Source organism: Flavobacterium sp. UM26 (assembly GCF_057922445.1).
In genome coordinates this window covers 1-57,671 of record NZ_JBVHCY010000014.1, presented here as the reverse complement: position 1 = coordinate 57,671, position 57,671 = coordinate 1, and the positions used below count along the sequence as shown (strand labels likewise).

At 36.1% G+C, this 57,671-nt stretch carries 49 protein-coding genes and 1 tRNA gene (1 of these 50 running past the window's edge); 44 read left to right on the top strand and 6 right to left on the bottom strand.

Translation table 11 applies throughout. The features are described from left to right. From ACZ1AQ_RS14525 to ACZ1AQ_RS14500, 6 genes are all read left to right on the top strand, one after another. Positions 1 to 118, top strand: the final stretch of a protein-coding gene (locus ACZ1AQ_RS14525; protein WP_489633585.1) for a glycoside hydrolase family 16 protein. It extends 956 nt beyond the left edge of the window; 118 of the gene's 1,074 nt are visible here — the last part of the coding sequence; its start codon lies off the left edge, out of view; it ends in the stop codon at positions 116 to 118. Between the two features lie 22 nt (positions 119 to 140). Beyond that, entirely contained in the window at positions 141 to 995 is an 855-nt protein-coding gene (locus ACZ1AQ_RS14520) for an endonuclease/exonuclease/phosphatase family protein (protein WP_489633584.1), read from the top strand. A gap of 2 nt (positions 996 to 997) precedes the next feature. Beyond that, a complete protein-coding gene (locus ACZ1AQ_RS14515; protein WP_489633583.1) occupies positions 998 to 2,356 on the top strand; it encodes an ADP-ribosylglycohydrolase family protein in 1,359 nt (452 codons plus the stop codon). A 5-nt stretch (positions 2,357 to 2,361) separates the two neighbouring features. Then, on the top strand, positions 2,362 to 4,587 hold the full coding sequence (locus ACZ1AQ_RS14510) for a glycoside hydrolase family 3 N-terminal domain-containing protein (RefSeq protein ID WP_489633582.1): 2,226 nt from the start codon (positions 2,362 to 2,364) through the stop codon (positions 4,585 to 4,587). Between the two features lie 11 nt (positions 4,588 to 4,598). After that, the gene (locus tag ACZ1AQ_RS14505) at positions 4,599 to 5,531 is read left to right on the top strand and encodes a sialate O-acetylesterase (RefSeq protein WP_489633581.1); all 933 of its coding nucleotides are present in this window, start codon (positions 4,599 to 4,601) and stop codon (positions 5,529 to 5,531) included. A 120-nt stretch (positions 5,532 to 5,651) separates the two neighbouring features. Next, positions 5,652 to 7,811 (top strand): beta-glucosidase, encoded by a 2,160-nt coding sequence (locus ACZ1AQ_RS14500; RefSeq protein WP_489633580.1) that lies wholly within the window; start codon positions 5,652 to 5,654, stop codon positions 7,809 to 7,811. 371 nt (positions 7,812 to 8,182) lie between these two features. Here ACZ1AQ_RS14500 and ACZ1AQ_RS14495 read toward each other — a convergent pair whose 3' ends face one another. Together ACZ1AQ_RS14495 and ACZ1AQ_RS14490 are read right to left on the bottom strand one after the other, a co-directional pair. Beyond that, on the bottom strand, positions 8,183 to 9,295 hold the full coding sequence (locus ACZ1AQ_RS14495; RefSeq protein WP_489633579.1) for an acyltransferase family protein: 1,113 nt from the start codon (positions 9,293 to 9,295) through the stop codon (positions 8,183 to 8,185). 299 nt (positions 9,296 to 9,594) lie between these two features. Further along, positions 9,595 to 11,925 carry a glycoside hydrolase family 3 C-terminal domain-containing protein gene (locus ACZ1AQ_RS14490; protein WP_489633578.1) on the bottom strand — a complete coding sequence of 777 codons (2,331 nt, stop codon included), beginning with the start codon at positions 11,923 to 11,925 and terminating at the stop codon, positions 9,595 to 9,597. A gap of 657 nt (positions 11,926 to 12,582) precedes the next feature. Here ACZ1AQ_RS14490 and ACZ1AQ_RS14485 point away from each other — a divergent pair. The 13 genes from ACZ1AQ_RS14485 (at position 12,583) to ACZ1AQ_RS14425 (ending at position 24,193) form a co-directional block, all read left to right on the top strand. Then, entirely contained in the window at positions 12,583 to 13,338 is a 756-nt protein-coding gene (locus ACZ1AQ_RS14485; RefSeq protein WP_489633577.1) for an NUDIX hydrolase, read from the top strand. A 19-nt stretch (positions 13,339 to 13,357) separates the two neighbouring features. Then, a complete protein-coding gene (locus tag ACZ1AQ_RS14480; protein WP_489633576.1) occupies positions 13,358 to 13,633 on the top strand; it encodes a hypothetical protein in 276 nt (91 codons plus the stop codon). A 226-nt stretch (positions 13,634 to 13,859) separates the two neighbouring features. Next, positions 13,860 to 14,429, top strand: coding sequence for a hypothetical protein (locus ACZ1AQ_RS14475; protein ID WP_489633575.1), 570 nt, complete (start codon positions 13,860 to 13,862; stop codon positions 14,427 to 14,429). 157 nt (positions 14,430 to 14,586) lie between these two features. Further along, positions 14,587 to 15,384, top strand: a complete 798-nt coding sequence (locus ACZ1AQ_RS14470; protein ID WP_489633574.1) for a hypothetical protein — start codon at positions 14,587 to 14,589, stop codon at positions 15,382 to 15,384. 266 nt (positions 15,385 to 15,650) lie between these two features. Then, positions 15,651 to 16,295 (top strand): type II toxin-antitoxin system toxin DNA ADP-ribosyl transferase DarT, encoded by a 645-nt coding sequence (gene darT, locus ACZ1AQ_RS14465; RefSeq protein WP_489633573.1) that lies wholly within the window; start codon positions 15,651 to 15,653, stop codon positions 16,293 to 16,295. Continuing rightward, a complete protein-coding gene (gene darG, locus ACZ1AQ_RS14460; protein WP_489633572.1) occupies positions 16,292 to 17,341 on the top strand; it encodes a type II toxin-antitoxin system antitoxin DNA ADP-ribosyl glycohydrolase DarG in 1,050 nt (349 codons plus the stop codon). The genes darT and darG overlap by 4 nt, the downstream gene beginning before the upstream one ends. Before the next feature lie 283 nt (positions 17,342 to 17,624). Continuing rightward, positions 17,625 to 17,828 carry a hypothetical protein gene (locus ACZ1AQ_RS14455; RefSeq protein ID WP_489633571.1) on the top strand — a complete coding sequence of 68 codons (204 nt, stop codon included), beginning with the start codon at positions 17,625 to 17,627 and terminating at the stop codon, positions 17,826 to 17,828. A 360-nt stretch (positions 17,829 to 18,188) separates the two neighbouring features. After that, positions 18,189 to 18,683 (top strand): hypothetical protein, encoded by a 495-nt coding sequence (locus ACZ1AQ_RS14450; protein ID WP_489633570.1) that lies wholly within the window; start codon positions 18,189 to 18,191, stop codon positions 18,681 to 18,683. A 194-nt stretch (positions 18,684 to 18,877) separates the two neighbouring features. Then, positions 18,878 to 19,384, top strand: a complete 507-nt coding sequence (locus ACZ1AQ_RS14445) for a hypothetical protein (protein WP_489633569.1) — start codon at positions 18,878 to 18,880, stop codon at positions 19,382 to 19,384. A gap of 87 nt (positions 19,385 to 19,471) precedes the next feature. Continuing rightward, positions 19,472 to 19,942 carry a hypothetical protein gene (locus tag ACZ1AQ_RS14440; protein WP_489633568.1) on the top strand — a complete coding sequence of 157 codons (471 nt, stop codon included), beginning with the start codon at positions 19,472 to 19,474 and terminating at the stop codon, positions 19,940 to 19,942. 506 nt (positions 19,943 to 20,448) lie between these two features. Next, positions 20,449 to 21,252: a helix-turn-helix domain-containing protein gene (locus ACZ1AQ_RS14435; protein WP_489633567.1), complete on the top strand. Its 804-nt coding sequence runs from the start codon at positions 20,449 to 20,451 to the stop codon at positions 21,250 to 21,252. Between the two features lie 56 nt (positions 21,253 to 21,308). Continuing rightward, a complete protein-coding gene (locus ACZ1AQ_RS14430; RefSeq protein ID WP_489633566.1) occupies positions 21,309 to 23,723 on the top strand; it encodes a serine hydrolase in 2,415 nt (804 codons plus the stop codon). A gap of 17 nt (positions 23,724 to 23,740) precedes the next feature. Further along, positions 23,741 to 24,193 (top strand): nuclear transport factor 2 family protein, encoded by a 453-nt coding sequence (locus ACZ1AQ_RS14425; protein ID WP_489633565.1) that lies wholly within the window; start codon positions 23,741 to 23,743, stop codon positions 24,191 to 24,193. Positions 24,194 to 24,381: 188 nt separating this feature from the next. On the opposite strand, the gene ACZ1AQ_RS14420 is transcribed toward ACZ1AQ_RS14425, so the two are convergent. Then, entirely contained in the window at positions 24,382 to 24,951 is a 570-nt protein-coding gene (locus tag ACZ1AQ_RS14420) for a Crp/Fnr family transcriptional regulator (protein WP_489633564.1), read from the bottom strand. A gap of 237 nt (positions 24,952 to 25,188) precedes the next feature. On the opposite strand from ACZ1AQ_RS14420, the gene ACZ1AQ_RS14415 reads away from it, so the two are divergent. From ACZ1AQ_RS14415 to ACZ1AQ_RS14305, 23 genes are all read left to right on the top strand, one after another. After that, on the top strand, positions 25,189 to 26,316 hold the full coding sequence (locus ACZ1AQ_RS14415) for a pectate lyase family protein (protein ID WP_489633563.1): 1,128 nt from the start codon (positions 25,189 to 25,191) through the stop codon (positions 26,314 to 26,316). A 167-nt stretch (positions 26,317 to 26,483) separates the two neighbouring features. Next, positions 26,484 to 27,014, top strand: a complete 531-nt coding sequence (locus ACZ1AQ_RS14410; protein WP_489633562.1) for a hypothetical protein — start codon at positions 26,484 to 26,486, stop codon at positions 27,012 to 27,014. 108 nt (positions 27,015 to 27,122) lie between these two features. Next, positions 27,123 to 28,190, top strand: a complete 1,068-nt coding sequence (locus ACZ1AQ_RS14405; RefSeq protein ID WP_489633561.1) for a serine hydrolase domain-containing protein — start codon at positions 27,123 to 27,125, stop codon at positions 28,188 to 28,190. A 766-nt stretch (positions 28,191 to 28,956) separates the two neighbouring features. Beyond that, on the top strand, positions 28,957 to 30,282 hold the full coding sequence (locus ACZ1AQ_RS14400) for a UDP-glucose dehydrogenase family protein (RefSeq protein ID WP_489633560.1): 1,326 nt from the start codon (positions 28,957 to 28,959) through the stop codon (positions 30,280 to 30,282). Positions 30,283 to 30,331: 49 nt separating this feature from the next. Next, positions 30,332 to 31,264 (top strand): UDP-glucuronic acid decarboxylase family protein, encoded by a 933-nt coding sequence (locus ACZ1AQ_RS14395; RefSeq protein WP_489633603.1) that lies wholly within the window; start codon positions 30,332 to 30,334, stop codon positions 31,262 to 31,264. Positions 31,265 to 31,297: 33 nt separating this feature from the next. Further along, on the top strand, positions 31,298 to 31,648 hold the full coding sequence (locus ACZ1AQ_RS14390) for an Hpt domain-containing protein (RefSeq protein WP_489633559.1): 351 nt from the start codon (positions 31,298 to 31,300) through the stop codon (positions 31,646 to 31,648). Between the two features lie 4 nt (positions 31,649 to 31,652). After that, positions 31,653 to 32,039, top strand: a complete 387-nt coding sequence (locus ACZ1AQ_RS14385) for a response regulator (protein WP_489633558.1) — start codon at positions 31,653 to 31,655, stop codon at positions 32,037 to 32,039. A 37-nt stretch (positions 32,040 to 32,076) separates the two neighbouring features. After that, on the top strand, positions 32,077 to 33,279 hold the full coding sequence (locus ACZ1AQ_RS14380) for a sugar transferase (RefSeq protein WP_489633557.1): 1,203 nt from the start codon (positions 32,077 to 32,079) through the stop codon (positions 33,277 to 33,279). A 26-nt stretch (positions 33,280 to 33,305) separates the two neighbouring features. Next, positions 33,306 to 34,055, top strand: coding sequence for a TolC family protein (locus ACZ1AQ_RS14375; RefSeq protein ID WP_489633556.1), 750 nt, complete (start codon positions 33,306 to 33,308; stop codon positions 34,053 to 34,055). Positions 34,056 to 34,059: 4 nt separating this feature from the next. After that, positions 34,060 to 36,441 (top strand): GumC family protein, encoded by a 2,382-nt coding sequence (locus tag ACZ1AQ_RS14370; protein WP_489633555.1) that lies wholly within the window; start codon positions 34,060 to 34,062, stop codon positions 36,439 to 36,441. A 9-nt stretch (positions 36,442 to 36,450) separates the two neighbouring features. Next, positions 36,451 to 37,815, top strand: a complete 1,365-nt coding sequence (locus tag ACZ1AQ_RS14365) for a lipopolysaccharide biosynthesis protein (protein WP_489633554.1) — start codon at positions 36,451 to 36,453, stop codon at positions 37,813 to 37,815. A 19-nt stretch (positions 37,816 to 37,834) separates the two neighbouring features. After that, positions 37,835 to 39,325 (top strand): O-antigen ligase family protein, encoded by a 1,491-nt coding sequence (locus tag ACZ1AQ_RS14360; protein ID WP_489633553.1) that lies wholly within the window; start codon positions 37,835 to 37,837, stop codon positions 39,323 to 39,325. A gap of 53 nt (positions 39,326 to 39,378) precedes the next feature. Continuing rightward, the gene (locus tag ACZ1AQ_RS14355; protein WP_489633552.1) at positions 39,379 to 40,317 is read left to right on the top strand and encodes a phosphoribosyltransferase; all 939 of its coding nucleotides are present in this window, start codon (positions 39,379 to 39,381) and stop codon (positions 40,315 to 40,317) included. 45 nt (positions 40,318 to 40,362) lie between these two features. Then, complete coding sequence (locus ACZ1AQ_RS14350; protein ID WP_489633551.1) at positions 40,363 to 41,547, top strand: glycosyltransferase family 2 protein; 1,185 nt, start codon at positions 40,363 to 40,365, stop codon at positions 41,545 to 41,547. 102 nt (positions 41,548 to 41,649) lie between these two features. Beyond that, positions 41,650 to 42,819 carry a glycosyltransferase family 4 protein gene (locus ACZ1AQ_RS14345; RefSeq protein WP_489633550.1) on the top strand — a complete coding sequence of 390 codons (1,170 nt, stop codon included), beginning with the start codon at positions 41,650 to 41,652 and terminating at the stop codon, positions 42,817 to 42,819. Next, positions 42,816 to 44,030, top strand: a complete 1,215-nt coding sequence (locus ACZ1AQ_RS14340; RefSeq protein WP_489633549.1) for a glycosyltransferase — start codon at positions 42,816 to 42,818, stop codon at positions 44,028 to 44,030. Before ACZ1AQ_RS14345 ends, ACZ1AQ_RS14340 begins: the two co-directional genes overlap by 4 nt. Then, positions 44,021 to 44,635 (top strand): acyltransferase, encoded by a 615-nt coding sequence (locus ACZ1AQ_RS14335; protein ID WP_489633548.1) that lies wholly within the window; start codon positions 44,021 to 44,023, stop codon positions 44,633 to 44,635. Before ACZ1AQ_RS14340 ends, ACZ1AQ_RS14335 begins: the two co-directional genes overlap by 10 nt. A 27-nt stretch (positions 44,636 to 44,662) precedes the next feature. Next, entirely contained in the window at positions 44,663 to 45,853 is a 1,191-nt protein-coding gene (locus ACZ1AQ_RS14330; RefSeq protein WP_489633547.1) for a glycosyltransferase family 2 protein, read from the top strand. Positions 45,854 to 45,904: 51 nt separating this feature from the next. Further along, positions 45,905 to 46,471: a gluconate 2-dehydrogenase subunit 3 family protein gene (locus tag ACZ1AQ_RS14325; protein WP_489633546.1), complete on the top strand. Its 567-nt coding sequence runs from the start codon at positions 45,905 to 45,907 to the stop codon at positions 46,469 to 46,471. A gap of 7 nt (positions 46,472 to 46,478) precedes the next feature. Next, a complete protein-coding gene (locus ACZ1AQ_RS14320; RefSeq protein WP_489633545.1) occupies positions 46,479 to 48,164 on the top strand; it encodes an FAD-dependent oxidoreductase in 1,686 nt (561 codons plus the stop codon). Continuing rightward, positions 48,161 to 49,207: a beta-propeller fold lactonase family protein gene (locus tag ACZ1AQ_RS14315; protein ID WP_489633544.1), complete on the top strand. Its 1,047-nt coding sequence runs from the start codon at positions 48,161 to 48,163 to the stop codon at positions 49,205 to 49,207. Before ACZ1AQ_RS14320 ends, ACZ1AQ_RS14315 begins: the two co-directional genes overlap by 4 nt. Positions 49,208 to 49,215: 8 nt before the next feature. Continuing rightward, the gene (locus ACZ1AQ_RS14310) at positions 49,216 to 50,262 is read left to right on the top strand and encodes a cytochrome D1 domain-containing protein (protein WP_489633543.1); all 1,047 of its coding nucleotides are present in this window, start codon (positions 49,216 to 49,218) and stop codon (positions 50,260 to 50,262) included. Between the two features lie 240 nt (positions 50,263 to 50,502). Further along, positions 50,503 to 52,596, top strand: coding sequence for an LruC domain-containing protein (locus ACZ1AQ_RS14305; protein WP_489633542.1), 2,094 nt, complete (start codon positions 50,503 to 50,505; stop codon positions 52,594 to 52,596). A 213-nt stretch (positions 52,597 to 52,809) separates the two neighbouring features. On the opposite strand, the gene ACZ1AQ_RS14300 is transcribed toward ACZ1AQ_RS14305, so the two are convergent. Both ACZ1AQ_RS14300 and ACZ1AQ_RS14295 read right to left on the bottom strand, forming a co-directional pair. After that, a tRNA-Val gene (locus ACZ1AQ_RS14300) sits at positions 52,810 to 52,887 on the bottom strand. Between the two features lie 85 nt (positions 52,888 to 52,972). Beyond that, positions 52,973 to 54,217 (bottom strand): bifunctional folylpolyglutamate synthase/dihydrofolate synthase, encoded by a 1,245-nt coding sequence (locus ACZ1AQ_RS14295; RefSeq protein ID WP_489633541.1) that lies wholly within the window; start codon positions 54,215 to 54,217, stop codon positions 52,973 to 52,975. Positions 54,218 to 54,345: 128 nt separating this feature from the next. Here ACZ1AQ_RS14295 and ACZ1AQ_RS14290 point away from each other — a divergent pair, with 128 nt between their 5' ends. Further along, positions 54,346 to 55,041: a MotA/TolQ/ExbB proton channel family protein gene (locus ACZ1AQ_RS14290; RefSeq protein ID WP_489633540.1), complete on the top strand. Its 696-nt coding sequence runs from the start codon at positions 54,346 to 54,348 to the stop codon at positions 55,039 to 55,041. Positions 55,042 to 55,043: 2 nt separating this feature from the next. After that, positions 55,044 to 55,439 (top strand): ExbD/TolR family protein, encoded by a 396-nt coding sequence (locus tag ACZ1AQ_RS14285; protein WP_064716242.1) that lies wholly within the window; start codon positions 55,044 to 55,046, stop codon positions 55,437 to 55,439. Between the two features lie 1,105 nt (positions 55,440 to 56,544). Here the strand turns inward: ACZ1AQ_RS14285 and ACZ1AQ_RS14280 are convergent. Next, positions 56,545 to 57,438 (bottom strand): energy transducer TonB, encoded by an 894-nt coding sequence (locus ACZ1AQ_RS14280; RefSeq protein ID WP_489633539.1) that lies wholly within the window; start codon positions 57,436 to 57,438, stop codon positions 56,545 to 56,547. Positions 57,439 to 57,671 lie beyond the last annotated feature (233 nt).

The window sequence follows — 57,671 nt, the reverse complement described above, 5'->3', positions numbered from 1 at the left end:
CAATAAAAATTTCTACTTGATTGCCAATTTGGCTATGGGTGGTGTTTGGGGTGGAGACGTAGATCCTAATTTTACTTCATCTACTTTCGAAATTGATTATATTAGAGTCTATAATTAATACAAACGAATTCCATTATCTGATGAAAAGCAAAGCAAACAAAATCCTTGGACTTTTAGTACTGTTGATTGGAGTAACAGTTTCGGCACAATCTTTAAAAGTGATGACCTACAATATCCGCTTGGATATAGCCAGTGATGGGCTCAATGATTGGTCGCACCGAAAGGATTTTTTGATTGCGCAACTGCAGTTTTATACCCCCGATGTTTTTGGGGTACAAGAAGCAACGCCTAATCAGGTAACGGATTTGAATCAAGCTTTTGCTAAGTATGTCAAGGTTGGAATTGGTAGAGAATTGGAAGGAAAAGGAGAAGCTTCCTGTGTGTTTTTTAAAAAAGACCGATTTGATTTGCTACAATCCAACACCTTCTGGTTGTCCGAAACGCCTAATCAGGTTTCTATGGGATGGGATGCTGCTTGCAATCGAGTATGTACCTATGTTTTATTGAAAGACAAAAAAAGTAAGCAATTCCTTTGGGTATTCAACACGCATTTGGATCATATGGGTCAGGAAGCCCGTACCAAAGGAATTCAGCTTATTTCAAAAACCATAGCCGAGCTAAATACTAAAAACTACCCCGTTATTTTTATGGGCGATTTCAATACGACTCCCAACGAGAGTAGAATTTTGGAATTGAAAAAAGTGATGGAAGATGCCAGAGAACTATCTCAAGAAAAACCTTTTGGACCAGAGGGAACTTTTAATGGATTTCGTTATGATGTGGCGGTGAAAGACCGAATCGATTATATCTTTTTGTCAAAAAATAGCGGGTTAACCGTTCAAAAATATGCGGTTTTGACAGATGCTAAAGACTTGCGCTATCCTTCAGATCATTTTCCAGTTTATGTAGAATTGGTAGTTAACAAGAAAAAATAGGGATGAAGTACCCCGTTGCCATAGCTGTTTTGCTTTTGTTTTGGAGTGTTTCCTTAAACAGTCAAAATCAAAAAAATACTAAAAAAAGAAAATCTGTGGTTACAACCACTCTGCCTAAAACTACTGATTTGGTCATTTCCAGAAGGGATTATAAAGACAAGCTTTATGGTTTTTGGTTAGGACAATGCATTGCCAATTGGACAGGTTTGGTTACCGAGATGGACAAAATTGGCGATATCGGGGAGATCAAAACGGGTAAATTTTATACCCGATTGGATTGGGGAAAACCAGATCAGCCGAGTATTTGGGGACAAGGTGTTCCGAGTGATTTGTCTAAAAACATCGATTTTGTTTTTGTAGGTCCTGAGGGTATTTGGGGTTCCGATGATGATACCGACATAGAATACATCTACCAAGAACTTCTTTATACCAAGCAAAAATCAATCCTTTCAGGCGAAGATATAAGAGAGGGATGGTTGCGGCATATTAAAAAAGAAGAGGAAAATCATTTGTGGGTTTCCAACCAAAAAGCATTTGATTTAATGCAACTTGGAATGATTCCTCCTGCTACCGGAGATCCAAAGAATAATCCTGAATACGAAATGATTGATGCACAATTGACCACCGAAATTTTTGGTTTTTTTGCGCCATCAAGACCAGATATTGCTTTGAAAATGGCGAAACTGCCCATTCAAAATACCGCTAGATACGACTCCGAATGGATTGCTAATTTTTATGTGTCTATGTATGCTTTGGCTTCTGTTGCTGATACCAAAAAATCAAACAAGGACAGTATTCTTTGGATGGCTGAGGTTGCTAAAAAGCAACTTCCTAAAGATTCGTATGCTAGCAAAATGTATGATTTTGTAAAAAGCAGGTATTTGAAAAACATACCTTGGGAACAAACCCGAGATGAGGTGTACCAGCGCTATCAAGTCGAACAAAAAGACGGTTACGATATGACTTCAAAGAATCGGTATTGCAATGGTTGCTTTGCTTCTGGAATTAATTTCGCTTCGAGTTTAATCAGCCTTTTTTATGGAGAAGGAAATATCGTCGAAACGATTAAAATAGGAACATTAGCAGGTTGGGATTCTGATAATCCTACAGCTACTTGGGGAGGTTTATTAGGTTTTATGTTGGGTAAAGAAGGTATTGAAAAAGCCTTTAATCGAAAGTTTTCAAATCAATTTAATATTCACAGAACCCGAATGGGATTCCCAAACAACGGCATCGACACTTTTGAAAATATGGCTCAAAAAGGAATTGAAATTATCGATAGAGTCGTACAAGAAGAAAGCAAAGGAAGCGTCGATTTTAAAAAAAATGTGTGGATCATTCCACAACTAAATAAGTACTAAAGAAAATGAAAAAGGTAATACTACTGCTATTTTTGGGGTGCAATGTGCTGGTTTTTGCACAATCCAAGAATATTGATCAAAAAGTCGAGGCGTTGTTAAGACAAATGACCTTGGAAGAAAAAATAGGCCAGCTTAATCAGTATACTGGTGATAATGCTGCTACTGGTCCTATCACCATTAATCCCAACAAACAAACCGAAATCAAACAAGGACTAATTGGTTCTATGTTGAATATTTTAGGTACCAAATATACGCGACAATATCAAGAATTGGCAATGCAATCGCGTTTGAAAATTCCGTTGTTGTTTGGTCAAGACGTGATTCACGGATACAAAACCACTTTTCCAATTCCTTTGGCGGAAGCTGCTTCTTGGGATTTGGAGGCGATGGAACTTACAGCAAGAATAGCTGCTACAGAGGCTGCGGCTGCCGGAATTCACTGGACGTTTGCGCCTATGGTCGATATTTCTAGAGATCCAAGATGGGGTCGTGTGATGGAAGGTGCTGGAGAAGATACCTACTTGGGTTCTAAAATTGCTTATGCAAGAGTCAAAGGTTTTCAAGGAAATTTAGGAGACGTTACTTCGGTGATGGCTTGTGTCAAACACTTTGCGGCCTATGGTGCTGCGGTGGGCGGACGCGACTATAATTCGGTTGATATGAGTAATCGAATGTTGTGGGAAACCTATTTGCCTCCTTTCAAAGCTGCTTTAGATGCGGGTGCGGCAACATTTATGAATTCGTTCAATGACTTGAACGGAATTCCAGCCACAGGGAATGCCTATTTGCAACGCGATATCCTTAAAGGGAAATGGAATTTTAAAGGTTTCGTAGTTTCAGACTGGGGCTCTATTGGCGAAATGGTCAATCACGGTTATGCAAAAGATAACAAAGAAGCAGCATTGGCCGCGATTACAGCGGGTAGCGATATGGATATGGAAAGCAATGCCTATCGTTATCATTTGGCACAATTGGTAAAAGAGAAAAAAGTACCAATGGCTATGATTGATGATGCGGTAAAACGGATACTGCGCAAGAAATTCGAGTTGGGATTGTTCGATGATCCCTTCAAATTCAATAATGAAGAACGCGAACAAAAAGCCTTAAACAATCCCGAACATCGAAAAGTGGCAAGAGCAATGGCGGCCAAAAGTATTGTTTTGTTGAAAAACGAAAAAGGAATTTTACCACTTTCAAAATCGACCAAAACCATTGCATTTATTGGTCCTTTGGTGAAAGAATACAAACAAAATATGGGTTTTTGGTCGGTAGAATTACCAGAATTGGATTATACCAAAGAGATTGTTTCGCAGTGGGACGGATTGCAAAATAAAGTAGGGAAGAACACACAACTTTTGTATGCCAAAGGTTGCGACATCGAAGGCGACAATACAGAAGGTTTTGCAGAAGCTATTGCCGTGGCCAATCAAGCAGATGTGGTGATTTTGAGCATTGGCGAACGAAGAGATCAAAGTGGCGAGGCCAAAAGCCGTAGCAATTTGCGTCTGCCAGGAGTACAAGAAGAATTAGTAAAAGCCATTCAAGCCACGGGCAAACCAGTAGTCGTATTGGTCAATGCGGGAAGACCACTTATTTTTAATTGGACAGCAGATCAAGTGCCTGCTATTTTGTACACTTGGTGGTTGGGTTCTGAAGCGGGGAATGCCATTGCTGATGTGTTGTTTGGCGATTATAATCCTTCAGGAAAATTGCCAATGTCTTTTCCGAGAGAAGAAGGACAAATTCCAATTTATTATAATCACTTCAATACCGGAAGACCAGCGCCGAACGAAACGGCTACGAATTATGTTTCGGCTTATATCGACTTAAAAAACAGTCCGAAGTTTCCTTTTGGTTACGGATTGAGTTATACCACTTTCAACTACTCCGATTTACAATTGTCTAAAAAAGTAATGAAGAAAAATGAAACCATAACCGTTTCGTTTACCCTTACCAACACTGGAAAATTCGATGGAGAAGAAGTGGTGCAATTGTATCTAAAAGATCAAGTGGGTAGCGTAGTGCGTCCGGTAAAAGAGTTGCGTGATTTTCAAAAAGTGTTTTTAAAAGCGGGAGCTTCGCAAAAGATTACGTTTACGATTGATAAAGAAAAACTAGCCTTTTATAATGCCAAATTAGAATGGGCACCTGAACTGGGTGCGTTCGAAGTGCAGTTAGGATCTTCATCCGCCGATATTCGCTTGAAAGACAGTTTTGAATTAGTATTTTAATCTTTGAAAAAATGAAATTGAAAAATTTGACCTTTTTTCTTTTGATGCCTTTTGTGCTTTTCGCTCAAACAAAAAAAGACACCATCAGAGTATATTATTTGGGAGGACAATCTAATATGGAAGGCTTTGGCTATGTGAAAGAGTTACCAGAAGCCTTACGCAAAAAAAGTAAAAATGCATTTATATATCAAGGCAATCCAGTTGGGGATAATGATGCCAATGGCGGTTTAGGAAAGTGGGCCGTTTTGCAACCTGGCCACGGAACGGGTTTTGCTTCGGATGGCAAAAGCAATACACTTTCTGACCGATTTGGGGTTGAACTTTCTTTTGTTCAAAAATTACAAGAGGAATATCCCAATCAAAAGATTGCCATTATAAAATATGCCCGAAACGGTTCAGCAATTGATAGTAGCGGAAATAATTTTTTTGGATCTTGGGAGCCTGATTTTAGAAGAGTAAAAAATCAATACGATTATTTTTTAAAAACAGTGCAAGCCGCTATGGCTGTGAAGGATATCAATGGCGATGGTGTTGAAGACGTGTTGGTGCCTAGCGGAATTCTTTGGATGCAAGGCGAAAGTGATGCCGATAAAACAGAACAAATTGCGAATAACTATTATGACAATTTGAAACGATTGATGCCACTCATTCGAGCCGCTTTTAGAAACAATGACTTACCAATTGTCATCGGAAAAATATCCGATTCTGGAGATGATCCCGATGGGAAAGTTTGGGGTTTTGGGGAATTAGTTCAATACGGACAAGAAAAATTTGCCCTTACCGAACCCAACGTGCGTATTGTACGAAGCACCTCCAAGTATCTTTATTCAGATAAATACCATTATAAAAGCGAGGGATATATAGATTTGGGAAAAGAATTTGCCAAAGCCATTGTAAATCTTAACAAGAAAGATAACTATCACCCAGAAATACAACACAATTAGTCTAATCGAAATAGAGTATCATGATTAAATTTCATTATATTGTAATACAGAAAGTTACGGTGTTTTTATTGGCGCTTGTGACCTTCATTTTAACTAATGCTAAATTTTAACATCAATGCTATGAAGAAGATATTGCTATTATTTGTTTTATTAATTGGGTTGCTTTCGTTTTCCCAAAATGAGGCCACAACTGAAAAACGAATTCAGTCATTAGTAAAAAAAATGACGCTCCAAGAAAAAGTGAGTTTATTGCACGGTAATTCTAAGTTTTATGTTTCCGATATTAAACGATTGGGCATACCAGAATGGGCTTTGTCTGATGGACCCCACGGTGTGCGTGCCGAAATGAACCGACACAATTGGCAATATGCTGGTTGGAAAGATGATGCGGTTACTTGTTTTCCTCCCGGTACTGCTATGGCCGCCACTTGGAATTTAGATTTGACTGCCCAACGAGGTTATGTTTTGGGAGAAGAAGCCCGATTTAGAAAAAAAGACGTACTCTTAGGACCTGGTATTAATATCATCAGAAGTCCTTTATGTGGAAGAAATTTTGAATATTTAAGTGAAGATCCTTTTCTAATTTCTCAATTGACGGTTAGCTATATTAAAGCTTTGCAAACCAAAGATGTGGCGGCTAGTGTAAAACATTTTGCGGCGAATAATCAAGAAGACAATCGATTTGTGATTGATGTAACGATGAGCGACAGGGCTTTGCACGAAATTTATTTGCCGGGTTTTAAAGCTGCAGTTATGGACGCAAAAGTGTTAACCGTGATGGGCGCTTACAATAAATTTAGAGGTGATTATTGCACGGAGAATATGTTGTTGGGACGAACTATTTTGCGCGATTTATACCAATTCAAAGGCGTTTATATGTCGGATTGGGATGCAACTCACAGTACAGTCAATGCGGCTTTGGCTGGATTGGATTTAGAAATGGGAACTAATAAAACCAATTATAACGAATGGTATTTTGCGGATCCTTTGATTAAAGCGGTGCAAGAGGGAAAAGTAAAAGAAAGCGTAGTAGATGAAAAAGTAGCCAATGTGTTGCGAGTGATGATTAAAACGAAAGTTTTAGATCCCAAAACCAGAATCAAAGGCAGTGTGAATACCAAGGAACACCAAGCGCTAGCGTATCAATCGGCAGTGGAATCTATAGTTTTATTAAAGAACGAAAACCAACTGTTGCCTTTGCCAATGAATGCTTTGAAATCGGTGGCGGTTATTGGAGATAATGCAACCAGAAAACACTGTAGCGGCGGATTGAGTTCCGAGATTAAGCCTTTATATGAAATCACTCCATTGGAAGCGATTACCAATAAGTACGGAAACCAATTGCAAATTAATTATGCGCAAGGCTACAATAAGCAATCTTCACCAGGAGAAGGGAGCAACAAAGGACAATTGAATTCTGATTTTGTCGATTGGAAATTAATCGATGAAGCAGTGGCTCAAGCCAAAAAATCCGATGTGGCGATTGTTTTTGCAGGATTAAATCACGATTTCGATTCGGAGTCGTTTGATAGAATTCATATGCGTTTGCCTTACGGACAAGAAACTTTAATTCAAGAAGTAACCAAAGCCAATCCGAAAACCATTGTGGTAATTATTGCGGGTTCTCCTTTGGAATTGTCCGGAATTCAAACACGTGTTCCTTCAATTGTTTGGGCGTGGTACGGCGGAATGGAAGCTGGAAATGCTGTGATGGATGTGTTGAGCGGAAAGCAATATCCTTCAGGAAAATTACCCATCACTTTGCCAGTAAGTTTACAACAATCACCAGATGTTGCTTTAGGAAATTATCCGGGAAGAGATTTAAAAGTAAATTATGAAGAAGATATTTTAGTTGGCTACAGATGGTATGATACTAAGAAAATTGAACCACTTTATCCTTTCGGTTTTGGATTGTCGTATACTTCATTTGCAATTTCCAATGTGGCAACAGATAAAAAAACCTTTGATGTAAACGATACGGTAACGCTAAAATGTACCATCAAAAACACAGGACAACTTGAAGGAGCAGAAGTACTTCAGTTGTATGCTAGTCAGCCCGTTTGTTCGGTGCTTAGACCTCAAAAAGAATTAAAAGCTTTTGAAAAAGTAGTGTTGAAAGCGGGCGAAAAAAAAGAAGTTTCGCTTAAAGTTAAGGTGAAAGATTTGGCTTTTTATGATGAAAAAAATGCCAACTGGAGAGTAGAACCGGGAGAGTTTATTTTTCATTTAGGAACTTCCTCAAAAGAAATTGTAAATTCGGTAAGCGTCCAAGTTAAATAGACCATTAAGATTTTTGATAAAAACTAAGAGCGATACTTTCTGTGTGAGAGTATCGCTCTTTTGGTAAGTTAACCATTGGCTTTTAACAATAAAAAAATCGTTTTGCTTTCGTTGCGAAAGATGTTTGGGGGTGTGGTATTTATCCGAGTTTTTTATTAGCCAATGGTCGATATGTTGTTGAGGTGTTACTTTTGTTTTTTAGGGACGTATCTTCTGATATACGCAATTTTCCCTTCGATGGTTTTATTGCTTCCTAATTTTTCGACTTATTAATGTTTTCTATTCACCAATTACTAGCTAACTGCTATTCAATAACTGCTAATCACTAATTACTAATCACTAATCACTAATCACTAATTACTAATTACTAATCACTTAAGAACTTTCTTTTTAAGCCAATTTCTAACGGGTTCGTCATACCATTTCAAACAAGCATAGGCCAAAACAATTGCGCTTACTACGGTCAAAATACTCATTGGTAATGCTTCTTGAAACGGGATTTTTCCATTGGCAACCCAAGCCGTGTAGATATAAATTAAAGGATAATGCGTGATGTAAATAGGATAGGAGATATCTCCCAAAAATTGACAAACCCTAGAGGCATTTTTTCCTTCTATCGTTCCGCTGGCGCCAATATAAACGATGAGCGGAAAAAGAATAATGATGCTCAACGAATCGTATAATCCGTTTTGCCAAACAGTCGTGCTGTCACCAATTCTTGGCATCGCCAAAACAACGACAAGCAACAAACTCGACCACAGAAAGGCATTTTTGATTGTTGTAAGTCTCACGATTCGATGCAATAACAATCCACCAAAAAACGGAAAAAGAAGTCGGGCAAAGCCAATGTGAAGTTGCTCAGGAACCAATGACCAACCACCGATTACATCTCCGTTGGGACTGGTCAAGGTTAGATGAATCAAAAAACAACCTGAAAGAAAAACAAGTACAGCCAAGGCGGTATTCGAAAATTTTCTCACGAACAAGGCATATAAGATATTACCAATATATTCAAAGAACAGCGACCAACCTGGACCATCTAGCGGATGCATTTCTTGCCATCCTCGAATATCCATTGAAGTGGGCACTGGAATCAATGTAAAGCCAATGACCATAATGAGCAGCATTTTCCAAAGCGGCACTTGGTGAATGTTGGGCCACAAAACCGAATCCTGAAAATAGAAACACAAGGCGCCCACAATCATTCCCATAATAACCATTGGTTGTAATCGAATGAGTCTGATTTTGAAAAAATCGCCTACAGACATTTTGCTCCAGCGGTCATCATAAGCATAACTAATCACAAAGCCCGAAAGCAAAAAGAAAAAATCGACCGCCAAATATCCGTGATTGATTACTTGGTCAAACCGACTCGTGGCGTGTGCCTCCATAATATGAAAAGCGACCACCATAATAGCAGCCACTCCTCGCAAACCATCTAAAATGGCGTAATGTTTTTTTGTAGGTAGTGTTGGATTTTGCATTGGCAAAGATTTTAAAAAATGAGGCTGTCGCTCAAAACAGCCTCAATTGAAACAACATTTATAACAACCAAAATTTATAGAAAACTGTTCTATGAAATTATTTTCCACCACATAGAGGCATAGAATTTATAGCTTTTAAAAATAAAATAGACGTTTTACTTTTCATATAGTTATGCTATGTGGGAAATAGTGCTATTTCTATTTTTTCTTTGTAGCATTAGCATAGTTCTATGATTCTATGTGGTTATACATTTATTTTATAGCAATTAACTCAGTGTTTTATAGATAAAATTAAATTTCTATTTAGCATTAGCCGCTTGCAACAAGGCTTGTAACTGTTCTTCGGTAAATTTTCCACCAGAGAGCAAGAGGAATTTATTGATAGGCATATCGGCAAGCATTGCAATCATAAAGGCTTCGGCTTTTTTCTCTTCCTCTGTTTCCGCTTTTTTAGTGCTACCCGTAAAGCTTCGCGTCAAGGCCTCGTAGATTACTGCACTGTTTTTGGTTTGTTTGAACTCTTTCAACAAGGAGTTGCGGGTAAAAACAGGCGTAAGGATTTTGGTGGACTGAATGTCCAATGTTTGTTGCAAAGGCAAATCTCTAGAAGAGCTTCCCACACGAATATCAAATTGACCCGATTTCACTATCCAGTCGTGAGCAACTGTGCTGTAGTAAGCAAAATCGCGTGAGGTCAATTGAAACTGTACCGTTTTTTCTTCTCCAGGTGCCAAGGCTATTTTTTCGAAATGCTTCAATTCGTTTTCAGGACGACTCAGTGCGGCATCTTTTTCGTGAACATACAATTGTACTACTTCCTTTCCAGCTACTTTTCCAGTGTTTTTTACTTTTACAGAGATAGTAATCGCATCCGAATCTTTGGCAGAAGTCATATTAGCTTTGATATCCGAATAGCTAAAAGTGGTATAACTCAATCCAAATCCGAAAGGAAAATTAGGTTCGATTTTCTTTTTGTCATAATAGCGGTAGCCAATGAAAATGCCTTCACCGTAATTCGCAACACCATCTTTTGACGGAAAATCGATAGCCGTTGGTGTATCTTCTAAACGCATCGGGAAGGTCTCAGATAATTTTCCAGAAGGATTCACTTTGCCCGTAAGCACATCGGCTATGGCGCCACCTCCAGCTTGTCCGCCTAAATAGGCTTCTACAATGGCAGCGACTTCTTTTTTCCACGGAGTGCTTACCGCCGAACCATTCAACAATATAACCACCACGTTTTTGTTTACTTTCGCTATGGCTTCAATCAATTGATTGTGACCTGCGGGCAAATCCATATTGGCTCTGTCATAACCTTCGGATTCGTACACGTCTGGAAGGCCTGCAAACAGAAGAACAGTTTCTGCTCCTTTGGCATTTTTTACGGCTTCGTTAAGCAAAGTAGCGTTAGTGTCTCCCGCTGAGGTATAACCTTCGGCATAACTGAAAGTAGTGCCTTTTGCTAATTTTTGCAATTCATCGAAAGCATTTTCTACCTGCGTAGGTTTTACTTGCGAACTTCCCGCGCCTTGATAACGTGGTTTTTTGGCAAAAGAGCCAATGATTGCTACTTTTTTGGCAGAAGCTTTTAGGGGCAAAATGCCATTACTATTTTTTAGAAGCACAATCGATTCTGCACTGGCTTCTCTTGCCAAAGTATGATGTAGTGCTTTATCGACAATGATACCTTGTTGGTGACTGTCTTTGGCTTTTAGTGTGATGGCCAGGGTTTCGATGACAATTTCATCCAATTTCGATTCGGATAAAGTGCCTTTTCTAACCGCGTCTACAATTTTTTTATTGTTAAAGCCTCCACTGGCGGGCATTTCTAAGTTCAAACCTGCGGCTACGCCCAAAGGTCGGTCGTTGACAGCGCCCCAATCCGACACTACAAAACCTTGAAAGCCCCATTTTTTCTTCAAAACTTCGGTCAGTAGATATTCGTTTTCTGAGGCATAGACTCCATTTAGTTTGTTGTACGAACACATTACCGTCCAAGGTTGGGCTTCTTTTACCGCAATTTCAAAAGCAGGAAAATAGATTTCACTCAGCGTGCGTTCGTCCACCATCGAACTATTCGACATACGTTCAAATTCTTGGTTGTTGGCGGCAAAATGTTTTAATGAAGTTCCCACGCCTTTGCTTTGCACGCCGTTGATAAAAGCAGCGGCAATTTTTCCAGACAAAACGGGGTCTTCAGAGAAATATTCGAAGTTGCGTCCACCAAGCGGAGAACGTTTCATATTGATGCCAGGACCCAACAAAATCTGTACGTCATTGGCTTGTGATTCGGTAGCTAAGGCTTCGCCCACTCGTTTTACTAATTCTTTATTCCACGACGAAGCCAAACCTGAGGCTGTTGGAAAACAAGTCGCAGGAACACTATTCGTGAAATCAAAACCTTCTGCTTTGCGCAAACCGTGTGGCCCATCGGTCATAAAAATCGACGGAACGCCCAATCTTGGAATCGCCTGCGTAGACCAAGCGGTTGCACCCGAACACAACGAAGCCTTTTCTTCAAGCGTCATTTGTGCCACTATTTTCTTGGCTTTCTCACGATAATCGGTCGTTTGCGCACTCACTGAGAGCACGGCAAAAAAGAAGCAACCCAAAACATATCTTTTTTTCATATATGTAAAATTTATTTGTTAGTGGTCATATATGGTATCGCTTTTTATTTATCGGTGTTTGTTTGCAACAAACTGTTTTTGATAGCGATTTCATAACGGTAAGAGTTTGTTTTATAGTGAAATAGTAATGTGTTATTTTGACGCAATGTACATTTATTTTTGATTAAAAAAACATTTCGCTCAAAAAAAAGCCTCTTTTTTAGTGAAATATAGTTTTATGTACGTAAAATTTTAAGGATTAGGAAGTTATTTCAAAAAAATCTATATGAGAATTTATTTGGTTAAAGCACTGTCACTAAGTCCTTTTAATTTTTTCACCACATAGGAGTTTCATAGAATTTATAGTTTTTGAAAGAAAGAAATAGACGTTTTACTATTCACATAGCCATTCCTATGTGAGAAATAGTGCTATTTCTGTTATTTTCTTCTACAAAATTTTATCTATGATTCTAGCCTGCACTGAGGCATCGAAGTGTGGTTATTTTTTTATTTTGTTTCACTTTCACCCAACAGTTATGAATTAGTGTGCATTCGTGTAATTTGTGGCGGAAATTTTAAAAGGGAATACTTGGCTTGAATAGAAATTTACCGCTTTGTTTCTCAAAAAAAAATAAATTGCGCTCACAATAGCGGCGTATTAATTTAAAGAAGATGCAGATGTTACTGAAAATACTCGAGAATAAAGACCAATTCCAACCTGGACTATCCATAGATTGTGTCATTTTTGGTTTTCATAACAACCAACTCAAAGTGCTCTTGAACAAGACCAAATACACCGACCAATGGGCGTTGCCTGGCGGTTTTGTTCCCGTAGACGAAGATTTGGACCAAGCTGCAGTCTCTATTTTGTACGGACGAACGGGAGTCAAAGGCATCTTCCTGCGCCAGTTTGCCACCTTCGGAAAAGTGAAACGCAACCAGTCCGATTTTAGTCAAAAAGTCGTGCAATTTTATGGGCTAAGCCCTGAAGCCGCACAATGGTATTTGAACCGATTTGTCACCGTGGGTTATTACGCCTTGGTCGATTTCTCGCAAACCGTGCCACAACCCGAGGGCAATCAAGAAGTCGTAGAATGGATTGACCACAGCGCCGTACCCGAACTCATTTTGGACCACCGCGAAATCCTAGACGCCGCCTTGGCCACGCTCCGAACCGAGCTCAATTTGATGCCCGTAGGCTACAACCTGCTGCCCGAAAAATTCACCATACCCGAGTTGCAAAAACTCTACGAAACCATACTAGGACGCCAGCTCGACCGCCGCAATTTCCTCCGAAAAATCACGGCCATAGGCATCCTCATCAAACTCGACGAAAAGAAAAGCAACGTCGCACACAAGGCGCCCAACTTGTACCGTTTTGACAAAGAACGCTACGAAGAAGTCGTAAAAAACGGCCTCACCCAAGGCTGGTAATTGCACATTTTTTTCTGTTTTGGGCATACCCCCGAGCACACAACCCTACCAAACCACACCACCCTGCTCCTCGGGGTCGGGCTATCCATTATATCTTTGCTGGCTAAAAGAATCGCCAGCAAAGGATGCCATTCCTATCCCTTATGCGAAGTTAGAAGTTGAGATTTGGGATTTAGGATTTGAGATTTGGGATTTAGGATTTAGGATTTGGAATTTAGGATTTGGAATTTGGGATTTGGAATTTGGGATTTGGGATTTGAGATTTAGGATTTGGGATTTGGGATTTGGAATTTGAATTTGATTTTTGAATTTGATTTTTGAATTTGAGATTTTGCAGATTGCATTCTTACAGAAAAATTTTATATTTTTTGAGGAAAAAGAAATATATTTGGGAAACAATTAAGTGAAATAAAGCTTTGCTCATCCAACTGATTATGGTTATCTAATCGAAGGTTTGTTTCGTATATATGCAAGTTGGGCAACATTTAAAAAAACGACGACATAAATTATAATTTAATCAAATGAAATTTAAAATAATCTTATCAATTCTATTTTTAGTGCTTATTAGTTGTAAAAATGAAACATCATCAGAAAAGGAAAGAAAACTTTTAGAAAAAGAATTAGAGCTTACTAAACGTGAACTTGAAATAGAAAAAAAAGAAAATGGACAAACCAAAATTGAGCCTAACAAAGATATAGAATCTATTCAGAAAAAAGCACCTGAATTTAATTATGCGAATCCTGAACAAATTGTTGAGGCAATAATATATTCTGCAAAAAATAAAAATTTTGACATACTTTACAGTCTTTGTGATCCACAGGAAAAAGGAGATATTGAGTCACTTTGTCTATGTAAGTTAAGTTCAAAATACAAATCAGATTACGCCGAAAATCAAGATTGTAGCGAAATGACAAAGCAAAATTTTCTAACTCTTTTTAAAAATGCCAAGAATCCGAAAACAATTGCAAATGACGGAATGTATGCAACTGTTGAGTACGAAGTAGAAAATTTAGATGTGAAAATGGAAATGGTTAAGCGAAAGAATAGGTGGTATATTTTTTCACTTTCTTCATCAGAACCAGGAGAATAAACGTTGCCCAACACACGCTACAAGCAAGCTGGGCAATTGGCTTAATTTGAAGATAGTTTGTGCTTGATACATTTGTTTTTAACCGAAAGAATACGCATCTTTAATCCCAGCCTGCGTGTAGCGCGGGAACGTTGTGCACAATTATAAGAAAACCGATATGCCTAATAAAGATTTTTTAGAAAATTACCCATTATTTAGAAAATTCCAAATGGAAGTTCCAGGAACAATGGACTATCTTTCAAAAGCGCCGATAAATATGCATTGTAATAATTGCAATTCATTGCAGACGTTTAATATGTCAAACGAATTTGAAGAAAGATATGGTTATAGCAATGTTCCAACTGACAATAAAAAAATTGATTTGCTTTATGAATGTGAATCTTGCAAAGATTTCATTCGAGAATTCAATATTTATATAAGCCCAGAACGTAATTTCATATATAAATTTGGTCAATATCCTCAATGGGAAATTAAAATTGACAAGAATATAGAAAAAACTCTTGGCAAGCACGCAAAAACATTTAAGAAAGGATTAGTTTGTGAATCTCAAGGATATGGAATAGGAGCATTTGCTTATTACAGAAGAATAACGGAAGATATTATAGATGAGTTATTAGAATCTATTTCAGAATTAATAGATGAAGAAAACAAAGACAAATATCAAAAAGCACTAGAAGACACTAAAAAAACTAGAGTAACTCAAGAAAAAATTGAACTGATTAAAGATTTATTGCCTACTATTTTGCGCCCAAATGGCATGAATCCTTTAGGTGTCCTACATAGTCAATTAAGTGAAGGTCTTCATGCTGAATCTGATGAAAGTTGTTTAGAAAATGCAAGTCATGTAAAAGATATTTTAACCTTTCTAATAAATCAAATTATCTTAAGTAAAGAAACGTCAAAAAAATTTACAGAAAGCATGAAAACATTGCTAACAAAAAAATCGCAAAAATAACTGTGCACAACACACGCTACAAGCAATTTGGGTATTAGGCTTAATTTTAAATTAGTATTATATTTGGAAGATTTGGCAAATCCGAAAATAGAGCTTAATTTAGTACCAAACCCGCTGTAATGCCAAGACGTTACAAGCAATTCTAACCGACGACCAACAACTAACAAACGACTTTAAACTTAAACGCTAATCTTGACAGTTATCTAACAGAGACATAGAAATACTAAATTAAAATTTAAAATAAATTCGTAAAATTGTAATGTAAAATGCCAGTTGATATCGATAAAATATGGGTCTTTAGAATTGTTCCAGTTCAAAATCTGGAATATCTTCTTCGTGATGGCTTGCATTGTAAAAACGCAGGCAAGAAGGACAGTGGATTTGTGACTATTGGCAGTCAGGAAATCATAACTCAAAGAGACACTCGGATTGTAAAATGCTATCCTGATACCGTAGTGAATGATTATGTTCCTTTTTACTTTTCTGTACGAACACCGATGCTTTATAATATAAAAACAGGTCATGGCGTTCCTGCTAGCCCGCAAAAAGACATTATTTACCTTTGTTGTAAATTGAGTGAATTAGCTACTGATGATTTTCAATGGTGTTATACAAACGGCAATGCAGCTAAAGCAATATCTAAATTCTTTAAAAAATTAAATGATATTGAGAATAATGTAGATTGGCGGTCAATAAAAACAACTGATTTTCGTGATGAAAATGCTGATGGAGATGAAGACAGAGTAAGAAAAAAACATGCAGAATTTTTGGTGAAAGACCATGTGCCAGTTAATTATATTAAAGTGATTGCAGTGCTTAACGAAACAATTAAAGAGCAAGTTGAGAAAATAATTAAAGCCCAAGAATTAACAATTGACGTTAAAATAAAAACAAATTTTTATTTCTTATGAAATATATAACAGGAAATATGCTTGAAGCTGACACGGAAGCTTTAGTAAACACTGTAAACACAGTTGGTGTTATGGGGAAAGGAATTGCATTGCAATTTAAAGAACGTTTTCCTATGAATTTTAAAATCTATGCAAATGCCTGTAAAAAGGGTGAAATGCAAGTTGGTAAAATGTTAGTTGTTAAAGAGAATACTTTAAATGGTGAAAAACTAATCATCAATTTTCCAACTAAAACAGAATGGTTTAAAAAGTCTCAATACAGCTACATTGAAGAAGGATTAAAGGACTTAGCAATGGTAATTGAGGAGTATAATATTAAGAGTATTGCTATTCCACCATTAGGTTGTGGAAATGGAGGATTGAAATGGGAAAAGGTAAAACCAATGATGGATAAATATTTAGGACAGTTTTCCAATGTTATTATTCAAATATATGAACCCAATGACGCAGTAAAAGAAATCCTTCAGAAAGAAGCTGTAAAAAAAGAAGTTGGTTTAACTCCCGCAAGAGCAATGTTACTCTACGCTCTATTCAAATATGAAAAGTTGGGAGAAGTGGCAACCATTTTTTCAGCAAACAAACTTGCTTATTTTCTACAAAAAAGTGGAGAGCAGATGCGTCTACAATTCGTCCCATATAAATACGGCCCATATGCACAGGCTATAGAAAAAGTTTTATACGCTTTAAATGGCAAGTATTTAACAGGGATGGAACAAATGAATGCAAGAGCATTTGAACCATTGCAATTGAATTATAAAATATATGATGAGGTTGAAAAATATATAAATAATAATATAAGTTTAGACCAAAAGCAAAGATTGGAAAGTGTATTTTCCATTATTGATGGATTTGAAACAACCCTTTCATTGGAGATTCTGTCTTCGACTCATTTCCTAATAAGTGAAAATCCAAAGTTGACAGAAGACCAATTATTTGAAAAAATTCAAGACTGGAATGAAAGAAAGAAAAATTTAGTAACCAAAGAATATATTAGCATCGCTATGGAGCATCTTCACAATTATGGAACTAAATTGAATTTTGCATAATTTGCTTCCATTCTGAAAACAAGAAACCCAACAGCCGATAAAAATCACTTGTATTGCAGACACCGACACCGTTGGTAAGTACACGATTCAACTATTTGTTGAAAAGAAGGCCAGCTTGTAACAAGGTATTTGCAAAAAAGCGGGTTCAGTGCTTAACCAAACTTTAGGGGTTTTTAATAACTTTGTTGCTTAATCTAAAGAAAGTGCATTTTAAACCGCTTCTTAGCAAATACCCGACCGTTAGAAGCAATACTATCAGAAACCTTAATTTAAAAACAACGATATGTTAGAAATTGGTGATGTATGTAGAATAGAAATGAGCGAAACTTTATATAAAGTAATTGACACAAGGACAAAAAAGTTGAAATTAATTATAGATGAAAATACTAGTAAGACAATTATTGAAAATTTTGTAGATCTGGAAGAAGTTGACAATCCAAAAATAAAAATAATCGATGTTTCTGTAATAAAAATTAATCCTGCGTAATATGAAATTTTCCTTTAGTGATTTAATTGATTTGGTGGATTCAACATATAAATGCAACAGTATTTAATTTATTAAGACACTATCCTAAAAAGTGTGTAAGTTTAAAAATATAGGGGTTTGACTTTTTAATTAAAGTTGAACCCTTTTTTCAAATATAGTTAAGAACTGATTGAGTATTAAACCCCCCGCTCTGCAAAGTGTTCTTGGTAAAAGATAAATTTGTCGTTAAAGCTGCGCGAATGTCTCTGACTTCGAGCCATTTTAAATCGTTTTGTAAAACGTATATGTTTTAAAGTCTCCCGTTGTAGTTCCAGAACGTTAGCTTTCATTTTAATCACATTATATTAAAAAATACAACTTATGAATCAATTTTCGTTTGAAGAAAAACAATTAAAACTTAAAGTTGCAAAATTACCTATTTTAGTTCGTCTCATTTTATTTATAATTACATTTCTTTGCTTTGTACTTCCTCTATTCGGAATAGTTTTGAATATTATTGAGGGAAACGGAATAAAGTTTGGAGGGATTTTAGCATTTGAAGTGTTTTCATTTATAGGTTTTTTTATGTTACGCGTCAGTTTGTGGAATAGCTTTGGTGAAGAAATAATACAATTTAATGATGACCAAATAGAATATGTCGCTGACTATCGTTGGTTTAAAGATGGGAAAAGAACTCTTGATAAAGATTTAATTATGTATTCAATAAAACCGATTGGATATGAAGATGACAATAAAGGAATTCTTGTAATTTCGAATGGAGATTCGAAAATTGAATCAGTTGTAAAAATGCAAAATAAAAACCTTGAAGAACTAATCGAATTATTACAAAACGCCCGCTCTACAAAGTGTTCTTAGTAAAAGATAAATTTGTCGTTAAGGCTGCGCGAATGTCTCTGACCCCAGCTCCGCAAAGTGTTTTAAACAATAAATAGATTTGTTATTAGAGCCCCTAAGTCAGATATATTCGCATAGCACGCTATTTTTTTGATTCGTCAGATACTTTGCGTAATTAGTTATTTTCAAAAAGAGATCAAATAAATAGAAGAAATATGAAAGGACTCCAGGATATGGTATTTTTAGGAGAAATTGTACTCCAAGTAAAAATTGCAAGAAAAGCTAATGAACGTTTAAAAGCGACTCATCAAAATTTAGACAACGTTGAAGTATGGTGCTCAATTCAATCTATTCTTGTAGCTGCTGCTAACGTTTCTAAGATACTTTTGCCGCCTAATAAGAAATATAAATCTCGTGGAGAAAGATTGCAGAAAATTCTCGAAATAGAACAAGGAAATATTCTGTTTGATCGTAAATTTCGTAATCATTTTGAACATTATGATGAAAGGATTGAAGAATACTTTAATATAAACCAACAAGTTGTTTATATTGACTTAGCGATGAATCCTTTATTTTCAGGAAGAATGCTTAGTAATACCCATAGAGGATATAATTCATTTGATAATACGGTGGTATTTCGCAATGAAACACTAGCTTTAAATGAAGTATTGAACGCACTTGAAGAAGTATTTGAAAAATGTAAACCATATACATTGACCTAAATAACCTTCATTAAAAGCCATATCTGCCAATTGCTAATTTTGTAATAAACTCAGTTAATAAGACAAAAAAAACAGTAGCATTAATCCGTGAAAAAACTAATATTCATATCCTTACTTCTTTCATTTAGTAGTTTATCCTTGTTAGGACAAACAAATAAATTACCAGTTCCTACAAAGGCTTTTATCGAGAAAGCCAAATACTTTTCTGATTTCGAAGAAAAGTATTTCACAAAATACATTGGCAAAAAAACGGAGAAAATCTTGAAAAGATATACTGACTCAAAAGATGTTTGTGCAAGCGAATATGAATTTAGAACGGGAATAAAAATGAAAAGTAATTCCTGTTCTGAGGCAGGCTCAGAAGTAGAAATCATTTTTCCGAATTATTCCAAAAACGAGGTGGTTAAATTCGTTGAATGGTTTTTTAAAAATGATTTCAGTGAGTGGAATAAAACAAAAACAAATTATCAACCCAAAGAAGATGGCGATGCAGGCTGTTATCTTGAAATTAAAGAACTGAAAGGTAAAATAGTATTAAGTTACTATTGTGGTTGTTAACAGAATAGACTTTTTAAAACGCTTCAATAATTTCCCCGCTCCACAAAGTGTTCTTAGTAATAAATAAATCTATCATAGAATGCGTAGTGCAGCACGACATTTTTTGATATATCAGAATACTTTGCGTAACTGAATTAATGCATACTATACGAAAATTAGTAAATTTGAATAGTTAATAATAATTACAAGTGTTGCGCTAGATACTTTAATCCACCAGTTCGTAACATTGGCAATATCTAAAATATATGAACAATCAAATGCTCTTTTTTTTCAGTGCATTAGGTGCATTTAATGGTTTTATACTTTCAGTTTATTTTGCTATTAATGCTAACAAGAGAAAATTTTCAAATTACTTCTTGGTATTTTTGCTTTTGACGTTAAGTATAAGAATAATTAAGTCTGTATTTTTCTATTTTAATCCCCAACTATCAAACACTTTTATTCAGATTGGACTTTCTGCTTGTATATTGATTGGTCCTTTTCTTTATTTATATCTAAGATCTCAGTTGGATACTGAAAAAACAAGTTGGACTATTCATGTTTTTCCTTACTTAATAGGAACTATCGTTTTGGGATTGTCCTATCCATATGTTGAACATCAAGCGATTTGGAGTAAGTGGATTGTAAAAAGCATCTACATTCAATGGTTTGTTTATATTCTTATTTCTATAAAATATATTTGGCCTGTTTTTTATAAATTCAAAAAGAAACAGAGCTTATCCAAGATGGATGTTTGGATATTAAGTATCTATTTTGGCGTTGCGTTTATTTGTTTGGCTTATTCTACAGCAACATATACCTCATATATTGTTGGAGCTTTATCGTTTACATTCATTCTCTATCTAATTATTTTGCTTTATGTTTTCAAGAATAAACACGCATCTACTTTTTTTCAGGAAAAAGAAAGGTACCAAAACAAGGAGCTTGACGCTGTAACAATTGAGGCCATACAACAAAAAATACTTTTTATTGCTGAAAAAGAACTCTTTCTTAACCCAAATCTTACCTTGGATGATACGGCAAAAGAAGTTAAGATTAACAAACACCAATTGTCACAATATCTAAATGAAAAATTAAATAAGTCTTTCAACGTTTTTATCAACGAATTCAGAATTGAAAAAGCAAAATCTTTGCTTCAGACTAAGACCAATTATACAATGGAAGGTTTAGGCTATGATTGCGGCTTTAATTCAAAATCAACTTTTTTTACAACCTTTAAAAAAATAACAGGTCAAACTCCCACCGAATACCAAAGAGGCTTTCAGAATGAGTTCGGTTTTATAAACTCGAACTCCAAAACCATAAAATAAAACTTCTAAACCTTTTTATCGCTACATATTTGCACAGATTATTAAAAATTAAAACAATGCAAAATATGTACAGAACAATTTTTAAATTAAGGTTATTTTTTTTGATAAGCACTTGTTTTTGCTTGTCCCCTACATTGGTTTTTTCACAAAATAAAATCCTATTTGTCGTTTCGAACCAAGATTACTACGGAACATCCAAAATTAAAACGTCTAACCATTTTGGTGAGATGGTAGTACCCTATGATATTTTTACCAGGGAAGGTTATACTGTAGATTTTGTAAGTCCTAAGGGTGGAGCTGTTCCAATCGGGTATATTAATGCGTCGGATAGCATTCATAAAAAATACCTTTACAACAGTTTTTTTATGAATAAACTCAAAAACACCTTGAAGCCTCTTGATGTTATTCCCCAAAATTATAGTGCTATTTTATATGGAGGTGGTGGTGCTGCTATGTTTGGTATAGCAGAAAATATTGATATTCAAAATCTTGCAAGACAAATTTTCAACGATAACGGTGTTGTTTCAGCGATTTGCCACGGTACTGCAGGCTTAGCATATCTAAAAGACGATAATGGAAAATCCCTTTATAGTGGCAAAAAAATAACAGGCTTCGCGGATAAATTTGAGGATAAAGCAGAGGAGTATTACAAAACGTTTCCTTTTGCTATGGATCAAGCCATAAAAAACAATGAAGGCAATTTTGTATATGCTGATAATTTGGGCGAAAGTTTTTATGTGGTCGATGGACGATTTGTAACTGGGCAAGACCCCAGTTCAGCATCAAAAATGACTTATGAAATCATCAAACTTATTAAAAAAAATAAATTTTTAATTCCAGAAGTAACATTAAAAAAAATCGATAAAGTGTTTTCGGAATGGGACAATATGCCAAATAAATTGGGTGTAGCGGGTGGTCTTCTAAAAGACGGAAAAATTGTCTATCTAAAAGGGTTTGGGAGTGCTGATCTAAACCACGAAATCCCGATTAATGAAGATACGCAATTTCAAATTGGTGCTATGGCTAAGCAATTTACTGCTTTTGCAATACTCCTTTTGGAAGACCAAGGAAAGCTGTCATTAGCAGATGATGTGCGTAAATACATACCGCAATTAAATAATTTCGGACATACAATTACCATCAAACATTTATTAAGTCAGTCTAGCGGCTTGCACGACTTTATGTCTTTAAAAGAAATTGCTGGTTGGAGAGAGAAGGATGTCTTTACACAAAATGATGCTTTGGATTTAATTTTCTCACAAAAAGAATTGGATTATGTACCAGGGACAAAGTTTTCACAGACTAGTTCTGGTTTTATTTTATTAGCTGAAATAATAAAACAAGTTACAGGTCAAACACTTGCAGAGTTTTCTCAAGAACATATTTTTCAACCTTTGAAAATGAACAATACTTTGTTTCTAGATGACCATGAAAAGTTTATTCCCAACATAGCTATTTCGTATCAAAGTAGTAAAAACGGATTTAAATATAATCCAATCAACTATTCTATTGTTGGAACAACCAATCTTTATACTTCTGCGGCGGATATGTGCCGTTGGTATCTCAATTTTGAGAATCCAAAGGTCGGTAGCAAAAAGATGATAGAAAAGCTAAGGTCTCCAGTTACATTAAATGATGGAAAAACAACTTTTAAACCAACATCTGGAAGACTAATTTATGGACAACAGTATGAGCACTCAGAACGAGGTTTGCCAAAAAATTGGACTTTTGGTTTAGAGGGCGGTTATGCTAGTAATATTTTCATATTTCCTAACCAAAAAGTTACGGCATTTGTGCTCGGAAACAACATCAGATATAACGGTAGTCTTGCTATGCAAATGGCACAGGAAGTGTTGGGAATTGATTTTCCAGAACCAGAAAACATTGATTTTACTAAAGTTAAAAGTATAAAAATGTCACCCCAGCAATTAGAAAGCTACAGTGGTTATTATTGGGACAATGATAGAGCGTCAGCTCGAAGGGTATATGTAAAGAATGATGCTTTATACTATCAAAGTATTGGTACTAGTAGCGAAAGTAAATTGTTGCCTTTGTCAGAAAATGTTTTCCAGATGATACTCGAAAGTGATGATGTTGTAATGGTAAAATTTCGTAAAGAAGATGGAAAAATGAAAATGATTTATACCTCTGGAAAAAGTGATGACTATGTATTTGAAGTCTACAAACCGCTAAATATATCTGCCAAAGAAATGAGTACCTACACAGGCACATTTTACAACAAAGCATTAAAGGCATCTTACATAGTGTCTCAAAATGAAAAAGGCTTATGCACAAGCAGTAAAAGTCAACCCGTAATTGACTTTACGCCTATTCAAGTGGATCTGTTTTTAAGTAATATCAGAAGTTTTGGTAGTATTCGATTTGTTCGAGATAAGCAACAAAAAATTATAGGATTTTATATAAACTCGGATAGGATTAAGAATTTATTTTTTGAAAAAATCTATAATTAACTTTAAAATGTAAAGACATGAAGTACACTAAAATTGCTTATTTAGTAGTAATGGTACTATTGCAAGGAGCGACTTTTGCCCAAGCGTCATATAACAAATCGGAAATAAACCAGATCGAAGAAACTTTGAAGCACTATATAGAAGGAACGGCAAATGGTCAGCCAGAAAGGTTGAAAAAGGCATTTCATCCCGATTTTAACTTGTACTCCGTCGCAAAAGATACCTTGAGAGTTTGGAAAGGGCAGGAGTATAGTAGCAATATCAAGGAAGGTGAAAAGACGAACCGAATAGGTCGTATTCTTTTCATTGACATAGAGAATGATGCTGCCATTGCAAAAGTAGAAATTTTGATGCCCGAAAGGCAACGAATTTATACCGATTACTTTCTTTTGCTTAAGTATCAAGGCACATGGAAAATAATTCATAAAAGTTTTACATGGAGAGCACTATCTAAAATAGATAAGAAATAAAAGCCATCCTCTAACAACTAGTATTTCGTTGTGTGAGTAGGATCAACATTGGATAAACTCTAGATCGAATAGCCTAAAACTTGTCTTTATTTCCCTTTGAATTAAGACTAAGATTTATAAACAATAAAACAAACAGCAATCGGATTAATAAATCGGTTGCTGTTTTTTTGTGATTTTTTCGCCAAGGTTTATATGGTTTTTTTGATTTTCGACAAGAATTCGTGCGAAACACCCAAGTAAGAAGACAGGTTCTTGTTGTTGATTTGCTGTGTTTTGTGCGGGTATTTTTTGATGAACTCCATATAGCGCTGTTTAGAGGTTTTGTTCAAGACATCCAAAAGTCTTTCTTGCATAATGATGTTGGTTTTTTCTATCATTATGGTGTGAAATTGAATCAATTTCGGAACTTCTTGAAACAGTTTTATTTTGTTGGCTTTGGTGATAACCAAGATTTCGCTGTCTTCTAGCGCTTTGATGTTGTATTTGGCCGGTTTTTGATGGTAAAAACTTTCTACATCACAAATCCAATCGGTGTCAAAAGCAAAAAACAAGATACTTTCGGTTCCGTTTTCTTTCAAAGTGTAAATTTTGAAGGACCCTTTCAAAACAAAACCTTCGTATTTACTATTGGAATCCTGTATTTGCAGGAAGTCATTTTTCTTTAAGCTAATAGGTTCGACTTTGTTGAGAATCAATTCCCATTCTTCGTTCGTGAGTGGGATTTTGGCTTCAATATTCTGTCTTAGTAATTCGTACATGGTTTGGGGTTTTTCAAGTTTAAATTAGTCTAAGGATTCTTTTTATCGAAAAACAGTAGGTTGTGTAATCGATTACGTAAAAATATGAAAATTATATTATCTTCAATATAATAAACAATAAAAAAATAAAAATTAAAAATTTTATAACATTTGTTGAACTTGTTCAATTTTTTTGAACTTTTTTGTGATTTATTTTGTAATGCTTTAAATCTATTATTAACATTAAAAAAAAGTATTATGAAAGTAAGAATTATGAAGGCTGTTTTTGTGCTAAGCCTTTTTTGGGGATGGGTAAGTTGCAATTCTGATGAGGTCGTTACGGAAACAAATGCCGAGGTGAATGCTGAGGCAAATTTGTTAGCAAAAACCACTACGGCTTCTACCTTAAGAGTTGGGGATTGTACAGCTGTTCCTGGATGGGCTTCACAAAACGGTGGGACTACCGGAGGAGGTAGTGCTGCAGAAACTGTAGTAACGAATTACGCTCAATTAAAAGCCGCAATCGAAAATACGGCTGTGAAAGTAATCAAAGTAACCGGAACAATTACGATCCCAGCCACTTCAACGGGTAGAATTGCTTTTCAGGATCAAACCGGAAAAACTATTTATGGCGCGAGTGGGGCAAAATTGGTTTCGACTGATCAAACCAAAGCCAACTCTGGAATTTTGAACATCAAAAGATGTAAAAACATCATCATTCGAAATTTGATTTTTGAAGGACCTGGAGCTTATGATGTTGATGGTTGGGACAACGCCATCATCGATAATTGTCAAAACGTTTGGGTTGACCACTGTGAATTTAGAGATGGAGTTGATGGCAATTTAGACATCAAAAACCAATCCGATTATGTGACGGTTTCTTATACTAAATTTACCTACTTAAAACCACCAAGAGCTGGAGGTTCTGGAGGTTCAGACGATCATAGATATTCCAACTTGATTGGTTCTAGTGACGGAGCAACTGCTGATCGCGGTAAATTGAGAATTACTTTCGCTCGTTGCTGGTGGGCTAGTGGTTGCAAAGAGAGAATGCCAAGAGTGCGTTTTGGAAGAGTGCATATCATCAACAATTATTTCAGCAGTAGTGTGAGCAATAAGTGTGTAGCCGCTGGTTTTGAAGCGAACATTCGTGTGGAGAACAACGTATTCGAAAATGTAAAAACACCAATCGATTTGATGACTGGATTTACTGCTGTTACTGCGGTGGGCAATATTTTTACCAACACTACAGGAAATACGGCTGGAAGTAATACGGCCTTTACACCGCCATATTCTATACCAACTCTTGCGGCATCAGCAGTTAAGGCTAATGTTTCAGCAGGAGCGGGAGCAACATTTACAGGAAATGTTTGTGGTTCTTTTTAAGCAATTGAAAAGAATGTAATCGAAAAAGGTGTGGTATCTTTTTCAAACCCTCAAATGACATAGTTGTTTGAGGGTATTTTTTTGTACCATAAAAATAAAAAGTAAAGTTATAGTGGAGGGTTTTGGGTTATTCCTATATTTGGAAAACCCAATCTAAAGCTATAAATATGTTGAAATCTTGCCTACTATCACTTTTGTTTTTAAGTTTTGGTTTTGCTGTAGAGCAACCTGCATTTTCAGAAAGAAACATTCCTAAAACAATAGTAGTCCCAGCCTCTTTTTTACCGCTTACTTTAGAGGAACTTATGGCCGATACACTTGTTCCGATTGCAATTTTGGAACAAAAAAGTAAAAAGGTTTTTGAAAAATACGGGCTCGATTTTCAAGGGAATTGTTACGATTGTGATTTGGCCAACCTCAAAATTTCAAAGCAAAAGCTAGTCCTTACTAATGTTTGCGATGCTACCCAATCCGAAGTATTGAAGGTGTTATTCATTAAGAAAGTGAACAATCAAATTATAATTGGTACGTCCAATAGCCAGTGGGTTATTGCTAAAATTGCAAAAGAAGGTGTTTACCAATTGAAAATAGAAGGCAAACTAGTAACCAAAGAGAGCTTAAGAGTGAGTGCTTTTTTTACGGCAAAGAAAAAATTGCGTCAGTTTAAAGTCCACGATTGTGGCGATTTTCAAGGATAGTTTTTAAAAGAGGGTCAATTTTTTTTAAAATCCCAAAAAAATGTTAAACCTTTTTAGCTTTGGAAAGTCTATATAGAAAACAAACCAAATAACCCAAAATAACCTATTATGAAATACTTACCACTACTTGTACTCGCGATGTTGTTCATAGGATGTGAAAAAAGCGATGATATTCCACAAAATCCAACTACGGAAGCTTTTTATTATCCACCCACTACAGGAAGCACTTGGGAAACAAAATCCATAGTCAGCTTGGGATGGAACCAAAGCGCTGTTCAGCCCTTAAAAGACTACTTGGCGCAAAAAAACACCAAATCCTTTATGATTCTAGTGAATGGTAGAATCGTGATGGAAGAATACTTCAACGGACATACCGCAGCGGCAACTTGGCAATGGAATAGCGCTGGAAAGACATTAGTAGCTACCACCACAGGAATTGCACAACAAGAAGGCTTGCTAAACATCAACAACAAAGCGTCACAATATTTAGGTACAGGATGGACAAGTGAAACATTGGATAAAGAAAATCTGATTACGTCTAGACATTTGCTGACTATGAGCTCTGGTTTGAATGACGAAAAAGAGCTTGTTATAAAATCAAATTTGACGTATTTGGCCGATGCAGGCACAAGATGGTCGTATCATAATGTGTTTCAGAAGTTGATGGATGTAGTGGCTGCGGCAAGTAAACAAGATTTTGAAGTGTATTTCAATAGCAAGTTGAAAAACAAAATAGGAATGGATGGTTTCTGGAACTATGGCCCTATTTTTACGATTTACAATAGTTCTACCAGAAGTATGGCTCGATTTGGACTTTTGGCCCTTAAAAACGGCAAATGGAATAATGAACAAATCATTAATGAGACTTATTTTAAGGAAAGTATCAGTACCTCTCAAACCATTAATCCTTCTTATGGTTATTTGTGGTGGTTAAATGGAAAATCGAAGTATATGGTTCCTGGTGGGCAAACGATTTATCAAGGGGCTTTGGTACCTAATGCACCTGCTGATATGTATGCAGCGATGGGAGCAGAGGACCAACGTATTTATGTGATTCCGAGTAAGAATATGGTGGTGATTCGAATGGGTGACGCTTCGGATCCTGCGAATCCAAATTTTGCACTTTCTGGTTTTGATACGGCACTTTGGGATAAAATTAATGCGGTGATAAAGTAATTTTTAATTTTAACCACACTTCGATTCCTCAGTGCAGGCTAGAATCATATATTAATACTAAATAGTTAAAGGATAAATAGAAATAGTACTATTTCACACATAGCAGAGCTATGTGAATAGTAAAACGTCTATCCTTTTCTTTTAAAACTAAAAATTCTTTTTTTTTCCTATGTGGTAAAAAATAATTTCACCCAACAGGTAATTTTAATTAAAAAAGCGACAACAAATCTTGGTTTTGTTGTCGCTTTTTTTTGGTTGTATCCCAACAGAAAACCTTGTGGCTCTTTAGCCCTGATCGCAGCGGCATCCTTTTGTGCAGCGATAGCGGAACAAAAGATATAGCGGAGAGCAGGAACTTTGTTGACAAAAATGCCTATTCTTTCGCTCCTGATGGGAATTATCGTTGATTTCCTCTTTTTTAATGAAAGCTTTTAAGTGTCCGTTATTTTTCAGAATTTAAAATGGTAAAAAAATCTATTGCTACAGCGTAAATAAATTAACAGTTGTTTGTTGAGGGCTGGTTTTAGTGTATTTTATAATTTTTATTTGAAAAAATAAATTTTTGTAGTGTATTCCTTTGATTTTCAGGTTATAAAATTAGCGTTGTACTATTTATTTTATTATATTTGAGTTAATAATAATATTGTTGCCGTTTGCCTTGATTTTGCCAAATTTTTATTTTTTGCTTTAAAAGTCAATTCCAAATTAGATTTGGCTTTAAACGAAGCTTAAAAAATTTTAAATAATCTAATAAAACCTAAATATTATGAAAATCACTATTGTAGGGAGTGGCTATGTTGGTCTTGTAACAGGAGCCTGTTTTTCCGAAGTTGGTATCAACGTTACGTGTGTAGATATAGACCGTAATAAAATAGACAAGCTTAACGAGGGAATTATTCCCATTTATGAGCCTGGACTCGAAGATATGATTACCCGAAATATGAAAAAAGGGCGATTACATTTTACCACAAACATACAAGAAGCCTTAGTTGATTCCGAAGTTTTATTTATTTCTGTGGGAACGCCACCCGATGAAGATGGTAGCGCTGATTTGAAATATGTATTGGCAGTAGCTAGAGATTGCGGAAAGTATATTAATGACTATTTATTGGTAGTTACCAAAAGTACAGTTCCTGTAGGGACTTCTCAGAAGGTAAGAGAGGCGCTGCAAGAAGAGTTAGATAAGAGAAAGGTTTCCATAAACTTTGATGTTGCTTCCAATCCCGAATTTCTAAAAGAAGGAGCAGCCATAGACGATTTCTTAAAACCCGATAGAATTGTTGTAGGACTCGAAAGTGAAAGAGCTCAAGAGTTAATGAAGAGTTTATACAAACCCTTTACGCTGAATGGTCACCCAATTATTTTTATGGATATCGTTTCTGCAGAAATGACCAAATATGCCGCAAATTCTATGCTTGCCGCAAAAATTAGTTTTATCAACGACATCGCGAATTTGTGCGAAATTGTTGGAGCTGATATTAATAAAGTCCGCAAAGGAATAGGTTCTGACTCCCGAATTGGAAATAAATTTATATATCCAGGAATAGGTTACGGTGGGTCTTGTTTCCCAAAAGATGTGCAAGCATTAATCAAAACGGCTGGGGAATACGATTATGAATTGCGCGTTTTAAAAGCTGTAGAAGCTGTTAACAATGACCAAAAGTTAGTGCTTTTTCATAAAATAATGAAGTATTTTAATGGAGATGTCAAAGGTAAAAGTATTGCACTATGGGGGCTTTCCTTTAAACCACAAACCGATGATATGCGCGAAGCGCCTTCTTTATACATTGTAAAAAGTTTACTGAAGGCGGGTGCCATAGTAAAAGCCTACGATCCAATCGCGATCAATGAAGCGAAACATCATTTTGGAGATACCATTACCTATTACGAAGATCAATACGAAACCCTTATTGATGCCGACTGTTTGGCAATTCTAACCGAATGGCCAGAATTCAAATTTCCAAATTTCAAAATTGTTCAAAAATTACTAAATCGACCTGCAATTTTTGATGGACGTAACATCTACGATAAAGACGAAATGAAACAAAATGGTTTTGACTATTTCTGTATTGGAGTGAATACTTCAAAATAGGTAAGCTCTCGTAAATAATAATTCGGTTCTAAAAACACAGGTTATGGCAATGAAAAAAATTTTAGTAACTGGTGGTGCCGGTTTTGTAGGCTCACATTTGTGTGAACGTCTTTTAAATGAGGGCAATGAGGTGTATTGCTTGGATAATTTTTTTACTGGGCAAAAGAAGAATGTGGTGCATTTGTTAAACAACCCCTCTTTTGAATTGATCCGTCACGATGTGACTACTCCATTCTTTATCGAAACGGATGAGATTTACAATCTCGCTTGTCCAGCTTCGCCCATACATTACCAACACAATCCCATAAAAACAATCAAAACTTCTGTGATGGGCGCCATTAATATGTTGGGACTTGCCAAACGAGTAAATGCTAAAATATTACAAGCCTCGACAAGTGAAGTCTATGGAGATCCGTTGGTACACCCGCAGCCAGAATCGTATTGGGGACACGTCAATCCAATTGGGGAGCGCTCGTGTTATGATGAAGGCAAACGCTGTGCTGAAACATTATTCATTGATTACCACAAACAGAATAATGTCAAAATTAAAATCATAAGAATATTCAATACCTATGGCCCAAGAATGGATCCTAATGACGGAAGGGTGGTTTCCAATTTTATTGTTCAAGCCTTACAAAATCAGGACATCACTATTTATGGAAAAGGACAACAAACCAGAAGTTTTCAGTATGTAGATGATTTAGTGGAAGGAATGATCAAACTGATGGCAACTCCCGATCATTTTACCGGTCCTGTCAATGTGGGAAATCCAAACGAGTTTACCATTCTTGAATTGGCAGAAAAAGTCATACAACTAACGGGTTCAAAATCAAAACTAATCTACCAACCCTTGCCTTCGGATGATCCTATGATGCGACAACCAGATATAACGATTGCCAAAAAAGAGTTAGACTGGTCTCCAAAAATTCAGTTGGATGAAGGTTTAATTGAAACGATAAAGTTTTTTGAATCAATTATTTAGTTGAGTTTTAAGTGCTATTAAAATGTTGCTGTTATGAAATTATACAATCTTCAATTGGTTGAAAAAATGTGTCGAGGCAATCAAGAACAGATTGCAAAGATGGCTGAAGTATTTGTAGAACAAATTATAGATGCTATAAACGAGATAGAAGCAGCCTACACAGAAAAGGATTTTATAAAAATCGTTAGACTATCACATAAGATAAAACCAACGTTAGCTTATTTTGGAACAGATCAATTAGCTGAGGAATTCCTTCTTACCGAAGATTTATTGTCCAATGAAATTACTGCACCAGAAGTAGATATGAAAATTGCAGCGCTAAAGTTGGTGGCACAGGAAGTAGTAGATCAAATGAAAAATGATTTTAATATAACGAATACCTAATGTTATGAAAAAAAAGATACTAGTAGTAGATGACGAAATAAGCATTTGCTTGTTATTGCAAAATTTTCTTTCTCAGGATTATGAAGTTATAACAATCCACGATCCTATAGAGGCACTGCAATGGCTTGATGAGAGTCTTCCTGATTTAATAATAAGTGATATCCAAATGAAGAATATGGATGGTTACGAATTTTTAACTAAGGTTCGGGAACGAGGATTTACCAAGCATACTCCTTTTATTATGCTATCGGGTAAATCAGAAAGTAAAGAGCGAATAAAATGTTACCGATTAGGAGCTCAGGATTATTTGACCAAACCCTTTAATCCGGAAGAGCTGGAGGAATTGGTCAAGAAAAACATTTACCCCATTCATTTTGCCATAGAATGGTAATAAAAACATCACTATCTGCAATCAAATTAAAGTCCCCATGAGCTCAAATCTAACTATTTTGTATATCGGAAACACAGCAGAATACTTTAACCAAAAAGAATTCGAAAATTGGTCAATAACGGTTTTAGAAAATAGTATTAAGGCTTCAAAGTTTCTACAGTCTCATAAAAAGCTAGACGCTATCATTTGTGATTATAATTTGCCAGGGAATAATGGAATCTTTCTTTATGATTGGATTCGAGCGCAAAATGAATACGACGCTATTCCTTTTATTTTACTGTCGAAAGATTTTAATCCAGACCTCTACAAAACAGCTTTTAGAAAGCAAATAGATGATTTTTATGTGATTTCAAATACTGCGCCAACTGCTATTTTAAATAGAATAGCGTTTTTATCACAACATAGAAAGCCCAAACATAAAAAAGAAACCATATTTGACTTTAGTGAGCAAATGTATAAAATGCCACTATCTAAACGCATATTCGACATTTTTGTAGCCTCATCAGTGTTAGTGGTAGCAGCGCCATTTTTGCTATTAGTTATTGCAGCCATTCGACTGGAATCCAAAGGGAAAGTATATTACATTTCAAAACGTGTGGGCAGAAAAACATTTGATTTTTATAAACTTAGATCCATGCGCACAGGTTCTGACGAGCTACTCAAAAAATTGGCTGCAGAAAAAAATCAATATAAAAAAGAAACTACCACAGAAGGTGATAGCCCATTGGATATTCCTTGCCCAAAATGCAGCAAGCTTCCGGAGGGACAAACATGCTCTCCTGTAATGTACTTAGACACACACCAAATATGCGATTATTGGTATACCATTCAAAAACAAGAAGCGGCTAAAAATAATTCAACTTTTGTAAAAATTGTCGACGATCCTCGAGTGACCAAAGTAGGTAAGTTTATCAGAAATACCAGTATAGACGAACTTCCCCAACTTATCAATGTGCTAAAAGGTGATATGTCTATTGTAGGCAATAGACCTTTGCCCGTTTATGAAGCAGAAATGCTAACGGGAGATGAATTATCTAAACGGTTTTTGGCTCCTCCTGGAATTACGGGTTTGTGGCAGGTAGAATTAAGAGGTAAAGGAGGTAAAATGTCTGAAGAAGAACGTATGCGCCTCGATAATGAATATGCGGATCAATTTAAGGGAGATAACTATTCCTTTTGGTATGATATGAAACTTATTTTAAGAACGATTCCCGCATTACTTCAAAAAGGTTCTGTGTAATAAATAAGATTTGATTCTTTATACTTATGAAACAAAAAATTTTAATATTCTCAATTATTGGTGTTTTTGTTTTAGGCTTACACAACACACAAGCTCAAACCGTTCAAAGTAAAGATACTTTACTAACTGGTAGCGAATTTTATTTTCCGCCGTTGAAAGTAGTTATAGATTCGGTTTTAAAGCGAAATGCCATGCTCAAGTTTAGAAAGAATCATATTGGTGTAAAGGAATCTACTCTAGAATCAGAACGTATTTTTTGGACAAGAAATATGGGAGTTCAAGTTGATGGTAGATACGGAACCTTAAATAATTTTTCTAACAATGATGATGGGATTTCTAATACTGCATTTTCAACACTTTCTACACAATACAACTATAGTGTGGGGATGTATCTAAAATTTCCAGTGTTTGATATGTTAAACAGAAAGAATCAACTCAAACTAGCGAGACTCGAAATTGAAGAAGCCAAAAACATGTCCAAATTTCAAGAAGACGAAATACGACAAACAGTCATTAGGATGTACCAAGACGTTATTTTGAAGCAACGATTACTTCAGATACGATCAAAAAACTTTGGTAATGGAAAAGTTAACATGGAAATGGTCGAAAAAGAATTTAGAAATGGAGCTGTACCAGTAGCAGAATACGTGCGAATAACCAGTATAACGGCTAATCTTGAGGCCGATTATGAATCTGCAAAGGCTGAATTTATAACTGCAAAGCAATTGCTCGAAGACATGTCTGGACTTGTATTCGATTTAACAAATTTATATTAGAAAGATGAAAATAATTGATTTTGTACGATTGATTGTAAAGCATCTGCTGCTCTTACTATTGGTTCCAATTGTTTTGGCTTTATTGGTAATATTGCTTACTAAAAATCCATCTTTTGAATATTCTTCTCAAACAGTTTTATACACTGGTATTGCGACGGGTTCTTCTATAGAAATGGATAAAACATTCAATTATCAAGCATCGAACGCAGCCTTTGATAATTTGATCAACATTATCAACTCACGCGAAACTCAAGAAGAAGTTGCGGTTAGATTATTAGCGCAGCATTTGATGCTCCCAGAAGCCAATCCAAGATACATATCCAAAACTTTTTTTGATAAATTAAAAAGCAAAGTACCAGCTTCTCTGTATAAATATGTAGTGCGCACAAATAAACCAGAGTCTTCTTCAATCGAAAAGAATGATCCAAATAAAGCGCTGTTCCCCCCTGAAATCAATAGAGATGATTACGAAAAGACCGTTAAAAATTTAATGGATTTAATGAAGAGCAGCAATACTAATTATGTTTATGAACTATTAAATTATGGCGAAGATGACCATTACTCCATCAAAGCAATTTCAAAAGTAACCGCCCTAAGAATTTCAAACAGCGATTTGATCAAATTGAGTTACACGGTAAATGATCCTGGGATTTGTCAACAAACTCTTGCCATCTATAACCAAGTTTGTATTGTAAACTATAAATTTATTAAAGAAAATAGATCGGATGCAATTGTAAAATACTTTGAAGGGCAGTTAGAAAATGCCAGACAAAAATTAGCTACTGCTGAGGATATTCTTCTCGAGTTTAACAAATCATCTAATATTATCAACTACTACGAACAAAGTAAAGCTGTGGCCGTAGTTAAAGAGGATATGGATGTAGATTACAATAAAAAAATAGCGGAATTGGCAGGAATCGAAGCTTCTAGAAAACGATTAGAAGAAAAATTGAAAATACAAGAAGCCATCCAGAACAAGACGGCAGCTGTTCTTGATAAAAAGAAACAAATCGGGGATCTTAATTACAAAATAGCTTTGATCAAAGCGAGATTTGAATCGACTAATAATGAGGAAGATTTGGCAAAAATTGCCGAGCTAAATAAAAAAGCCGAAGCCCTCTCAAACGACATAAAAAGAAATGTAGCTGAATTGTATTCTTATCAAAATTCTATTGAAGGGTTGCCCGTTTCCAAAATTCTTCCAGATTGGATAAACAATGTAGTAGAAGCAGAAAACATTAAAGCAAAACTTAAAGTTATAAACGGACAAAACAAAGAGTTTCAATCAAAATATGCCAATTATGCCCCAGCAGGAGCGACTATCAAAAGAATTGAAAGAGAGATTTCGGTTTCGGAGCAAGGCTATTTAGAAATCCTTCATGGATTAAATTTAGCGAAACTCAAATTGCAAGATAGTGAGCTTACCTCCAATTTGAAAGCCATTGACCCTCCTTATTATCCTTTATCACCAAACCCTACCAAACGAGCGCTATTAGTTATTGCGGCGGCCATTTTAGGAGGCCTAATTACATTGGCAATTATTTTCATAATGGAGTATTTTGATGATACATTGAAGAACGCTAAAATAGCCAGTAAAAAACTTGGTTTGGATGCATTAGGGATGATGCCTAAGTTAGTAATAGATCCAGGAAGTGTCAATTTACCCTACATTCAAAAGAGATTAATTGAGATAATTACACAAAATGTGTTGCAATATTTTGGAAAGCATCCCTCAGCGAATAAGACAAAAACCATAGTTGTCTTTAGTACTCAAAGGCAAGAAGGGAAAACGGTAATGGCTGGAAATATTGCCAAAACATTGAAAAATGAAGGAAAAGAAGTCGTGATGCTTACGTATGAAGGTGCAAAAAAAACAGTAAGACAACATCCGAAGTTTTCTGGATTAAATAAATTTTTAGGTTATGCAGATCCTAGAATTGATTATGACAATCCATTTTTAGCCGATGTTTCTACTTATCTGAATGAGACCGAGTATTATACTTATGCCGTAAACAATACCTTTTATAACGCTCAAAATTATTCCGATATTTTGAATCAAAATGGCATTACACTAAATGGTGTTCCCGATTTTATAATTATTGAACTACCGCCCTTACTTGACTATGTCTATCCAACAGAATTAATAAATCAAGCCGATTTGAATATTCTCGTGTGTCGCTCTAATCGAGTCTGGTCAGATGCAGACCAATTGGCAATGAAAAATATAGTAGAAACAGCTGCTTCAAAAATTAATTTTATTATTAATGGAGTACAAATCAATGAAGTGGAATCCATTTTAGGGGAACTGCCTAAAAAACGAAGTTTATTACGAAGGAAATTAAAATCAATGTTCAAATTTCAATTTTTTTCTAAAGCCCAAATCTAAAATAAACTAATGAAAACGCTCAAAAAAATAGCGCAAGAAGATAATTTTCTGTCCTTGACAGGGAATCTTGTCATTGCCGTTTTAGGTATTGCAGGTTTTGCATTATTAGCGAGAAGTTTGTCTCTGGATGTTTTTGGGCAATGGGTGTTGTTTATTACCGGCGGGTCTTTTGTAGAAATGTTTCGCTTTGGGATTACCAATAATGGTTTAATTCGTTTTTTATCAGGAGCCGATGCGTCGTCTCGAATGGAACTAATTGGTTCTAATGCTCTGATTGGTTTGGTGGCCACTCTTGCAATAGCATTGATTTTGGTTTTGTGCTATGTGTTATTCAATGAGGCAATTAGTGCTTCTGGATACCATCTATTTTTTAAATGGTATCCATTACTGGCTTTTTTAAATCTTCCTTGGAATAATGCGCTAGTTGTTTTGCAAGCCGACAGAGCATACGGAAAAATATTGCTATTAAAATCAGTGAATAGCGGCCTATTCTTCTTAGTGATTTTAACTAATTTTTTTCTAGAGTTGTTGACATTAGATCAATTAGTAATGGCAATGCTTATCATCAACGCCTTGACTTCTTTCATAAGTATTGTAATGGGTTGGGATGGAACTAAAAACATTTTCAAAGCCAACAAAAAGACCAATCAAACCTTATTAAATTTCGGAAAATATACTACGTTCACCTTAATTGGAACCAACCTGTTGAGAAGTGCCGATACCATAATTATCAGTTTAAGTCCACTAGGAAGTGCCGCTGTTGCTTTGTATAGTATTCCACTAAAATTGACAGAATTACAGCAAATTCCACTTCGAAGTTTTGTGGCTACCGCTTTCCCTAAAATGTCTAAGGCAAGTGTTCATGGCAAAATGGAAGAAGTAAGAGATTTGTTCTACACCTATTCTGGAGCATTAACCTACCTTTTTGCTGGTCTAAGTGTAGTCACATTCGTATTTGCAGAATTCTTTGTGTTAGTCATAAGTGGAAGGCAGTATTTAGATACTGATCCTCAAACGGGATTTAATGTTGTCAATATCGTGCGCGTATTTTCTATTTACGGATTGTTATTGCCTATCGATAGAATGACCGGTATTGGTTTGGATAGCATCAACAAACCAAACATTAACGCCATAAAGGTATTTGTTATGGTCTTGGCAAATATTATTGGGGATTGTATCGCCATTTTTATATTCCAATCGTTGTTACTAGTGGCAGTTGCCTCCATACTTTTTACTTTAATTGGCATTTGGATGGGAATGTATTTCCTCGACAAAGAACTGACTCTGACTTATAAAGAAATTTTCTCGAGTGGATTCGATTTTTACAGGAGCCTTTTTCATAAAGCCACTAAAACAAATTTGAAGGAATCATGAAAAACAACAAATAAACAAAGTGAATACAAGCAGTAATAATATAAACCCCTTTGATAAAGCGTCTGGTTCAGCTAGTTTAACTAGCCCCAAAGGGCTTGTGTTATTGTTTGTAACACTAGTGTTGATAGCATTGATAATCGCAAAATTGAAAACAGCAGGAATCGTTCTTTTAATTGCGCTACTATTTTTGGTTTTCTATCTGTATAAGTTGTTTTCAAATCCTATTTTGGGATTCTATACTGCTATTGGTCTGAACTTTTTGATACTGGGTTTAACCCGATATATAACTGGTTTACCCTTAGGTTTTGCAATAGATGGCGTCATGATTTTGACTTTCTTAGCATTAATTTTTTCTAAGTTTAGAGAAAAGGTTGATTGGTCTCCTGCAAATAAAGACATTACATTTTTTGCTGGAATATGGTTGTTATATTGCATATTTCAATTGATAAATCCAGAGGCACAAAGTGTTGAAGCTTGGATTGCGGGTAGAGGTCTTGGATTTTATTTCTTTTTCTTCTTAGTGCTCACTTTTTTATTCATCGATACCCACAAAAAGTTAGACACGCTTTTATATATCTGGGGTGTTTTTTCGATACTTGCTACTTTGAATGGAATGAAACAGCTCTTCATAGGGGTAGATGCTGCTGAGCAAGCTTGGTTGGATGGTGGTGCAGCGCAGACTCACGTGCTTTTTGGTAAACTTAGAGTCTTTTCTTTTTTTAGTGATGCAGGTCAATTCGGAGGAAATCAAGGATACACCGGCGTGGTAGCTCTAATTTATTCCATGACTAAAAAAGGTTTTGCAAAAGTCTTTTTTATAATCGTTGGAGTATTAGGATTCTATGGCATGTTAATCTCAGGAACTAGAGGCGCTATTGGTGTGCCCTTGGGTGGTCTTATGACCTTTTTCTTCTTGAGGAAAAATGTTAAAATATTGACTGTAGGGGTACTATTTCTGGCTATGGTTTTTGTTTTTTTCAAATACACAACTATTGCTAATGGCAATGACCAAATACGCCGAATGCGAACAGCATTTGACCCCAATGAACCCTCGCTTCAAGTACGATTGAACAACCAAAAAATACTCAAAGTTTATCTGGCCTCAAGACCCTTTGGTGGCGGAATTGGTCATGCAGGCGACAAAGCACAACGTTTTTTGCCCAATGCATTTCTTTCTCACGTAGCCACCGATAGCTGGTATGTACTTATATGGGCAGAATTAGGAATTGTAGGCTTGGTGTTTCATTTGTTTATCTTGTTTTATGTGGTAGGCAAAGCTTCTTATAAAGTCATGTTTAGAATTCGAGACCCCATAACAAAGTTGAAATTGAGTGCACTGATTTCTGGAATGGTTGGGATAATGACAGCTTCGTATGGAAATGCTGTTTTGGGGCAAATGCCAACTGCCTTACTCATTTATGCAACTATGGCGATTATTTCTAATCCTGAAATTTTTGAAGCAGACCAACAAAAGAAAGAACTAGAATTGAGTACAGCACAAAATGTATAAAACTGAGATTACTATATAAGGCTAAACGAATCAATCATTAAAACCAAAAAGCTATGTACTATAGAAATGTAAAAGATTTAAATAATATAATACTTCAGCGATTAAGTATCATTCCACGTGATTTTGATTTGATTGTTGGGGTTCCAAGAAGTGGGATGCTTCCAGCAAACTTATTAGCCTTATATCTTAATAGGCCTTATACAGATATTCATTCTTTTTTGAATGGACATATTTATAAAGCAGGTGCAAGAAGCCAGTTTTTTGATATTTCTGAGTTTAAAAAAATTCTTGTGGTAGATGATAGTATTGCTTCGGGCGCTGCTATGGTTGAGGTTAAAGAAAGTTTGAAACATCTCGAAAACCAATTTGAATTTAAATTTTGTGCCGTTTATGTCATTCCAGGCAAAGAAAAAATGGTCGATTATTTCTTTGAAGTGGTGCCTTTGCCAAGGTATTTTCAGTGGAACATTCTTAATCATACCACTTTAGAAAAAGCTTGCTTTGATATTGATGGGGTTTTGTGTGCAGATCCTTTGCCAGAACAAAATGACGATGGAGAAAAATACATTGATTTTATTTTGAATGCCCCACCATTGTTTATTCCAGGAAGCAAGATTGGTACAATTGTTACCTCACGACTAGAGAAATACCGCAAAGAAACCGAAACTTGGTTGAAGTCTAATAATATCAAATACAATGAATTGGTTATGCTCGATTTACCCAATATGGAAGCCAGACAGCGAGCCAATAGCCATGGCGATCATAAGGCGAAAGCCTATTTAGCAAAACCGTATGTGCTTTTTGTTGAAAGCGAATACCATCAGGCTGTTGAAATCAATAGGTTGTCCAAAAAGCCTGTTTTATGTACCGCAAATTTCGAAATGATATTCGAATCGGAATCTTTTATGTACAATCTTAAAAGCGGTAAGCACCTTCCTTTCTTAAGAAAATACGCTTTAAAAGCGAGAGATGTACTGAGAAAGTTTAAATAAGAAAATGAATAAAGCACCAACAAATTTTAATTGAAAATTTAAATTATGCTTCTATTAAACATCATACAAATTGTGCTACTATTCCTTTTGGGTTTGGCAACCTTATATATTTTATTGTTTTCAATTGCAAGCTTATTCTATAAGCAAGAAAGATATTCTGATAACGGAAATATAAAAAAAATTGCTGTGCTTATTCCGGGGTACAAAGAAGATGATGTAATAGTTGAAGTCGCCAAAGCTGCTTTAGAACAAGACTACCCATCTACTCATTATGATGTGGTAATTATAGCAGATTCTTTTCAAGAAGAAACCATTACAGCCCTAAAGGCGTTACCCATCATCGTTATCGAGGTAAGTTTCGAAAAAAGCACAAAATCCAAAGCGTTGAATAAAGCTATGGCAACTCTAGAAAAGGATTATGATATTGCTGTGGTTTTAGATGCTGATAATGTGATGGCAAGTGACTTTTTGAAGCAAATAAATGCAGCATTTGAATATGGTTTTATTGCGGTGCAAGGTCATCGAACAGCCAAAAATACGAACAATTCTTGGGCTATTCTTGATGCTATTAGCGAAGAAATCAACAACAATATTTTCAGAAAAGGGCATCGTGTGTTGGGACTTTCTTCGGCAATAATAGGTTCGGGAATGGCTTTTCAGTACCAATATTTTAAATCACTTATGGCAAGTGCAACAGCCGTTGGTGGATTTGATAAAGAAATTGAACTCCAAATGCTAAAAGAAGGACATACGATTGTCTATCTTGATGATGCATTAGTTTATGATGAAAAAATACAAAAAGCTGAAGTGTTTGGTAACCAACGCCGTCGATGGTTGTCTGCACAATTACATTACTTTAGAAAAGACATTTTGACTGCCACTAAACATTTATTACTCAAAGGGAATGTGGATTATTTTGATAAAGCTATTCAGTTTATTCAGCCTCCTAGAATATTACTACTCGGAGCCGTTATACTGTGCAGCGTTAGTTTTGTTCTGCTGAACTATTGGTTAGACAACCCAAAAGCGTATTCGAAGTATTGGGTGGTTCTGTTAATAGCTTGCGTGCTGTCATTTGTTTTTTCGGTACCAAAATCCTTTTACAATCGCAAAACATTGAAAGCATTAATGAGTTTGCCAAAAGGAATGTTCATGATGTTGTTGTCTCTACTAAAAATAAAAGGAGCCAATAAAACATTTATTCATACCAAGCATGGTGCTTCTTCTTAAAAAAAAGAGAGTCTGGAGTGTATATGATAGCAATGAGAAGCAAAGGTCGATTATGATTATTGAAAGATACATATGACTGTTGAATATAAAATATAGCTGCATATGAAAATAGGTATAGAAGGGCAACGCCTTTTTCGCAAGAAAAAACATGGTATGGACATGGTAGCTTTAGAACTAATAAAGAACCTGCAAGAGCTAGACCATGTAAATGACTATTTCATTTTTGTAAAACCAGATGAGGATCGTTCTGTTTTGAAAGCCACTTCGAATTTTACGATTGTAGAATTAGAAGGAGGGCCATATCCTACTTGGGAACAAATAGCATTGCCCAATGCTGCCAAAAAATATGGTTGCGACATCTTGCACTGCACTAGCAATACCGCACCTTTTTTTACATCTATTCCGCTGATAACGATTCTTCACGACATTATTTATATGGAAAGTAGTTATTTGAAAATACTGAGAAGTAGTGCCAGTACATATCAAAAATTTGGAAACATTTACAGGAAATTGGTGGTGCCTCGGGTAGTGGACAAAAGTAAAAAAGTGATTACTGTTTCTCATTTTGAAAAAAATAGGATTGGGGAGTTTTTTGGGATTAAAGACAGTACAAAATTAGACGCTATCTATAATGGGGTAAGCGAACATTTTAAACCCATTACCAATAGAGAGGAACTCAAACGGGTTAAAGAGAAATACAATTTGCCAGACCATTTTTTCTTTTTTCTGGGTAATACAGACCCTAAAAAGAATACAAAAGGAACGCTGAAAGCTTTTTCAGATTTTTTAAAACGAACAGCCTCAAATCATAAACTCGTAATGTTGGATTATGATAAAACAGAACTGAATAGCTTGTTGAATGAAATTAACGACCCCAATCTCATTCATCATATTGTGTTGACGGGCTACGTAATCAATACTGATTTGCCAGCTATTTATTCTCAGTGCGATATCTTTTTATATCCGTCACTTCGGGAAAGTTTTGGGATTCCTATGCTGGAAGCGATGTCGTGTAACGTGCCTGTAATCACATCAAACACTTCATCAATGCCTGAAATTGCAAAAGATGCTGCCCATATTGTCAATCCGTTTCAACCAGAAGAAATTACAGATGGACTCATCACCATTCTAAATAATGAAGCGTATCGCCAATCACTTTGTGAGAAAGGCTTGGAGCGCAGCAAACAGTTTTCTTGGAAAAATATGGCCAAAGAGTATTTGAAACTTTATGAAACCATTCATTTCGAACATTCAAAAAAAGCTAGACAATGATAAAAGGTAAAGATATAATAGTGGTAGGCATACAAGCCTGGGATATAGAAATAGGTAGTAATTGCAAGAATATAGCGTTGGAGTTTGCCAAACACAATCGGGTTTTATATGTAAATCCACCTATGGATAGAGCTACCATGCGAAAAGACAAGCATAAAGAAAAAATTCAAAAACGAATCAGCATCAAAAAAGGTCTCGAACCTGATTTATACGAGATTGGTACTAACCTTTGGAATTTATACCCAAAAAACAGTGTCGAATCCATTAATTGGTTGCCTATTGATAGTGTTTTTAGAATGTTGAACAGGAGAAATGCCCGTTTGTTTTCAGAAGATATTATTTCGGCGGCTGAGCGATTGAATTTTAAAGATATCATTCTCTTTAATGACAGTTCAATGTTTTTAGGAAGACATTTGAAGGAATTTTTACAGCCCAAAGTATACGCGTACTATATGCGAGATTATTTGGTAAAAGTACCGTATTGGCAAAAACACGGAGAACAAATGGAACCCGAAGTCATACAAGAAGCGGATGTTCTATTGACCAATTCTGATTTTTTTGCAGATTTTGGTTTACAATACACCGCTTATAGTTATATGGTTGGACAAGGTTGCGATGTCTCTCACTTTAGTGATGATGAAGGTATGATACAGGTTCCTGCCGAATTCAAAGATGTACCCTCGCCAATTATTGGCTATGTGGGCTCGCTTACTAGTTTAAGATTAGACATCAATTTACTTGAATATATCGCCGAGCAAAGAAAAAACTGGAGTATTGTTCTCGTGGGGCCAGAAGACGACGATTTTAAAAAATCAAAATTGCATCAATTGCCGAATGTGTATTTTTTTGGGAGTAAAGATGGCTCCGAACTTCCAGCTTATGTAAAAGGTTTTGATGTAGCCATCAATCCGCAGTTGACCAACAACTTAACGATTGGCAATTATCCAAGAAAAATCGACGAATACCTAGCTATGGGAAAACCAGTAGTTGCAACACAAACCAAAGCAATGGAAATGTTTCGTGACTATGTATACTTGGCTTCTTCAAATGAAGAGTACATTACGTTAACCGAAAAAGCTTTGGAAGAAAACTCGAAAGCATTGGCTAAACAAAGAGCCAATTTTGCCAAAAGCCACACTTGGGAAAACAATGTTAGTGCCATCTATGAAGGAATAATAAAAGCTACCAAACACAAGATACAATGGGATTGAAAGAGAAAATAAAATCCAATGAAAAATTGAAAAAACTGGTTCATTGGTCCATACTTATTCCAAAGCAAACAAGACCTAGGCTTTGGATTAAGTGGTTCGTAAATCCTTTTTATCATAAAAAAGGAAAAGGAGCTATCATTAGATATCGAACAAGATTGGACGTTGTTCCCTGGAATAAATTTGAACTTGGAGTGGATTCAACTATCGAAGATTTTTCAGCCATAAACAATGGTGTGGGTCCGGTAATTATTGGAGACCGAACCAAAATAGGACTCAGCAACACCATTATTGGTCCAGTTACCGTTGGAAATGATGTACGATTGGCACAAAACATTACCCTTTCGGGCTTGAACCATAACTATGAAGATGTTAATCGGCCCATTCATATTCAGGGAGTTTCTACAGCACCTATAAGCATTGGTGATGGCACTTGGATTGGTGCCAACGTAGTGGTTTTGGCTGGAGTGACTATTGGTAAAAATTGTGTAGTCGCAGCGGGTAGCGTGGTCACAAAAGATATTCCAAACTATGCTGTCGCTGTAGGGAATCCAGCAAGAGTATTGAAACAATACAATCTTGAAAAACAAATATGGGAAAAGGTCTAACGCTGTATAAATTTTAAGCAAGTAAAAATGATAACACTAAAGATACTATTCTGGATTTTGCTATCGGTGATAGTCTATACCTATGTAGGTTACGGTATTTTGTTGTATGCAATTATAAAAATTAGAAGGTTTTTCAAGATGGGCAAAAAGATAGAAATTGACCCTTCCTATGAACCCGAAGTGACCTTGTTTATTGCGGCATATAATGAGAAGGATTATGTAGCAGCCAAAATGAAAAACTCCTTAGCACTCGAATATCCTAAAGAAAAAATCAATATCGTTTGGGTTACCGATGGCTCTGATGATGGCACTCCTGATGTATTGAAAGAATACCCAAACACCACAGTCTATCATTTAGATGAGCGCAATGGTAAAATTGGAGCAATGAATCGAGGGATGGATTTTGTGAAAACTCCCATTGTTATTTTTAGTGATGCCAATACCAATCTTGGGAAAGAGTCCATAAGACGCATCGTAAACTTGTTTAGCAATCCAAAGGTAGGTTGCGTTTCTGGTGAAAAACGAATTGTTGATAAAGAAAGCGATGTCGCCTCTGGTGCAGGTGAAGGCATTTACTGGAAATATGAATCGACATTGAAAAAATGGGATGCCGAATTGTACTCAGTGGTAGGAGCAGCGGGAGAACTTTTTGCTATCCGAACAGACTTATATCGCCACGTTGAAAAAGACACTTTATTGGATGATTTTATCATATCACTAAGAGTCGCTCAAGAAGGCTATACCATTCAATATGACCCTGAAGCCTATGCTATCGAAACCGCTTCGGCCAACGTGAAAGAAGAATTTAAACGCAAAGTTAGAATCTCTGCGGGAGGCATTCAATCTATCGTTAGACTTCGTTCTTTGCTGAATGTTTTTAAATACGGAACCCTTTCGTTTCAATACATATCGCATCGCGTTTTGCGTTGGAGTTTAACACCTTTATGTCTCATTCTTCTTATTCCTATTTTGTCAATATTAGCCATCAACGAAGGAATTTTCTCTTTTGGTTTGTATTCCACTCTGTTTTGGTTGCAGTTGCTTTTTTATGCTTTGGCTTTATTGGGTTGGTTTTTAGAAAATAGAGAAACCAGAGTCAAGATTTTGTTTGTACCGTACTACTTTTTTATAATGAATATGTGTGTCGTTTTGGGCTTTTTTAGATATATGAAAAAGTCACAATCGGTAAACTGGGAAAGAGCACAACGAGCGAGTTAGCCTTGAATAAAGTTTGTAAACTATTAGATTTCAATTCAAAAAAGTATAGTTATGAATAGAAGAAAAGCTATCGGCGGAATTTTAGCCCTCACTGGAATTGGGGTTGCTGCCTATACGGGATTTCATTTTTTTTATGCGAAATCCAATAGAGGAGAACTCCCTAATTACAAGAATTTAATTGCGGCCTTAGTCGATGTGATTATTCCTGCTACCGAAACTCCAGGTGCGAAAGAAGCTAACGTTCAGGATTTTATTATTGACTTTATGGAATCGTGTTCTTCGAAAAAAGAATATACTAATTTCTTTAACGGATTAAATGACCTCCAAGAATCGTGTTTGGATACCTACGGCTTCCCTTTTGAAAAATGCACGCCACAACAACAAGTAGCCATCGTAAAGGATTTGGATAGTACTTACGAAGGTTCGGGTTTGTTTTCTAAAATTAGAAATAAAATATCGGGTCGTCCTTTTTTTACCATTTTAAAAGCATTAACTGTAGAAGGATATTGTACGTCAGAACTAGGAGCGACAAAACATTTAGTGTACGAACCTATTCCTGCTAGATATAAAGCAATCACCACCATTCAACCCAACCAAAAAGCTTGGGCAACAAAATAGTTATAGTATGAAAAACCAAACAGAAACAAACACCTTTGATGCTATTGTTGTAGGGTCAGGAATCAGTGGAGGATGGGCAGCGAAAGAACTCACAGAAGGCGGCTTAAAAACCTTGGTGTTAGAAAGAGGTGGACAAGTTGAACACGTTACGGGCTACACCACAGCTTTTCTGAATCCTTGGGATTTTAAAAATAGAAAGCATTTGACCAATAAAGAACTCGAGGAGCGACCCGTGCAAAGCAGTCATTGTAATGCCGCCGACAAGCATTTTTATGTCAATGACAAAGAGCATCCTTATATTCAGGTGGATCCATTTAAGTGGATTAGAGGTTATCAAGTTGGAGGGCGTTCGCTCACTTGGGGTCGACAAAGCTACCGTCTTTCAGATTTGGATTTTGAAGCCAACAAAAATGACGGTTATGGAGTCGATTGGCCCATACGCTATGCAGATTTGGCACAATGGTACGACTATGTTGAAGATTATGTTGGTATTAGCGGAAGTTCAGAGTCCATAGCTCATTTACCAGATGGTGTTTTTTTGCCTCCAATACCGATGAATGCAATAGAACAGCATTTAAAACAAAAAGTAAAAGAGCATTATTCCGATAGAGTGATAATTAACGGTAGAGTAGCAAATTTAACCCAACCCAAGAAAGGGAGGGGTCCTTGTATGTATCGCAATTTATGCAGTCGCGGCTGTCCGTTTGCGGGCTATTTTAGCAGTAACTCGGCAACATTGATAGATGCGCAGGCCACTGGGAATTTAACGTTGAGAGCGAACTCAATTGTGAAAGAAGTGCTGTATGATGCCAATACTAAAAGAGCCATCGGTATAAAAATCATTGATGCGCTGTCAAAACAAGAGCACACGTTCTACGCTAAACTAATTTTCTTAAACGCCTCGGCAATTGCCACAGCTGCTATCTTATTGAATTCTGTTTCGCCCTCTTTTCCCAACGGATTAGGGAATTCAAGCCAACAAGTCGGACACAATTTAATGGACCATATCGTCAATGAAGGAACCTACGGAACTTTTGATGGATTGTTGGATAAATATTACGAAGGGAGGTCGCCTGGAACTATTTATATTCCAAGATTTCAAAACATAAATAAGCAAACGCAAAACCCTGATTTTGTCAGAGGATATGGCATTCAAGGAAAAGGAGAGCGGGAGAATTGGGAGTCAAAACCCACACAAGGTTTTGGCGCAGCTTTAAAAGCACAACTGCAAACTCCCGGTAAATGGACGATTTCTCTTGGTGGGCGAGGGGAAGTGCTGCCAAATTATGAAAATAAAATTACGTTAGATACCCAAAATCTAGACCAATGGGGATTGCCATTGGTTAAGGTTCATTTTAAATATGGTGCCAACGAATTAGCAATGATGGAACATATGACAAAATCGAGTGAGGAAATTTTAACCAAAGCAGGGTTCAAAAATGTAGGGAGTTATAGAACGAGTCCACCCCCAGGCTCAGCTGTACACGAAATGGGAACGGCAAGAATGGGAAATGACCCCAAAACTTCGGTTCTGAACAAATACAATCAAATGCACGATGTCAAAAATGTATTCATTACAGATGGTAGTTGTATGACTTCATCGGCTTGCCAAAATCCCTCTTTGACTTATATGGCACTTACCGTACGAGCTTGCCGATATGCAATCGAGCAATTTAAATCCAACAAGTTATGAGTTTTCTAAAAAAAATAGTACTGCTCTCGGGCTTAATTTGTCTGGTATTTGGAATGGTTTATGTCATCAAACAGCCCAAATATTCCATAAAAACCAAAGGGAAATTATATGTTGTCAATAAAACAAGCCGAAGCATTACTGTTTTTGATTTAGAAAAAGGGGAAGAGATAAAAGAGTTGCCCATTGCAATAGAGCCACACGAAGCAACAGTAGTAACCAACCCGAACAGAATAGTAGTCACAAATTATGGCGCTATTGATGCAAAGGGTAAAAGCATTACAGTCATTGATGCAGAGAAGAACAGTATCATAAAGACAATAGATTTGGGGAATAAGGGTGCCAGTCCTCACGGTATTATTACTTTGCAAAACCCAAACAAAGTTGGTGTGGTGTCTGATGATGGCAACCATCTATCAGTAGTCAATGTTGAAACTGGAATCGTAGAAAAGCAGATAGCCACCCAACAAAAAGTCAGTCATTTATTGGTCAAACATCCTCTTAAGCCAATTGTTTATGTAACCAATATTGGTTCTGGTTCTGTAAGTGTAATTGATATTGAAAGCAATAAAGTTGTTCAAATTATACCTTGCGGAAAGAGTGCAGAAGGGATTGCTATTTCAAAAGATGGTTCAGAAATATGGGTTTCAAATCTCAAAGAAAATTACGTTTCGGTTATCAATACTTCAACAAATAAAGAAACAGCTCGATTGAAAACTGGAAAAGAGCCCTTAAGAGTAAAGTTTTCAATTGACGGAAAGTATGGATTGGTTGCTAATGCTAGTGAGGGGACAATTTCAGTTTTTGATACCCAATCCAAGAAGCTTTTTAAAACCATAGTTATTCCAGGTAATAAAAATGTTTTCGAAAAAATCATCTACCGCACGCCTCGACCTGTTGGTATATTGATGCATCCTAACGGATTGTATGCCTTTGTTTCCAATTTTACGGCAGGTAGAGTTGAGGTTATTGATATGCAAAACTTTACCATTAGTAGTAGTATCAAAGTTGGGAAAATGCCAGACGGCTTAGCAATTGTATTATAGTTTTTGTTATGATGAGTAAGAAAGTAAAATATGGAATCCTATCACTTGCAATTGTATTCGTTGCTTTTCAAGTGGTCCGTTTTATTGCTAGATTACCATCGTATACCATACAAACCACAGGTAAATTATATATTGTGAGTAAGGTTGGCGAGAGTGTTCACGTATTTGATTTATTTACTGGGAAAGAAATAAATGAAATTCCTATTGATATTTTATCTCACGAAGCAGTTGCAACTTCGGATGAGAAAAGAGTGGTGCTTACAAATTACGGGGCTAGTGATGGCAATGTTTTGAAAATCATTGATACTAAAAAGAACAAAGTAGAAAAAACGATAGACTTAGAAGACAATATAAAAGTTAATGGGATTGTAGCTTTTCCAGAACCCAATAAAGTTGGGGTGATTGATTATGTTACTAATACATTATTAGTAATTAATATTGATACCGATAGTATTGAAAGAAAAATACAAACCCAACAAAAAAAGAGTCATCTTATAGTGTTGCACCCAAGTAAAGCCATTGCTTATGTTACGAACATAGGTTCAAGTTCAGTGAGCGTTATCGACTTACATCTCAATAAAGTGATTAAGATAATTCCTTGTGGGTTAGGAAGAAAAGGCATCGATATTACCCCAGATGGCTCAGAATTATGGGCCACTAATAATAAAGAGAATACTATTTCGGTAATAAATACCTCGACTTATAAAGTTACCCATACTTTGAAAACAGGTGATGACCCATTAAAGCTTAAATTCTCAACAGACGGGAAGTATTGTTTAGTGGCTAATGCGATAGAAGGTACTGTTTATGTGTATAATCAAAAATTAAAAAAGAAGATAAAAACCATTGTATTTCACGGGAAAACAACATTAGTAGAGAAATTACTATATCATACACCGCGTCCCGTGAATATTGTAATGCATCCCAATGGAATGTATGCTTTCGTTTCTAATTCCAATGCTAATAAAATTGAAGTGATTGATATGAAAACTTTTGAAATTGTAAGCACCATAGGAACAGGAAGAGTTCCAGATGCTATTGCATTTGTAAATTAATTTATCCTCTGAATTCCTATTCAGTGGTGTGTTTTTTAGAATAAGTAGTTCCAAAAAATGGAAAGCATTTCTAATTTATGGATAAGAATGAATTTCTATATATGGGGTAAAGCGCCTAAATATCAGCGTTTTAGATGGATATTTTTTTTGGTGTTGTTTTTGGATACTCAAAAACATCAAAATAAAGCACATTGTAAATTGAGATAAAACTTAACCTAAAAACATTCTAATTTAAAGGATATGAATAATTTAAAAACCTTCATTAAAAATGCGCAGCAAAATAGCAATTCAGTATGGATAGTGTTATTTGTTATTATGATTTTGTTAAACTCTTGTAGTAAAGACCCTGAAGATTTTACTACTGACCCTCCTCCAGTTTCTGGTGAAGTTACCATTGATAATCTAAAGGCTTCTTCAACTTTTACTTGGAAAAATACTCAAGATGCCAAAGTAACCCTTCGAACAAAGGACAATCAAGGAAATGCCGTTCCTGGTGTAAAAGTGAGCGTTTGGACTAATTTTGAAGAAGAAAATGGAAAAGAGATTATCAACGGTATAACCAATGAACAAGGAGAATTTATAGTAGATTACACTTTCGAAGCCGATATGAAAGAAGTTGTTTTAAAAACAGACTTTATTGGTTTTGTTCCAGAAACGAAAGTGCCACTAGAAAATGGAGCAGTCAATTTTACTTTTGGAGGTTCAAGAAATACCCAAAAAAGCCAAAAAACTAGCAGCAAACCCTTTTCTTCCAAACAAGCATCAGCACTTTACAGTAAAACGAGTGCTGGTATAAAAATTAACTATATCGGGACTTATAACAACAACGGAGTGCCCAATTATTTAATGAGCAAACCCGATGTGATTGATAAAAATTTCCTAATTGATGTCAATAATGCTTTGCCCGAGAATATGCCCGTTCCTACCTATCATCCTGAGTATCTTTTAGGGAGTAGTCAGCACAATTTAGTGATTTTAGATAAAGCCGAAGTATGGATTACTTTTGTTTCTGAGGGAGCTGGATATAAAAATGCATTGGCATACTATACTTATGACAGAGATTTTCCGCCAAAAACTCCAGCGGATGTTAAAGAATGTAAGGTGATTTTTCCTAATGCCTCATTTGCAGGTTCAGGAGGAGGATTGTATTCTGGAGATAAAGTTTCTTTAGGTGTTTTCGAAAAAAACACAGTAATTGGATGGATGTTGTTGCGTAATGGTTGGAGCGATAGTGCAAGACAAGCAACAGAAGGTTTGGGTTTATTGTACTCTAATTTAGAGTTAAATCCAGAACCAGATATGAAATACCGTCAACATACAGTTATGTTGTATGATGAGAAAAGAAGTTTGTTCGTACTTGGATTTGAAGATTTAATTCGCCCAGGCGGAGACAATGATTTTAATGATGCTGTTTTCTATGCTACTGCAAATCCAATTAAAAATGTTGAAATATTCGATGTTCAAAAAATAAACCCTGACCGAATTGATACTGATAAAGATGGTATAATCGATAGTTCGGATGATTATCCAAATGACCCGAAACTAGCATTTAATAACTATTACCCAAGTAGTAATACTAACGGAACCCTTGCTTTTGAGGATTTATGGCCAGCAAAAGGAGATTATGACTTCAATGATTTGGTAGTTGATTACAATTTTAATAGAATTACAAATGCTCAAAATAAAGTAGTTAGCTTGAAAGGAAAATTCACAGTAAAAGCTATTGGGGCAAGTTATCAAAATGGGTTTGGTTTCTCAATTCCAGGTGTAACGCCTTCGCAAATTGCATCTGTGACTGGAACGAAGTATACAGAAGGTTACATCAAAACAAACGGAAACGGAACAGAAGCGGGTCAAAAAAATGCGACGATAATTGTTTTCGACAATGCTTGGAAACAAGGTGCGGGTAATACCAACCCAGGCCAACCATATGTAGCCTCACAGCCTATTGAAGTCACTATAGATTTAGTCAACCCAATTGATGTTAGTGCCTTTGGAATGGCGCCTTTCAACCCATTTATTATTGTAAATAAAGAAAGAGGGAAAGAAGTTCATTTGCCAAATTACCCACCAACAGATTTGGCAGACAAAGCCTATTTCGGAACTTCTTTTGACAACACTCAGTCGTCCATAGGGAAATATTACAAAACCAAAGACAATTTACCTTGGGCTATAGATTTCCCTAGTAGTTTTGATTATCCAATTGAAAAAGCTAAAATTGATGCCAGTCACTTGAAATTTATAAATTGGGTTTTAAGCAATGGCGTAGAATACAAAAATTGGTATAAAAACGAAGCTGGGCATAGAAACAGTTCCAATATTTATAACAAATGATAAAGATTTGATACAACACTTCATTATATTGAAGTAAACAAAGAACTCCTTAAATTGCTTAAGGAGTTTTTTGTATGCTATAGTTTTTTCCGTTGCCATCGGAATACTTTGAATCAGTTGAGCAAATCTTTGTTTAAGTTCAATCTCTTTGATGAGCTAGATTTTGATAAATTATAAAAGCAAAAAAACTCCTTAATTGCTTAAGGAGTTTCTTGGTGGGCGATGAGGGGTTCGAACCCCCGACCCCCTCGGTGTAAACGAGGTGCTCTGAACCAGCTGAGCTAATCGCCCTATTTTACTAGGTTGCTATCATTTCGTGATTGCGAGTGCAAATATACAACCCTTTTCGGGATGTGCAAGTAAAAATGAAAAAAAATTACAAAATTTCTGCAACCACAAAAGTACTTCCGCCTACGTAGACAAAGTCTGTAGGAGCAGTGTTTTTCAACGCTTCTTCGTAGGCTTCTGAAACAGAAGAATATACTTTTCCATTAAGACCAAATAACTGCGCTTCGTTTTGTAGTGTGGTTGCATCTAAGCCACGTGGAATATTTGGTTTACAAAAATAATAAATGGCGTTTTTTGGAAACAAAGGCAAGACTTCTTTCAAATCTTTATCATTTACTACTCCCAAAACGATATGCAATTGGTCAAATTTCTCTTTTTGAATTTGACGCATCACAATTTCAAGTCCATTTTTGTTGTGGGCGGTGTCAGCAATTACTTTGGGTTGCTCTTTCAACTGTTGCCAACGACCTTGTAGTCCTGTGTTTTTTATTACGTTGGCCATACCAGTTTGGAGTTGTTTTGGCGTAACTAATATGGATTTGTTTTCGTTCAAAACGGCTATGGTCTGCATTACCGTTTTCTTGTTGTGCACTTGGTAATCGCCTAATAAATCCGACGGATAAGTACTCGAAATCAAATCCGAGGCCAAATGAATTTCAGCAAAACAACTTTTGGCTTTGCTAATAAAAACAGGCAAGGTTTCTGGAGTATATTCGCCAATCACTACGGGAATGCTGGGTTTTATGATGCCAGCTTTTTCGCCAGCAATAGCCGCTAGTGTATTTCCTAGAAATTGAGTGTGGTCCAATCCTATATTGGTAATAATCGAAACTAATGGCGTAATAATATTAGTAGCATCCAATCGGCCACCCATTCCAACTTCTATAATGGCGATGTCGACTTGTTCTTTTACAAAATAATCAAAAGCCAAACCCACGGTCATTTCGAAGAAACTCATATCCTGTGCTTCAAAAAACGAACGGTGTTGGTTCACAAAATCACACACAAAGCCCTCTGGAATTTCTTCCCAAGCTTGTTCTGGATTGGCATTCGAAATAATTTTGATGCGCTCTCTAAAATCCGTAAGATGAGGTGAAGTGTACAAGCCTACTTTTAATCCCGCTTCTTTAAGAACAGAGGCTAGGAGGTGAGAAGTAGAACCTTTGCCATTGGTGCCCGCCACGTGTATGCATCGCAGTTTTTGCTCGGGATGCCCCAAGTAGTCGGCTAACAAATGTACGTTGGTCAGATCTTTTTTATAAGCCGATGCGCCTTGTAATTGATACATTGGCAACTGATTGTATAGCCAGAGAAGGGTTTCTTGATAATTCATTTTTTGAGCAAAAAAGAGGTGTTTAAAATAATTTTCATTTTTTTTAGTTTAATACTAGAACGAAAAGTATCTTTAGTGCAAAATTGAAATATTTTTTAGAATTAATTCGTAAAAATCAAGAATAAAATATGTTTACTTTACTCTCTCTACAAGCCGACTCACTTACTGCTGCGACTTCTACTGCTGTTATTGAAAATGTTGCTCCAAATACTGAAATTTCGGTATTGGAATTTATTTTGAAAGGTGGGGTTTTCCTTATTCCAATTGCCATTTTATTGTTTTATACCTTTTATGTTATTGCCGAAAGATATATGTATATTGATAAAGCCTCCAAAATAGACGATCGTTTGTTACGCGATGTGGGAGAGCAATTGCAATCCGGAAATATAGAATTGGCTAGAGCCATCGTTGAGCGTTCTACAACGGCTTCAAGCACAATTATAAAAGAAGGAATTCTGGTGATTGGTCGTCCCATCGCAGAAATTGAATCGAATATGGATCGCGCGGCCGATATCGAAATTGGACAAATGGAAAAGCATTTAGGCCATTTGGGATTAATTGCAGGTATTGCTCCAACCTTAGGATTTATCGGAACCATTTCAGGGGTAATCAAGATTTTTTACAGCATTTCGGTTACAGAAAACATCAGTATCGGAAACATTTCTGGTGGATTGTACGAGAAAATGATTAGTAGTGGTGCTGGATTAATTGTTGGAATCATCGCCTACAGTGCCTACCATTTGCTGAACGGGAAGATTGATAATTTTGCGCTAAAAGTGCAAAAACAGATTTTAGAATTTGTAAATATTATTCAAAGAGCATAGTTATGGCGATAAAAAGAAAAAGAAGATTTCACGCCGAAGTAGCGACCTCTTCGCTCAGCGATATTATGTTTTTCTTATTGTTGTTTTTCCTAATCATCTCCACACTGGCCAATCCCAATGTGATTAAAATGACTTTGCCCAAAGCCAAGTCCAACGAAAAAACGAATAAGCAGTACATTAGCCTTTCGGTTACCGAAGACAAAAAGTTCTACCTCGACAAACAACCCGTTGCTTTCGAAGACCTAGAAACCACTTTGATGGGAAAAATGAGTGGCGAAAAAGACCAAACGGTCATCGTCCGAATTCCATTCAACTTACAAGTTCAAGATTTAGTAGACGTCCTTCAAATCGGCGTCAAAAATAACCTAAAGTTTGTAATAGCCACCAGTCCAAAATAAGTATAATTTGGGCGTGACCGCAGAAAAGCAAAGGGGCGAATAACACCTATGCTATTCGCCCCTTTGCTTTTCTGCGGTCGGGCTATCCGCGCTACTTCGGTAGCCAGCTCCTATCCCTCACGCATTTCAGTAAGTCGATTGATTGTATAAAAATTTTTATAAAATCACTTAAAAAGAACTGCCTTCGATTATACTTTTCTGTGGCTTGGATTTCCAGCAAGGTTTTTTTAAACCTTGTAGGTATACTATTGATGAAGGAATACCTACAAGGTCTGGAAAAAGACCTTGCAGGAACGGTTATTGCCTGATAAGTTGCTTCAAATTAACTACTCGATTAGCTGATTTGTTTTTTTATAAAAGCACCTAAAATAAACTATGTTCGGTTATACTTTTCTGTGGCTTGGATTTCCTGCAAGGTTTTTTTAAACCTTGTAGGTATACTATTGATGAAGGAATACCTACAAGGTCTGGAAAAAGACCTTGCAGGAACGGTTATTGCCTGATGAGTTACTTCAAATTAACTACTTGATTAGCTGATTTGTTTTTTTATAAAATCACTTAAAAAGAACTGCCTTCGGTAATACTTTTCTGTGGCTTGGATTTCCTGCAAGGTTTTTTTAAACCTTGTAGGTATACTATTGATGAAGGAATACCTACAAGGTCTGGAAAAAGACCTTGCAGGAACGGTTATTGCCTGATGAGTTACTTCAAATTAACTACTTGATTAGCTGATTTGTTTTTTTATAAAATCACTTAAAAAGAACTGCCTTCGGTAATACTTTTCTGTGGCTTGGATTTCCTGCAAGGTTTTTTTTAACCTTGTAGGTATACTATTGATGAAGGAATACCTACAAGGTCTGGAAAAAGACCTTGCAGGAACGGTTATTGCCTGATGAGTTACTTCAAATTAACTACTCGATTAGGTGATTTGTTTTTTTATAAAAGCACCTAAAATAAACTATGTTCGGTAATACTTTTCTGTGGCTTGGATTTCCTGCAAGGTTTTTTTAACCTTGTAGGTATCTATTAATTAATTATGAAGGAGTGCCTAAATACCTAGAATGTCTGAAAAATGACCTTGCAGGAATGAGTTCTGCCCAACGGCTTAATTCAAATTGAAATTATAAACAATCTTGCCAACTTGTTTCTCTGGTGCGTTGCTGCTAGCGTCCCATTTGGTGTTCATCGCTGCAATTTTGGCTTGGTCCAGAAGACATTTGGCGGTATTGGTGGTTCCTTTACTTCCGGCAATGGCGCTTATGGTGTTGCCGTTACGGTCTACAGCTACTTCTACAACTACTTTGCCTACTTCGTTGCAAGTGTATTTTGGGACAGGTTTTGAGATGGCTCTGCGGTTGCCTAAAGAATAGCCCGCTCCACCACCAGAGCCTCCGCCGCTTCCAGCACCATAACCACTTCCGGTGCCAATGCCATTTCCGGTTCCGTTGCCGCCGCCTGTTCCTCCACCAGAACCTCCGGAGCCATAATAATCTTTGGCGCTTAAACTTCCGTTGGCTTTTCCTTTGTTGCCCGCTACTTTATCGTCGCCATCGCCTCCTTTGTTGGAGCCTTTTAAAATACTTGACAAGGCATCGTTGGTTGTGTTGGAAACTTTTGGTTTTTCGACAACGGGTTTTGGGGTTTCTTTTGGGGTAGGCGTGGTGTTTTTTACTTTCTCCTTTTTAGGAATGACTACACTTTCCTCTGTAGCCGTTTCTTGTGATAAGATGGCCTCGTCTGGAGTTGCCGATGTGGGGGCAACTTTGGTTTGGTTTTTTACGTCCAACACTTCACTTTGGTAATCGGCACCCTGTCCCATTTCGCTATCGCCAAAGTTGACCGTAAGGCCACCACCGCCACCGCCAGCAAGTGCTGTAAAGGAATCGGGGTTGTAGGGAGGCCAAAAGCGGATAAAAAATAAAATCAACAGCAGTATTCCGTAGATTACTAGGGAAAAGGCTATGGCTTTTTTCTTATCTGAGGTAACTGGGGATTGCATTATGGTTTTGAATTTTAAGTATGGGTTAAAAACGCTGAAAAGTACTAAAAATTGTCAAGAAAAGAGAAGCGTTATATTGAAAATGATATCAAAAATTGAGGTTGTTGCTCTCTAGCCCCGATTACTATGATATATACAAACTAAAAATTTATTTATTTTTTAGTTTAAAAAAAGACATAACAAGCCTTCGAATAAGAATTACACGAAGGTTTGTTGTGCCTTTCATAAGTTAT

Coding starts and splice junctions, on each gene's coding strand:
- ACZ1AQ_RS14520 (WP_489633584.1), top strand. CDS start 141: ATGAAAAGCAAAGCAAACAAAATCCTTGGACTTTTAGTACTGTTGATT.
- ACZ1AQ_RS14515 (WP_489633583.1), top strand. CDS start 998: ATGAAGTACCCCGTTGCCATAGCTGTTTTGCTTTTGTTTTGGAGTGTT.
- ACZ1AQ_RS14510 (WP_489633582.1), top strand. CDS start 2,362: ATGAAAAAGGTAATACTACTGCTATTTTTGGGGTGCAATGTGCTGGTT.
- ACZ1AQ_RS14505 (WP_489633581.1), top strand. CDS start 4,599: ATGAAATTGAAAAATTTGACCTTTTTTCTTTTGATGCCTTTTGTGCTT.
- ACZ1AQ_RS14500 (WP_489633580.1), top strand. CDS start 5,652: ATGAAGAAGATATTGCTATTATTTGTTTTATTAATTGGGTTGCTTTCG.
- ACZ1AQ_RS14495 (WP_489633579.1), bottom strand. CDS start 9,295: ATGCAAAATCCAACACTACCTACAAAAAAACATTACGCCATTTTAGAT.
- ACZ1AQ_RS14490 (WP_489633578.1), bottom strand. CDS start 11,925: ATGAAAAAAAGATATGTTTTGGGTTGCTTCTTTTTTGCCGTGCTCTCA.
- ACZ1AQ_RS14485 (WP_489633577.1), top strand. CDS start 12,583: ATGTTACTGAAAATACTCGAGAATAAAGACCAATTCCAACCTGGACTA.
- ACZ1AQ_RS14475 (WP_489633575.1), top strand. CDS start 13,860: ATGAAATTTAAAATAATCTTATCAATTCTATTTTTAGTGCTTATTAGT.
- ACZ1AQ_RS14470 (WP_489633574.1), top strand. CDS start 14,587: ATGCCTAATAAAGATTTTTTAGAAAATTACCCATTATTTAGAAAATTC.
- darT (WP_489633573.1), top strand. CDS start 15,651: ATGCCAGTTGATATCGATAAAATATGGGTCTTTAGAATTGTTCCAGTT.
- darG (WP_489633572.1), top strand. CDS start 16,292: ATGAAATATATAACAGGAAATATGCTTGAAGCTGACACGGAAGCTTTA.
- ACZ1AQ_RS14455 (WP_489633571.1), top strand. CDS start 17,625: ATGTTAGAAATTGGTGATGTATGTAGAATAGAAATGAGCGAAACTTTA.
- ACZ1AQ_RS14450 (WP_489633570.1), top strand. CDS start 18,189: ATGAATCAATTTTCGTTTGAAGAAAAACAATTAAAACTTAAAGTTGCA.
- ACZ1AQ_RS14445 (WP_489633569.1), top strand. CDS start 18,878: ATGAAAGGACTCCAGGATATGGTATTTTTAGGAGAAATTGTACTCCAA.
- ACZ1AQ_RS14430 (WP_489633566.1), top strand. CDS start 21,309: ATGCAAAATATGTACAGAACAATTTTTAAATTAAGGTTATTTTTTTTG.
- ACZ1AQ_RS14425 (WP_489633565.1), top strand. CDS start 23,741: ATGAAGTACACTAAAATTGCTTATTTAGTAGTAATGGTACTATTGCAA.
- ACZ1AQ_RS14420 (WP_489633564.1), bottom strand. CDS start 24,951: ATGTACGAATTACTAAGACAGAATATTGAAGCCAAAATCCCACTCACG.
- ACZ1AQ_RS14415 (WP_489633563.1), top strand. CDS start 25,189: ATGAAAGTAAGAATTATGAAGGCTGTTTTTGTGCTAAGCCTTTTTTGG.
- ACZ1AQ_RS14410 (WP_489633562.1), top strand. CDS start 26,484: ATGTTGAAATCTTGCCTACTATCACTTTTGTTTTTAAGTTTTGGTTTT.
- ACZ1AQ_RS14405 (WP_489633561.1), top strand. CDS start 27,123: ATGAAATACTTACCACTACTTGTACTCGCGATGTTGTTCATAGGATGT.
- ACZ1AQ_RS14400 (WP_489633560.1), top strand. CDS start 28,957: ATGAAAATCACTATTGTAGGGAGTGGCTATGTTGGTCTTGTAACAGGA.
- ACZ1AQ_RS14395 (WP_489633603.1), top strand. CDS start 30,332: ATGAAAAAAATTTTAGTAACTGGTGGTGCCGGTTTTGTAGGCTCACAT.
- ACZ1AQ_RS14390 (WP_489633559.1), top strand. CDS start 31,298: ATGAAATTATACAATCTTCAATTGGTTGAAAAAATGTGTCGAGGCAAT.
- ACZ1AQ_RS14385 (WP_489633558.1), top strand. CDS start 31,653: ATGAAAAAAAAGATACTAGTAGTAGATGACGAAATAAGCATTTGCTTG.
- ACZ1AQ_RS14380 (WP_489633557.1), top strand. CDS start 32,077: ATGAGCTCAAATCTAACTATTTTGTATATCGGAAACACAGCAGAATAC.
- ACZ1AQ_RS14375 (WP_489633556.1), top strand. CDS start 33,306: ATGAAACAAAAAATTTTAATATTCTCAATTATTGGTGTTTTTGTTTTA.
- ACZ1AQ_RS14370 (WP_489633555.1), top strand. CDS start 34,060: ATGAAAATAATTGATTTTGTACGATTGATTGTAAAGCATCTGCTGCTC.
- ACZ1AQ_RS14365 (WP_489633554.1), top strand. CDS start 36,451: ATGAAAACGCTCAAAAAAATAGCGCAAGAAGATAATTTTCTGTCCTTG.
- ACZ1AQ_RS14355 (WP_489633552.1), top strand. CDS start 39,379: ATGTACTATAGAAATGTAAAAGATTTAAATAATATAATACTTCAGCGA.
- ACZ1AQ_RS14350 (WP_489633551.1), top strand. CDS start 40,363: ATGCTTCTATTAAACATCATACAAATTGTGCTACTATTCCTTTTGGGT.
- ACZ1AQ_RS14345 (WP_489633550.1), top strand. CDS start 41,650: ATGAAAATAGGTATAGAAGGGCAACGCCTTTTTCGCAAGAAAAAACAT.
- ACZ1AQ_RS14340 (WP_489633549.1), top strand. CDS start 42,816: ATGATAAAAGGTAAAGATATAATAGTGGTAGGCATACAAGCCTGGGAT.
- ACZ1AQ_RS14335 (WP_489633548.1), top strand. CDS start 44,021: ATGGGATTGAAAGAGAAAATAAAATCCAATGAAAAATTGAAAAAACTG.
- ACZ1AQ_RS14330 (WP_489633547.1), top strand. CDS start 44,663: ATGATAACACTAAAGATACTATTCTGGATTTTGCTATCGGTGATAGTC.
- ACZ1AQ_RS14325 (WP_489633546.1), top strand. CDS start 45,905: ATGAATAGAAGAAAAGCTATCGGCGGAATTTTAGCCCTCACTGGAATT.
- ACZ1AQ_RS14320 (WP_489633545.1), top strand. CDS start 46,479: ATGAAAAACCAAACAGAAACAAACACCTTTGATGCTATTGTTGTAGGG.
- ACZ1AQ_RS14315 (WP_489633544.1), top strand. CDS start 48,161: ATGAGTTTTCTAAAAAAAATAGTACTGCTCTCGGGCTTAATTTGTCTG.
- ACZ1AQ_RS14310 (WP_489633543.1), top strand. CDS start 49,216: ATGATGAGTAAGAAAGTAAAATATGGAATCCTATCACTTGCAATTGTA.
- ACZ1AQ_RS14305 (WP_489633542.1), top strand. CDS start 50,503: ATGAATAATTTAAAAACCTTCATTAAAAATGCGCAGCAAAATAGCAAT.
- ACZ1AQ_RS14295 (WP_489633541.1), bottom strand. CDS start 54,217: ATGAATTATCAAGAAACCCTTCTCTGGCTATACAATCAGTTGCCAATG.
- ACZ1AQ_RS14290 (WP_489633540.1), top strand. CDS start 54,346: ATGTTTACTTTACTCTCTCTACAAGCCGACTCACTTACTGCTGCGACT.
- ACZ1AQ_RS14285 (WP_064716242.1), top strand. CDS start 55,044: ATGGCGATAAAAAGAAAAAGAAGATTTCACGCCGAAGTAGCGACCTCT.
- ACZ1AQ_RS14280 (WP_489633539.1), bottom strand. CDS start 57,438: ATGCAATCCCCAGTTACCTCAGATAAGAAAAAAGCCATAGCCTTTTCC.